This is a genomic window from Bacillus halotolerans (genome assembly GCF_004006435.1).
GTDB classification, from domain to species: Bacteria; Bacillota; Bacilli; order Bacillales; family Bacillaceae; genus Bacillus; species Bacillus halotolerans.
The window spans coordinates 1,997,501-2,055,171 of record NZ_CP029364.1 but is presented as its reverse complement, the minus strand read 5'-3'; the positions used below and the strand labels follow the sequence as shown (position 1 = coordinate 2,055,171).

The following is a 57,671-nucleotide window of genomic DNA, read 5'->3' as shown; positions in this document are numbered from 1 at the left end:
TTCAATTGCTGAACGTGCTGCTAAACGAAACTCATTGATAACATCTTTTATCTCAAGCTCACTCAATTCTCTTGGTGTTGGAATTTCTTTCATTCCTTCTGCCGTGAAAATTTCTACACCAGGTGCAATAGCTGACGGTGCAACTGCTTGGCGGTGGTGAGGTGTGTTATCAGGGTGTGATACACGTCCCACATGCATAAGCTGAATAAAAATATGACCGCCTTCACTATGAACTTTAGAAGTTACTTTTTTCCACCCTCTAATATGATTTTCTGTATAAATACCAGGTGTATTCGTGTAACCTTGCCCATCATCTGAAGGTTGGGTTCCTTCGCTTATAATTAAACCGACTGAAGCACGCTGACCATAGTACTCTGCTACTAAATCGCTCGGCGTACCATCTGGTAAAGCTCTATTTCTAGTCATCGGAGCCATACCTATACGATTTTTTAAGTCAATGTTTCCAATACGAACTTTTTCAAATAATCTGCTCATATGAATCCCCCTTTTTAATAAGAATTAGAATCAAGAAATAAATTTACGTGTTCTGCAAATAGTTCTGGAAATTGAAACAGATGCCCGTGACCAGAATCAGGATATATAATCAGCTGTGCTTTGGGTAATTTCTCTGCTAAGATGTAACTGTTTTTAGTCGGTACCATTACATCATTAACACCATTAGTAACAAGTACAGGGTGTTTGATGTTTTGTAACCATTCATAATCATGATTAGATTTTTGTTTAGCCCATTTTGCAATGGCTTGTAATTGTGCCTCTTTTACTTGTTCTGAACTGTTTACTTTTTTCTGATTAAAAATTCTTTGTAGTGAAGCCATTCCTGCAGATTTACTTGTTTCGGTTTGTGCGTAGAAAAAGAACATAAAATCATTTATTCCATCTTCTTCCGTTCCGCCGTGACGATTCATTCTTTCAAAAATCTCTGGATTTGGATTAATACCAGATTCAGGCGAAGTACCTGCCATAATAATTTTTCTTACTAAATCTCCTTCTTGTAAAGCTAGCTCTTGTGCAACCATGCCACCAATGGAAAAACCAAGAATGTCAACTTGTTCTAATCCAAGAGTTTTTATAAATGTTGCTGTATCTTTTGCCATATCAGCAATTGTAGTAGGCGTTAGTCCATCTGTCTCACCAACCCCTTTATTGTCAAATAAGATTACTGGGCGTTTATTTGCAATAGGTTCAAGCATGTCTGGATCCCAGTTTTCCATCGTTCCTCTAAAGTGAACAAGAAATACTAGTGGTATACCATCTTGTGTACCAAATTTTCTATATGCGTAACGAGTTCCATCTGCTTCAATAAATTCTGATTCTGATGGTATTTTAAAGTTTGTCATTTTTGTGTTCCTCCTTAGAAATTAAAAAACGATTTTATAAGTATGCATTATGATGGTTTGTTTCATGCTAATTTTAGAATGAACGTTCTAAATAGGATAAAAAAAGAAAGCTAGTCCAACACTGAAAGTGCTAGAGTAATGATGCCTTCTAATTCTTTTTTACTGTAATTAGTTTTTATTAGTACTCTTATACCTACCAAATTGTTGTGTAAGAAACGAGATATGTTATCAGAATCGATTTCTTTTGATATCTCTCCACTAGTTTGGCCCCGTTTTATAAGGTTATTAAACATATCTTCAGTACGGTTAAACATTTTTGTAACTATGCGTCCAATTTCTTTGTCTAACAAAGATAATTCAATGGCTGCATTTACTGATAGACAACCTTTTGGGTATTGTTCAATGGAATTCAGTACGAAAATAAAAACATCACGTATCGTCTGTTTAATGGATGAAGTGCTGCTAATTATGCTTTCCATCTCATTGACGATGAGCTCTTCATAGTGATTAAGGGAAGCTAAAAACAATGAACGCTTGTCACCAAATGTGTCATATATACTCCTGCGGTGTATCCCCATATGATCCACCAAATCTTGCATGGATGTTTTTTCATAACCCTGTTCCCAGAAGAGCTCCATTGCTTTCCTTAATACTGCTTTTTCGTCAAACTCTTTACTTCTAGCCATTTTATTTCTCCTTAAAAAAATCAATGAACCTATACTAACAAAAACAAACGTCATAATCCATTATAGAATGAACGTTCTAAAATGAACACATAAATTTCAAACCGTGATTAAATCATACCCTTTTTAGAACGATAAGTAAAGAATTATAAATAACCAATAATCATCAATATATTTGCTCCACATGTTGAATTTGGTCTTTTCCAACGGGAACAAAATCTGACTAAAACAGGAGAGTATCAGCAGCCATTAAAATGAGATAGGTATATAACCCCATGGTCACACCCGCATCCACATCTAATCCTTCTTCTTTGTTCTTGTCTACTTTTGCTTTGTATGCATGAGCCCTATTCATTAAACCTTTCGGTGTTATAGAAGATAAAATCCAACTGGTCAACCGACTTCACTTGACTGACATCCGCAGAGCAATGCCGATTAAATTAAGGCTATCTTTGATTGCTTGGTCAATGTTTTACTTCGAGCGACTAGTGACAATCGCCGTGTTGCTCATTTCAAGAAACTTTTCGCACATGCATAGCCTATACCTGACGTCCCGCCCATCACTAAAATAGTTCGATTTGTCAATTTTATGTTGTTGTTTCTCACTCTTGTATAATCAGAAGAATCTTTCCTTGAGCTTTCCCTTTTGCGATTTTGGCAATAGCTTCGTTCACTTGCCGAAAAGCAAATGTCGAATCAATGGTTGGTTTGATGCCCGCTTCATCAATCCACTGGGTGATGTTTTTTAGTTGTTTGCCATTTGGCTGAACATATAAGAAATCATATGTTTTCCGTTGAAGATGTGCCGCTATATCAAACGGCATGCCGATCATACCGAAAAGAAGCCTCTGCAACGTTGAAAATCCGCCATGCTGAATTGCAAAACGTGTATTTGGACCAGCATTCAATGACAATAATTTTCCGCCAGGTTTTAAAACACGTAATTCATGCCTGAACTCACTTGCACCACGAGTATCAATCACGTAATCGAAATCTTTCAGCACCTCAACATAATCTTGCTTCTGATAGTCGATGAACTGGTCAGCACCAATGGATAGCGCTAAATGACGAGCTGATTCACTACCACTGACAGCTACAAAAAGCTTCTTTGATTTCGCAAACGGAATGGCAATCTGCCCAAATCCGCCTGTTCCACCAGGAATGAACAGTTTTGCGCCAGGTTTCACGTTCAGTACATCGAATGCTTGAACAACTGTCAGAGCCGATAATGGAATGGCAGCCCCTTCTTCAAAAGTAAGATGTTTTGGCAATTTCGCAACGATATTTGCATCAGCCACAACATATTCTGCAAAGGCACCCATTGTATCTAGTGGCATTAGCGCATATACTCTGTCGCCCTTATTAAAGTCTGTCACCGCTTCACCAACCGTTTCAATCACACCTGAAAGTTCATTTCCGAGTGTCAACGGGAAATCATAGTGGTCAAAAACGCGAACCTTTCCAGTAATCGCCAATATAAGATGTGGGTCAACGCCCGCCACATTTGTTTTGATTAACACTTGATGTTTGTTTATTCTTGGAATAGGAACATCGTTGATGTGGGCTTCTAGCTTTTTCGAGTAGCTGTGTATTTGGACTGCTTTCATCATGTCCCCCTTAAAAATTAATAATCACTTTCCCTTTTGGTCGTCCGTTTGCTACTAGTTCTAGCGCTTCATTTACGTTGTCTATGGAAATAGTGTTGGATAAATCTCTGGAACAATGTTGTTTTCTTCAATGATTTTGGTAATCCTTTTAAGTTTGTGTGCCGTCCGAACGAAGATAAAATGATATTTCAGGTCGTGTTTCTTGGCTTTGTGGTCATACTTTGCGCCAGCAAGGAAAAATAGCTTTTGTTTCCACAATGGGAAATTTCCGTCTTTTCCGAAACGTTTATTTGGTCCTGTCCGGAGAGACAAATAATTTTCGTATAGCCTGCTTAACCGTTACATCTGTTTTCACCTCATTCTTCATTCTCACTTCCATTACTTCTACAAAGTGACTTAAAGCTCTCATAAATAAAGTATGTTTGTCACCAAAAGTATCATAGATACTTCTGCGGTGAACCCCCATATAGTTCACTAAATCTTGCATGGATGTTTTTTCATAACCCTGTTCCCAGAAAAGCTCCATTTTTCATCAAAATTCTTTATTTCTGGCCATGTAATCCCACCATATAACGTATCATCTATTAACACTGATAAAGTACTGAGAATCATTGATGCACTAGGGCACCAATAACTTTATATCATTCATCTCTCCCTATTCTTAAATAATTAAAGAACGATCATTCTCATTTGAGAAGAAAAACAGTTAGACCTAACATGTTTTAAGTATATCAAATTTAAGAACGATCGGTAAAGAATTTAGAATTCATCCTGTGTTTTATATATTTTTTAAGACCAAGGGCGAAAACTTTAAAATTGGCTAGGTGTGCTATTACCTGAATTGTAACGAATATCACTCCTTCTTATTTCTATTCAAATCAGATAAAGAATAGATATAATATTTATCAACTCAATCTTGGTTATTGCCGTCTATATAAGGGAAAACTTTACCTTTAGGGTTACTGCATCATATATAATGTGGATGTACATAAACAGTCACTAAACACGCTTTAATAACAGAGAGGTTGTTAGGATGAAGGAATTTTTCTCTATTGGAGAAGTATCTAAGTTATTCAATGTAAACATACCTACTCTTAGGTATTATGATGAAATTGGTCTCTTAAAACCAGAATTTACAGACGAACATAATAACTACAGATATTATTCTACACAACAATTTGAAAGATTGAGTACAATCAAGTACCTGAGGACATTAGGTTTGCCAATAAATAAACTACTTGATTTTTATAATTCTCTTGAGGTAGATACTCTGATTCACTTGCTGAAAGGCCAGCAAACTGAAATTGACCGAAAAAAGAGGGAATTGGCACGCATTGAGAGAAAGATCTCTCGCCGCATTAAACAAATGGAAGACGCAGTTAATATGCCGCTAGAAGAAATTTCAAAAATCAAACTTCCTGAACTGCGTGTGGCGTATTTACAACATGAATATATTCTTGGTCAAGATATTGAGTATCCGGTAACAGAATTGAGAACTAAGTTTAAAGTCCACAAAGATCTATTTTTAGGGAAAGTAGGATTATCCATTTCAGCAACAAATATAAAATCAAATCAGTTTGACCGATATTCCAGTATATTTATGGTTCTGGAAGATGAAGATGAAATAACTTCACCTGAAATCACTTTCCCCTCAAGAGAATATCTGCAAATTAGATTTAAAGGGTCACATTCAGAAGCAGCAAAATACTACGAAATGTTACTTACATATATGAAAAAGCATCATTATGAATTGGCTGGCGACTCAATCGAAATAACGCTGATTGATTACGGGGTAACTAATAATCCAGACAATTATGTGACTGAAATACTTTTGCCAATCAAATAAACTTAATTAATAGCTGTCACATACACTTGACCCTCAAGTAACTTGAGGGTTTATTTTTTTGAAAGGAACTATTATTGGAGGAGATAGCCTATGTTTGGAACAATTTTTAACACAGTTATGATCATTGCAGGAAGTTTAATTGGTGGTATATTCAAAAAAGGAATGAAAGATGAGTACCAAGAGATACTTATGCAGGCAATGGGATTCGCCGCAGTTGGACTAGGGATCAACGCCTTTACACAGCATTTGCCTTCTAGTAAATACCCAATTCTTTTTATTGTCAGTTTAGCTATTGGAGGATTGATTGGTCAGAGCATAAATCTAGAATTAAGATTTAACAATTTAGTCAACAGGTTCTCTAAAAGCAATTTAGCCGAAGGTTTATCAACTGCAATCTTATTATATTGTATAGGCTCGTTGTCAATATTAGGCCCTGTTAACGCTGCTCTGCACGAAGATTATACTTATCTCCTAACAAACGGTATATTAGATGGGATCACTTCCATTGTTCTCGCTTCCACATTTGGTTTTGGAATAGCAGCATCTGCGGTTGTATTATTTACCTGGCAAGGCTCAATATATTTATTTGCAAAATTAATGGAAAGCGCATTAAATACAGACCTTATTAATGAAATCACAATTGTCGGCGGTGTATTAATCCTTAGTTCAGGGTTAAGTATTCTGGGAATTAAAAAATTTAAAACGTTGAACCTCCTGCCATCGCTGTTGATTCCGCCTATTGTAATTTTAATTATTCATGTATTTGGATTAACATTTTAAATCCTTAATCTACAATTAACCTGCAAAACTGTGCACGGAATGTCGGGTAGAAACATTTCACCCCTGCTATTCTTTTGTTAAAGGAGGTCAAATAAATGGATTTGCTTAAAAGTATGAATAAAGCATTAAAGTATATTGAAGAAAACCTCACTAATGATATTGATTTTAAAGAAGCAGCAAAGCTTGCATTCTGCTCTGAATATCATTTTAAAAGGATGTTTTCCTTCCTTTCTGGTATTTCATTATCCGAATATATTCGTCGCAGACGTCTTACTCTTGCAGCTTTTGAGCTTAAAGACAGCAATGTAAAAGTGATTGACATTGCAATAAAGTACGGGTATAACTCACCAGATTCTTTTGCACGGGCATTCCAAAATTTGCATGGCATAAAACCATCAAAAGCCAGACTTAATGGCCATTCACTTAAAGCTTATCCACGTATGACCTTCCAGTTATCAATCAAAGGAGGAAGTGAAATGAACTATCGCATTGAAGAAAAAGAAGCATTTCGCATCGTTGGCATTAAAAAAAGAGTTCCTCTTATTTTCAAAGGGGTTAATCCGGAAATTGCATCCATGTGGGAAAGTTTAGATGAAGAAGCAATCAATACACTTAAAAAGCTTTCTAATGTAGCGCCTTTGGGACTCATTAGTGCTTCCACGAACTTTTCTGAAGGCCGGACAGAGGAGAAAGGTGAGCTTGATCACTATATTGGCGCAGCCACAACGAAACAGTGTCCAAATAACCTCTCACAGCTTGAAGTTCCTGCCTCAACATGGGCTGTATTCGAAGCAATCGGACCATTTCCGGATACACTGCAAGAAGTATGGGGACGCATTTATTCTGAATGGTTTCCATCGTCAAATTATGAACAAATAGAAGGTCCAGAAATACTGTGGAACGAGCATAAAGATATAACATCCCCTTCTTTTAAAAGTGAAATTTGGATACCGATCTTAAAAAAAAATAAGTTTTACGATAAATGAAGAAGAATTGAAGGTTCTTTTAGCAAACAATTAAAGTAATCGCACACATGATGAGTAACTATAAGGTTTTTTCAAATTATATATACAGAAAATAAAAACATACCAATATTCTTTATTTGGTATGTTTTTTTATAATGCAGCGTCTGCTTTTCATTCTGCAAATTAAGAGAACATTATCTTTATGTCATTCAGGACTTGTATTTGGCCACTGCATATTTTTATTGAAGGGATTATACCATATAATGCACTTTAAATTTTTAAAGGTGAAAAATTGTACTTTAGTAATCCCTTTTGTTTCCCTTCTTCACATATTCCCAATCACGTTCTACATTTTTCCTGACTCTGTAGAGAGAAGGTGATCCCATGCCAAATAACAATAAACCCAATAGATTAATCGCTGAGTAATCACCGTATTTGCTTCAACACGCCCACCACCCAGTAGACTGGTACCCGTGGGGAGAAGAAGCCTTCGAAAAAGCAAAACGTGAAAATAAGCCGGTTCTCGTATCTATTGGGTATAGCTAACCTTGGCTATTCTAAAGAACATTGTCATTTAATGCACATTAGGAAATGAATTTCTCATAGCTAGCCTTCAATTAAACGTTTTAACTTAAGCTCAGTTTCAGTATCCTCAACTGGAGTATAGACGCTGCATCTTAAATCAGTATCCCCATGCACCTGTAATGAAGTAAGATTAAACAACATTTTACCTACCTTAGCATGACGAAACTCAATTAATACTTCAGGAGCAGAGCTTATCTCATTTTCATTCCAAATTTTACGAAACTCGGGATATGCCTGTTCCATTTCTTGTATAAATTGCTCATACCAGTCATCAGCCACATACTGTCCATAATACGTTCTAAATATTGCGATATATCCTCTAACAAAATGCTCCCAATTCACTGCTAAACTTTTAAATTCCTTTCTTGCGAATAGTAAGCGTATTATATTCCTTTCTGCCGGATTGATTTGTTCAAAATCCAAAAATACATTAGCTGCTGCTTGATTCCACCCAACAATCTGGCTTCTTCTATCTGATATAATCGTTGGGCAATAACGAAGTTCCTGCAACATTTTTACTAAAGCCGGACTGATTTCCTTCTCCTTCTCATTTATAAAGGGTTGTTTCACTCCTTCCTCTAACGCTAGAGCATACAAATATCTCCTTTCATCGTTATTTAATTGTAATGCTCGAGAAATAGCATCTAATACCGAAGTAGATACTTTTATATCTCTGCCTTGTTCTAACCATGTATACCAAGTAAGACTTACACCGGCTAGTTGAGCCACTTCTTCTCTTCTTAGTCCTGGTGTTCTTCTGCGGGTTCCTACAGGTAAACCAACCATTTGGGGAGTAATTTTCGAACGTTGGTTCTTTAGAAATTCTGATAAAGCTTGAAGTCTTGTTTCAGGTTTCATTAAGATCTCCCTTTAAAATAGTATTAATTATACTAGGATAAACAACAACTTGTAATAGGATAACACAATAGCTAAAGTTAATAAAAACGAGGAGGGAATGATCATGAAAAGAGTTGTCATTACTGGAATGGGAGTTATTTCTCCACTAGGAAATGATGTAAACAGCTTTTGGAATCAACTAGTTAAAGGACACTCGGGAATATCTCTAATTGATTCTTTTGATACTGCTGATTATAAAACAAAGATAGCCGGAATCGTTCGTGATTTCGATGCAGATGAAATATTGGGGAGAAAAGAAGCAAAACGATTAGATCGTTTTAGTCAGTTTGCCTTAGCAGCAGCCGAACAAGCATTAGAACATTCACAATTACAGTTAGATAAGGTTGATCTTGAACGTTTAGGGGTATATGTTGGTTCAGGAATCGGTGGCATACAATCGCTTGTTGATAATGTGGATGTATTAAATAAACGAGGTCCCGCGAGAGTAAGCCCTAGCCTTGTACCAATGATGATATCAAATGCAGCTGCGGCCCAGATAAGCATAAGATTAGGAGCACAAGGACCATCATTATCACCAGTCACAGCCTGTTCAATCGGGAATACCTCTATTGGTGAAGCTTTCAATGCTATCCGAAATGATGAAGCAGATATTATATTTGCCGGTGGAGCAGAAGCTGCAATCACACAGATATCTTTGGCTAGTTTTGGAAACGCCCATGCACTATCTACAAGAAACCAAAATCCAAATCGAGCCAGCCGTCCGTTCGATACAGATAGAGATGGCTTTGTTATGAGTGAAGGCGCAGGTATCTTAGTATTAGAATCATTAGAAAACGCTATTCTTCGAGATGCGCCGATATTATGTGAAGTAGTGGGGTACGGAGCTAGTTCAGATGCTCATCATATGGTAGCATCACACCCAGAAGGTAAGGGTGCCTACTTAGCCATGAAAAAAGCATTGAGAAGTGCAAATATATCAACAGGTGAAATTGATGTTATTAGTGCTCATGCAACAAGTACACAAGTAGGTGATCGTTCAGAAGTTCTAGCTATTAAGAAATTATTTGGTGAACATTCATGTAAACTTCCAACAACTGCAAACAAGTCAATGACTGGGCACATGCTTGGTGCTGCTGGCGGAGTAGAAGCAATTGCTTTAGTGGAAAGTTTGAGACGAGGAATTATTCCACCAACTATTAATGTAGAGAATCAAGATCCAGATTGCGACTTAGATGTTGTATCAGAAGCGAGACACCTTCCATTGAAATATGGGCTATCAAATTCTTTTGGTTTCGGAGGACATAATTCAGCAATCGTGTTAAAGCATTACGATTGAAGACCCATCTTTATAGTTCAAAGGTGAAATAATGAATCTATCAAGGGTTTATAGCCCTTGATTTTCATTATGGAATACCTCACAGACAAATGATGACGGGTCTTAACTATCTGGTATATTAAATAGAGGAAAGAGAATACTTTAAAAAACATTTAGAAAGAAGGTGATCCCATGCCAAATAAAAGTAAACCCAATAGATTAATCGCTGAGAAGTCTCCTTATTTACTTCAACATGCCCATAACCCCGTAGACTGGTACCCTTGGGGAGAAGAAGCCTTCGAAAAAGCAAAACGCGAAAACAAGCCGGTTCTGGTCAGTGTCGGCTATTCGACATGTCATTGATGCCACGTTCGTAAAAATAGCCACCTAAAAATATAATAACATTATATTATATACGAAAGGTGGTATTATATGGAACTAAAAGACAAAATAAAACGAGTCGCCATATACCTCAGAAAATCACGTAATAATGAAGGCGAAGAAACCTTAGCAAAACACAGAAAACGCTTGTTAGATATTGCAAAAAAATATAACTGGGAGACCAAATTATTTCAAGAAGTTGGCAGTTCAATGGATGAAAATCGACCTGAATATCAAAAAATGATCTGCGAAATCAAAGAGAATCTTTTTGATGCTGTTTTATCTGTAAATCTTGCACGTGTTACTAGAGACGATGCCGAGACACCTAAATTTATGAGTTTATTAAGACAAGAAGATGTCCTCTTTGTTACCGATAGCGAACGAGTATATGACTTAGAGATTCAAGAAGATTGGCAAGCATTGAAATTCACTGGGTTCGTAAACAATTGGGAGTATGAAAATATAAAGGCGAGCTAAGGAAGGGGAAAAAAGATAGTGCCAAGTTAGGTAGGTGGTCAAACGGAACTCCGCCATTTGGTTATATTTATAATCCATTAGAAAAAAGAGTGGAAATTGATAAACAACAAGCAAAAGGTGTTAAATTGCTTTTCAGATGGTTATAGATGGTATTGGTGTAGATAATATCGCTATAAACTTAAACCAGCTAGGATTTAGAACTAAAAAAGGAAACATATTCAGTGATGTAAGCGTTCAGAGAATGATACGATCTGAAATTTATAAAGGATGGATAGTATCTAATCGTTTAAAAGGAAGAAATGTTCATCAAGGAAAGATGAGACCGAAAGAACAATGGATCATAGTTAAGGATGCAATAAACTCTGCATTATTGATGAAGAAACGTGGAACCAAGCCAATGACAAGTTGGACCTTAGACAGAATCTTGCCCCAGCAAGACAACGAAGACACGGTTTGTCAAATTTAATTAAATGCGCAATATGTGGAAGAACTCACTCAGTGACCATTAGAAAGAATCGAAGACAAAAAAAGGAACTTAAACCTTGCAATAGAAAAGACCCGTTAGGCAACAAATGCTATAACAGAGGTTTAAATTACAATACTATGATGGATCTTATAATAAATAGAATAAAAATTAGGCGGGAAGAAATAATTGCTGAACTCCAAAATTTAAAAGAAGTAGGCAAACCTTTTGATTCCAAAGCTATCAAAATACAAATGATTGAAGAACGAATAAGGATAGTTCAAAAAGCGCTGAAAATGCTTCAGATACAATTAGAGGAAGACTTAATTGATTTAAAAGAATTTAAGGAAAGAAAAAAGATACGTTCACGAAAATTAGATAAACTTCAATTAGAATTAGAGGAAACAGAAAATATAACTCAAGAAGATGAAATAAAGGCAAAAGAATTACTCGTTGAGCGACTAGATCACTTTCTTAACAATTGGAAACAGCTAGATGATACGAAAATAAATGAAGGACTTACATCATTTATAAGTAAGGTAATATGGCATTATCCTAAAAGTAGCAATAAACCGCCATCATTAAATATAGAATGGATAGATTAAAGTTGAATAAACATAATCAAACATTTACAAACAAAAAAAATAGAGGAGCAAACACATTGTGTCTACTCCTCTAACTTTGTCTCTTTTTCCTTAACCTCTTCATAATCTGTCAGTTATCAAAAAGATTATAAACAGACCGTACGGTTTATTATAAACTAAATGAGGAGATTTAAAATTATAAAGCTCTAGAGTCAAGTTATTTTACAATTACAATAATTACCTAACACCAATAATATTCTACTTAATGCCTTTAATAAAAATCCTCGTAGCCTCTTTTAGTAGCTCTTTTTTTTGTTGAATGGAATCATTACGATATAAAGTATCTATACTGTAAAATAATCCAGAAAGAATTTTTGAAGTGATTTGTATGTTATTAATAACCCAACTTCCATCGTTGATGCCTTCTCTTAAAATATCTTCCATAATCTCATAGTATTGGTCGTCTAATTTAGTTAATCTTTCCACTACTTCTTCAGATGAAAAAGCACTAGTGAAAAATTCCTCAGTTGCATTTAATAAAGAGTAATTAATATTAATATCAATCATAAATTCTGCTAAACCGTACAGTTTTTCAATCGCGTTTTTATATTGCCCCTTTTTTTCTGTCCAAAGATTATTCCACTCTTGAGTGTCTTCTTCCATAATGTGAAGAAATAAAAACTCTTTCCCTTTAAAATGATGATAAAGATTCCCTTTACTAATGTTGGCTGCAGTTAGAATGTCTCTAATAGACGTTTCTGAATAACCTTTTTTTGCGAATAAGTCGCGGGCAACGTTTATCAATTCTTTTTTTGTCTTTTCACTTTTTCTTTTTCCTTTTCCAGGTGAGTTACTTGTCATACTCCCTATCCTTTCATTATAGACACGTCTTTACTAAGTCCTTTTTCTGTCATTTTACCATATTTAAATCAAAACACGTTCATTTTACAAAGCCCTTTAAAATTTCTGATAAGATCTAGAATTGAAATATATAATGAGCCTGCTATTAGACAAACAATTCCTGTCACTAACATAACTGCTTGAATATGGATTCCCATAGCAATTAACGGAGTAATAATAGCAAAGGAAACAGGGTTAAATCCATTTGATGCTAAAAACATAATACTCATGACCCTGAAAAAAATAAAGAATAGACCGACTATTAGCTCGTCTAAACAGAATCATGAATACAGAAATAGTAATAGACCGTAAATCGTTAATGGACCTCTATTCCGTTTAAATAAATACCAAGTGTGATTTCTGAATTTATTCCTCATAAAACTATGTGTCTAATATAAAATTTATTGAATACATTTGCTCTATAAGGAGATGATTATTATGATTAAAATAAAACCGTCAAAAGTTATAATCATATCTTTATCAAAAAAACAGTTAAAAGAATTCTTATTTTTTGAAATTATTATTGGCTCAACAGGATATTGGATTTTTAAATACAAAAATAATATTTTCTTCGAATGTACGGGATTAGCAGCGAGTATTCTTTGTCCTTTACTTTTCAAAAAAATGATTTCTAAAAATAAATTTAAATTCAAGAAAAATCATATTATCACAGTAAGATAAAGAAGATACCGAATGTGGTATCTTCTTTTATTTATTAAGTCACTTGTTCACTGTTTCTTTACTATCTAATATAGTGCTTACTGTACCTTCAACCACATTAGTTGGGTTTTTATAGAGGTCAAAGTCAAAGAACATCGATTCGTTCTCTATCTCAGCCATTTTCTTGATTTTTTGAACTCTAGGTTTTCGATCGAATTCAAAATAATAATAAGCATCCTTATAATCATGTTCGGACATTAATTTCGATAAATACATTGCATCTTCAAGTGCAAGGGACACGCCCTGACCTGTAATAGGAGAAATACCATGTAAAGCGTCACCAATTAACACAACTCTATTCTCTGACCAATTTTCTAATGACTTAAATTTAAATCGGCTTCTTGCATGTATTTGACTTGAATTTTCAATCATACTCGGGATAGGATCGCTCCAATCTTTAAATAATTTTAGCAACTCTATCCTCAGTTCTTCGGACGTCTTTTGTTCTAGCTCCTTTGAAGAAATTTTTCGATCTGAAAAAACAAAACACAACCAATGATAGTTCTCTATATCTCCAGAATGACATCTTGCTATCATCATACTATTGTTTCCTTTTGCATAACCTACAAACCCTTCATTATCCTTACCGCATAAATCCTTCGAAGAAACAATTCCTTGAATAATTGAGTAGCCCGCATAAACCATTGAACATTGGTTAAATATATTTTGCCTTGTCTTTGAATGAATACCATCAGCTCCAATTAGTTCAGTTCCTGTCTCTTGCGTTCCATCCTCAAAAAAAGCTGTAACCAAGGTTTCATCCTGATGCAAATTTATTAGTTTTTTTCCGTAATGAATGCAAACTCCCTCATCTTGCGCTTTTTCTAACAATATGCTCATTAAATTTGACCTAGTCATGTATTGCATGGGGTAATAATTATTGTCTTCATCAACTAGATTAATAGTTGACATGACAGTCCCATACATATTGTGCATTTCAACATTTTTAATGCTCCAACTATTTCTTAACACTTCTTGTTTTAAACCGAGTGCTTCTAACACATCCATTCCATTTGGAGAGATTCCAAAAGCAGCACCAGCATCTTTTTTAATTGGATAACTTTCATAAACGGATGAACTAATCCCTTGTTTTTTCAAAAAAATCCCCATTGCTACTCCAGCAATTCCACCACCAATAATTAAAACATGTTTTTCCCTCACATTTATCATCCCCCTTTTTTAAAACAGACCGTTCGGTTTATATTTAAACAGTTATAGTTAACAAACACAATAGGACCTATTCCCTGTTTATGGAAATTATCCGAAGATAAAAACCGTGTCACTAACCTCTATCTATTTTAAAAAATAGTGACTGGATTTCAGACATGAGCAATACTTTTGCGACTTGACGCCACATCACTGGCAATCCTTTTATAAACAGAAAAAAAGGAAAGAGTGATACCAATTTATACGAGCAAGAACATAAAACATAAAGTACAGTCAATCTTGTTGAGTTATGGAACTAATGATGTTTATGAAATTTGCGAACAACTAAATATAATCATAACCAAGAACAATTTAGGACAAGCCGAAGGTTTACTTCAACATCTTAAAGAAGAAAAACGTTATATAATCCATACAAATGAAAACCTAACGCACCAAACATTCATTGTTGCCCACGAACTTGGACTTTATTTCCTCCACAAAAATTTAAATACTTTTAAAATGGCTAATTGCTCCGTTGTCTTAAAAGATAAGTTAGAACACCAAGCAAATATATTCGCTTCTGAATTGTTACTTCCGGACAAATTATTAAAAGAACATTTATTCGAAATACAAAACTTAACAATCAATCAACTCGCATCTTTCTTTAATCTGCCTACACATGTCATACAGCACAAACACTCACAATTGAAAATTTAGGCAAGGAGCAGGATGGAAACAGGGATTAACCATGTATGTGAAATCTCAATATAGTGGCACTTCCATAAAAATTCCAATTTGTCATTAACATGCTAAATCCTTTTTAAAAGTTTTAATGTATCTAACAAGACCAATTTATTGATACAAATATAGTTAATTGATAAAGTTTGAATTAAATGGATTAATTTAATAATGGAGGTTTGGTGTTTATGAGTAGAACAATAAGGTTAATAGCCCCTGATTGGCAAGGTGGAAATAAGCGAGAATATTATTTTGGCGCAGAATTACTGTCATGGTTAGCTCCTAAAAATGCCAACCAAAAAGAGATAAAATTAAATATTGAGGAACCGAAAAATGAAGAATTAGAAAAGGAAAATGGTGTGGTTGCTCAATCTACCGTTAAACGAAATGTGAGTATGGCAGCGGAAGTTTTGAAAAAAGAATTGCCAGATAAAATTATTACTTTTGGTGGGAATTGCTTAGTATCTCAAGCACCTTTTGATTATCTTCATGGTAAATATGGAAAAGAACTAGGAATCATTTGGATAGATTCTCATCCTGATGTTTCAACCCCAAAAGAATTTCATCATGAACATGCTATGGTTTTGGGGAATTTATTAGGAGCAGGAGATCCAGAGCTATCAAAAGGCGTTGAACATCCTTTTGATTCAGATCAATTTTTATATGTTGGATTGCAAAAACCACTTGATTTAGAAGTGAAATTATTAAAGGAATTAAATCTAAATTATACAGTTCAAGATAAAAACAATTTAAAATCTGAAGATATACAAAAGTGGATTAAAAAGAATGGTTTTACTAAAATAGCTGTTCATTTTGATTTAGACGTATTAGATCCAAATTTCTTTAGATCTTTATATTTCTCAGAGCCTGGTGTGACAGAATTTCCTTCAGAATCTGGAAAGATGACTCTTAAAGATTCATTGAATATATTAAAAGGTGTTTTTAAAGAAAATGATGTTGTCGGATTCACAATTGCAGAGTTTTTACCCTGGGATTCTATAAATTTAAAAAATTTATTAGCTGAATTAGATATTTTCGAACAATAGATAACGATTTTTCCTCTTGTATTGATTTAACAAAAAGACAAACGTCCATTTTCTAGACTCTATCCAAATAAAAAAAGCCCACTCACGAAAAACGAGTGGGTTACTTTAGCTTCCAAGCCGATCTGATGCAATACTAATTACGTTTTCAGATTTAGCTTGACCAAAAGTATCTGAATTAAAGGATAAGCCTAGTACTGTCATCCCCATTAAAATCGTCATTGATAAGGCAATCATTTTTTTCTTCATGAATAATCTCCCCTTTTCGAATTTCTTTTCTGGCTGCTATTACCTTACGATAATATTCGTTAGAGAGCGAAGAATTTCCTTTTTCATAATAAAACTCTGCAACCTCATGAGCATATTCTTCAATATCAGCAAACAATTTCTTCGATTGAAAGTAATCTAAGGCCTCATTAATTAAAGAAACATCTTCATCGGAAAATAAAGTCCCTTTAGCAATTTGAATTTGGCTTGGTATTCATAATCATTGTTACGCAGAACAATGGCACTTCCTTGTTCAAAATATAGAAGCGCTTTATTCATTTCCCCTTTCTGGGCTAATACATGAAACAAATTAAATAACGTTTTTGACTTAAAAATATGCTTTTCCTCTTGAAAAACTTGCAATGCCTTCATGAGATTTTGAATCGACAAATCATATTGATCAACACTCCTATAAACAATCCCTAAATTCATATGAAATGTTGCAATGAGATATTTTTTTCCGATTTTAAAAGCATCCTGTAATCCTTTTTTCAATTCCTTAATTGCACTATTGTAATTTAAAGTATCAATTAAATTTCCAGCTACAATAAACCTGCAATGAAGTATTCTTTCATCGTGAATGTCAAATTTCTTGTATATCTTTATAGCTCTCTTTGCATAACTCAGCGAAAAATAAGTTTGTTTCATATAGTAATAGACCTCTGATACTTTAAAATAAAATTCTCCACGTTCAATTTCCCATTGGTTACAAGTCATTTCTAAAGGGTTATGTATTTCTATAGGAAAAACAAAAAAAGATACCAAAATCATCTGGTATCTATGGTTGAGTTCTCTAAAGATAGATTCAATTTAATATTAAGCTAAGCAACTATATCTAGTATCTATGCACTTTGCTTCTGCTTAAGACTGTTCCACATTTTAATGGTTACAACAGAAATCAAAACAAATGATACGATAACCAAGACAGTTCCCACTAAAGACTCGCTAAAGTTAATGACAATAAAGCTAGAAAAAATCAATAGAGGGATATTCGTAATAACGACAGTTAAGATGTAGACACTATACTTTAACCCAACGGCAGCTGATAAAAAACACACGACATCTGTTGGGGCTATCGGACAAATCATCCCCAATGCCAAAAACTTATAATTGTAAGCCTCCAATAATTTTTTTAGTCCTGGATGTTTATGCTCCAAATCCTTCATCATTTTTCCGCTTGAAAATATTCTAGAGAAAAGATAAACCAAGGTCTCGCTCAAAAAAATGCCAACCATCGATAATATAAAACTAACAATTGGATCAAAGCATATGCCCCCTAAAAACATGAGAGTTACTCCTGGAATAAAAAAGAGAAGCCTAATGATCCACAGGGCAATAAACAGCATCATCGCATATTTTGTATTCGTTGATATAAATTCCTGTAAATCACTCATTTCGAGTGAGAGGAAATGATATTCCTTTAGGATATAAATAGCTAAAAGCCATAAAGCTAAAATAAGAAATTTATTTTTCAATTTCTTCACTCTCCTCGCTTTCCATACATAAATGATAAGCAATAAAAATGAAGAAACACTCCGCAAAATACTTAAGGATTCTTAAGTTTTATTTTCAAGATAAAAGCTTATGGAAATTTTCCTCCATAAGCTTTTATCTATGCATTGGATGTTCGACAATGAAGCTCATCCAGCCTTCTCTATATTCAGCAAGGATATTACCATTATGAAGCTCAACAATTCTTTTTGAGATCGCAAGCCCTAGGCCGCTTCCTTGTTGATCTGTTCTTGCCTTATCGCCCCTGAAAAACCGTTCAAACAATTTGTTTATATTGTCAACCGGGAAATCCTCAACTTTATTAGAAACTTTCAAGATTGCTTTGTCACCAATGATCTCAAGGCTAATAAATAATTTAGATGGTTTCTTGCTGTATTTTATCGCATTCATAAAGAGATTATCATAAACACGAACCAACTTATCGATATCCATTAACACAGGAATATTGTCTTCTGTAATTGATTTTTGAACACTTAACTGTTCCTTTTCAAAAATAGGGATGTATTCCCCGATTATCTGTTCCAATAAACCCGACAAATCAGCTTCTTTACAGGTTAACTTAACGTCCGGGCTCGATAAATGTGTATACTCAAACAGTTCATCAATCAGGTATTTCAGCCTTTGCGATTTTGAATCAATTGTTTCGAGATATTCCTGAAATTGAGCTTTACTGTCATATTGGCCTTTTTTTAATAAATCCAAATACCCGATAATTGATGTTAATGGTGTTCTTAAATCATGAGATACATTTGAGATCAGTTCACTTTTCGATCTTTCTAATTGTCTTTCGTGTTCAAATTTTTTTTCTAACTCTTTGGACATATCATTAATGTTTTGTGCAAGCTGGGTCAATTCATCCCTACTTTCAATCCTAATGGTCAAGCCAAGTTTTCCATTGGCAATATGATGAACACTCTCAGTAATAAGCCTCAAATATAATATTTTTTTCCGTGCCATAATAAAAAAAACTACAATAAAAGTAAGAATAGCTACCGAGAATTGAAGCAATATCATAAAATAGCTACTCCGGAGGCTAAATTCTTTCAGATAATTCATTTTTTGTAGATATACGTTAGATAATATAATGAGTGTCATCATACCTAATGAAATAAGAAAACTAATTGCAATCGTACCAAGAAGCTTTACAATTAGCTTATTTCCAAACTTCCTCATATTTTATATCCTGTTCCCCAAACAGTTTTTATGTAAATGGGATGTTTGGAATCCTCTTCTATCTTATCCCTGATTTTTGTAATGTGTACCATGACAGTGTTGTCCGATTTAAAAAAGTCTTCCTTCCATACTGCTTCATATATTTTCTCAACACTTAGAACCATACCTTTGTTCATGCAAAGAAGTTCAAGTATATCGAACTCTTTTGGCGTCAGCCGCACTTCCTGCCCCCGCACCCATACTTGCCGTGTATCTGTATTGACGATCAGGTCACCGATTTCAATGATGTTCTTCGTGCTATTAGTATCCGTATTGTATTTTTTATACCTCCTTAATTGGGATTTGACCCTTGCGATTAACTCTAATGGGTTAAACGGTTTCGATAAATAATCATCGGCACCGGCAGCAAGCCCTTGAATTTTATCCATATCTTCCGATTTTGCAGAAAGCATGATGATGGGCAGATTTCGTTCCTGCCTAATCTTCATACATGCTTTAATTCCATCCATGCTGGGCATCATAATATCCAAGATCATGAGATCAAACTCTTTTTGTTCCAACAGTTTTAAAGCTTCGATTGCATCTTTAGCCTTTTGCGTGTGCAGACCTTCATTTTCTAAATAAACAGAAATAAGATTTCTAATATCTTTGTCATCGTCAACAATAAGAATGTTAGACTTCATATAACTCCTCCTTATCATTTTGCGGCATCGAACAGCTGAAGACATAAGCCGGAGGCACATTTCTAAGTTCTCTTTTTACATCTATTTTGGTAAAAAACTGTTCAATAAATGTCTTTTTATACATAGTGTATTGGAAAGTAATGAATTCCCCATCTTTTTTTAAAATCTTAGAGGTTTCTAATAAAATTTTGTTTGAAACACTTTTTGGCAAGCTTGCAAATGGAAGACCGGAAATAACATAGTCTATATAAGGTATACCATACTCCCTTACATGCTCGATGATATTTTCGGCAGATCCGTATACAATGAATAAATTCCTCTCATTTTTAAATTTTTCTTTCAGCAATGAATAAAATTCTTTATTTTGTTCGACTAATAAAATAATCGTCTCTGGATTTCGTTTTTCAAGCAGTTTTTTTGTGAATACACCTGTACCTGGTCCATATTCGATAATGTATTTGGCTTTCTTAAAATCAATTCCTTCCATCATTCTATCTCCAAGAAACCTTGAGCTGGGAAGGATGGAACCAACAGTGCTGGGATTACCTATATATTGAAATAAGAACAACAGACGTTTCATCTCTAATCTCTCCATTTGTTTTAAATTTATAATCTTACTTTAAATTCAAAACCTGAAGAAAGAGGGGCAAAAGTTCTTAAGAATTCTTAAGTTTTGGCGGAACTCTTTTCATAACTGTCGTCCTTAGCATAGGACTATCTATTTCCCTGCCGCCATCTATATCAAGAATGACAAATAAAAAAGAGAAGTATTAATCTTTGCATGAGTGATCGAGCATTCTCTTTCTATATATCTGAACCATTACTGACTCAACAAAGAAGAATTATTTAATTTATGTTATTTTATTCACCATTCATCAACACTTTTACACCCTGCGTTTTCATCACTATTGGATTTAAGAGGTTTGGATTGCCATATATGAAGGTATGCAATTAAATAATTGTGGTACAGTAAGTAGGAATAAAACAAGATGAAAGAAGGTGATCCCATGCCCACTAACAATAAACCCAATAGATTAATCGCTGAGAAATCACCATACTTACTTCAACACGCCCACAACCCAGTAGACTGGTTCCCTTGGGGAGAAGAAGCCTTCGAAAAAGCAAAACGCGAAAACAAGCCGGTTCTGGTCAGCATCGGCTATTCAACTTGTCATTGGTGCCATGTCATGGCTCATGAAAGCTTCGAGGACGAGGAAATCGCCCGCCTTCTTAACGAACGTTTTGTTGCGATTAAAGTGGATCGGGAAGAGCGCCCTGATGTTGATTCTGTTTATATGAGAATCTGCCAGCTGATGACCGGACAGGGCGGCTGGCCGCTGAATGTGTTTATCACGCCTGATCAGAAGCCGTTTTACGCGGGTACATATTTTCCGAAGACCAGTAAATATAATCGTCCGGGTTTTGTGGATGTGCTTGAGCATCTTTCAGAAACGTTTGCGAACGATCGTGAGCATGTCGAGGATATTGCAGAAAACGCCGCTAAACATTTACAGACAAAAACAGCGGCTAAAACAAGCGAGGGGTTGAGCGAATCAGCGATCCACCGGACATTCCAGCAGCTTGCCAATGGTTTCGATACAATCTACGGCGGCTTCGGACAGGCGCCGAAATTTCCTATGCCTCATATTCTCATGTATTTTCTTCGTTATTATCACACGACGGGGCAGGAAAACGCTTTGTACAACGTCACGAAAACACTGGACAGCATGGCAAATGGAGGCATCTATGACCATATCGGCTATGGGTTTGCCCGCTATTCGACCGATGATGAGTGGCTCGTCCCTCACTTTGAAAAAATGCTGTATGACAATGCGCTCCTGCTGACAGCTTATACTGAAGCTTATCAAGTCACGCAAAACAGCCGTTATAAAAAGATTTGTGAGCAGATCATTACATTCATTCAACGGGAAATGACCCATGAAGACGGGAGCTTTTTCTCCGCTTTAGACGCGGATACAGAAGGCGAAGAAGGAAAGTACTACGTGTGGTCAAAAAAAGAGATCTTGAAGACGCTCGGAGAGGATCTCGGCACGCTGTATTGCAACGTGTATGACATCACAGAAAAAGGCAACTTTGAGGGCAAAAACATTCCCAACCTCATTCACACCAAGCGGGAACAAATCAAAGCGGATAGCGGCTTAACCGAAGAAGAGCTCAGCCGCAAGCTTGAAGATGCAAGATTGAAGCTGTTAAAGACGCGTGAAAAAAGAACGTATCCGCATGTCGATGATAAGGTGCTCACCTCATGGAACGCGCTGATGATTGCGGGTCTTGCTAAAGCAGCAAAGGTATTCCAGGAACCCCAATACCTCAGCTTGGCTGAAGACGCTATCACCTTTATTGAAAACAATGTAATCATCGACGGCCGGGTGATGGTTCGGTATCGCGACGGCGAAGTGAAAAACAAAGGATTTATCGACGATTATGCCTTTCTCTTATGGGCTTATCTCGATCTCTATGAAGCCTCGTTTGATCTATCATATATAGAAAAAGCGAAGAAGCTGTCAAACGATATGATCGATTTGTTTTGGGACGAGGAGCATGGTGGATTCTACTTTACCGGACATGACGCAGAAGCATTAATTGTCAGAGAAAAAGAAGTGTACGATGGCGCCGTGCCTTCAGGAAACAGCGTGGCAGCCGTTCAGCTCCTGCGCCTCGGGCAAGTCACAGGCGATTTGTCGCTGATTGAAAAAGCCGAAACGATGTTTTCCGTGTTCAAGCCTGAAATCGAGGCATACCCGAGCGGCCACTCTTACTTTATGCAAAGTGTGTTAAAACAGATGACGCCTAAAAAGGAAATTGTGATTTTTGGACGCCCGGACGATCCAGACAGAAAACAAATCACAAGCGCGCTTCAAAAGGCCTTTAATCCAAACGATTCCATCCTGGTGGCAGAACATCCCGACCAGTGCAAAGACATTGCACCGTTCGCGGCTGACTATCGCATCATAGACGATCAAACAACCGTGTATATTTGTGAAAATTTCGCCTGCCAGCAGCCGACAACAGACATCGAAGAAGCCTTACAAACATTAAAAAGCAGCAGGGATTAAACGCCTTGCTGCTTTCTTTTTGATCTCTTATGGTATTGTACAACGATAAACGCAAAGAAAAGATTAACGACAACCGTAAAGAAAGTCTCCCACATCGGATTTCCCCGTGTGATGGCAAATAATGAAGGAATATCTCCATATACACTGTTTTTTTCAGTCATAAATAGACATAAGAACATATTATTCGCGGCATGCACACCAAGTGAAATTTCAAGGCTGCCTGTTTTAACCGTATAATATGTTAAAAGAATCCCAATCGTTACATACTCAATGCCTGCCCAAAAAGCGCCATTACTCATTTCAGGATTGCCAAAGTGTACAGCCCCAAATAGACCGCCGACAATCAGCGTCAATACAAAAGGGTTCTTTATTACTTTTCCAAAAGCCTGCAATAAAAATCCCCTGAAAAACAGTTCTTCCGCAGAAGTCTGGAGCGGCACCAATAACAGAGATGCCACAAGCAGCCACAGAAAACGTGAGGCGTCAAAATCCTGAAAAGTGTATTTCGCCGGATGAACCGCATAATCAATCCCCTGAACCACAGCCATCAGCAAGAAATAAGCGATAAAGCCAAAGAAAATGCTGCGCCAGCTGATTTTTGCATGCGGTGTAATGACTGATCGAAACGGGCGTTTCAGGATAAAGCGAACCGCCAGCCAAACCCCTGGGATCGCAAATACATAAACGATATGAGCTAAAAACAGATCAGCCAAAGAATCGGTTAACATACCTGTATCCACATCAAACGCGATATGTGGACTTAAAAGTGCAGTCAATAACATCATAAAGACATAAACAATGCTTCCAAAAAAGAATAAGCCAACCATCACCAAAAAGGAGAAAAAATATCTCCACAATGTATTGTTTCCTTCTAGAGGACGGATAAATGAATTCATTCCTTCTATGACTCTTCCTTTCAACGAGAATATTACTATATATTTGCATAATTTGGTCTACTAATCTACTGTTTTGGAAATCTTTTAAGCAAAATTAAGGCGAAAAGTGTGAATTTAGTTCTTCCATCTAGTGATTTGAACTCTGTCCCCAATGAATCAAGATACTTATAATAATGCCAAGAGGAGAATGTTCAGTCTTTCTCCCGTTATTAAAAGGGGGTTTTTTATGAATACGGGCGTCAAACCGAAACATACACATCCTTTTTCAAACGCGGCAAACCGTTTAGACCGCCTCCCGATTTCACGTGTCCACTTCCAAGTATTAACCGCTCTCGGCATTGTTTACTTCTTTGATCTTGCGGATTTATTTACCCTCAGCAATGTAGCGCCGGCACTGATCGAGCATTGGGGCATCCAGCTTTCAACCATTGCCAATGTAACGGCTGCTTCGTTTTTAGGCATGTTTTTGGGAGCATCACTTGGGGGACGGCTTTCAGATCGAATCGGCCGAAAAAAAGCCTTGAATCTATTTGTCTTCGTTTTTTCAATCGCATCGCTATGTAACGCCGCTGCTTGGGACATCCCATCCTTAATGGCGTTTCGTTTTCTCACTGGATTTGGCGTCGCAGCTGCCATGGTCATCACCAATAGCTATTTAGCAGAATTTTTCCCTTCAAGTGTTCGCGGAAAATATATTTCTTTCTGTGCCATGATCGGATTGATCGGCGTACCGATCACCAATATCGTATCAGCCTTTGTCATTCCGCTCGGCTCTTGGGGATGGAGACTTGTCTTTGTATGGGGCGCTGTTGGTCTTATTTATTTTTTCTTTATTCGGCGGCTGGAGGAATCACCCCGCTGGCATGAAAATCGCGGTGAATATGAAAAAGCCGATGCCATCCTGAAAAGGATTGAAGCAAGCGTTGAAAAAGAAAAAGGCCCGCTTCCTGCTCCGGTGCCGCAGACCGTAAGCGGACAAGTACAACATGCGGGTTACGCAGGATTATTAAAGGGGAGAAACCTGAAAATAACCATTGTGTTATCCGCGGTATGGATTTTTGAAACCTTTGGATTCTATGGCTTTGCCTCTTGGGTCCCCAGCTTGCTAAAAAGTAACGGGGTCACGATGGAAAATACATTATGGTATAACGTATTGCACTCGGTCGGCGCTCCGCTCGGCGCGTTGCTAGGTTCAATGATTTCCGAAAAATTCCAGAGAAAATGGATTTTGGCCGCCAGTGCGTTTCTGACTGCCATCGCAGGTCTTTTATATGGCATGACCTTCATTCCCATCATGATTATCGTGTTTGGTTTCATCGTCAATATTACGGAACGGGTTTTCACATCAAACTTATATGCGTATACATCTGAGCCTTTTCCAACAGAGTATCGCTCGTCAGGTAGCGGTTTAGCCTATGGGCTCGGGCGCTTTTCGAACATCTTCGGCTCATTGCTCGTCGGGTTTATCGCCGTTCAGCTCGGCTATGTCAGCGTCTTTTTCTTTATAGGCGGCTGCTGGCTCGCATGCTCCATATTGTTAATCTGCTTCGGCCCCAATACGAATGCCAAGCAGATATAAAAAATCAGTGCGGCGTTTAACCGCACTGATTTCAATTCAATTCCTTCAGCTTTCTCGCAGGGTTTCCCCCTACAACCGTATTAGCAGGGACATCCTTTGTCACTACGGAACCCGAAGCAATCACCGCGTTATCGCCGATCGTCACTCCCGGGTTTATCACTGCCCGCCCGCCAATCCAAACATTATCTCCAATTGTAACAGGCTTACCGAATTCCTTCCCCGACTTCCTAACAAGCGGGTCGAGAGGGTGACCAGCCGTGTAGATATGCACCCCTGGAGCTATCAAACAATCACATCCTATACGAACTTCACAAACATCAAGAATGACACAGTCAAAATTAACAAATGTACGATCCCCCATATGAATGTGATAGCCGTAATCACAGCGGAATGTCGGCAAAATGGTGACTTGATCACCGATCGAACCCAGCAGATTTTTCAAAAGTTCCGTTCGCACTGACTCATCTTCTGGTGATTCGTTATATTGTTTAATCAGATTTCTCGCATGTTTACGCTCTAGTGATAATTCACGGTCTTCCGAGTTGTATAATTCTCCGGCTGCCATTTTTTCTTTTTCTGTCAGCATTCAATTCACTCCAAGATGTTAAATTGTAATCTCTATTAGATTTCCTTCCTCATCTTCAATTACACTTTCATAGTAGCCGTCCCCTGTCGTCCTTGGACCGCTTACTACAGCGAATCCGTCCTGCTTTAACCTTTCTGTCAGTTCATCAACATTCTCTTTGCTTCCAGTGGAAAAAGCGATATGCGCCCAGCCTGTCATCGTTTGTGACGGCTGATCAGTCACATCTCCTTTTTTCATGATTTCCAGCCTTGCTCCGGAATGAAACGTCATAAAATACGACTTAAAATCTTTCTTCTCATTATGATAAAGAGAATTGGCTTTGCCATTAAAATACGTTTCATAAAAAGCCTTCATTCGCTCTAAATCTCTGACCCAGATGGCCGTGTGCTCAATATGCATGTCTTCCTCCTCCTTTGTCTTTCAATGAAGTTATAAGGGATGAAATGCATTTCAGTTCAAGCTTTTTTTCATGAATTGATGCTGAATTTTTATATCTATGGGATGTTCCTGCAAAAATAACGAAAATGCTGCGGTGCCCAGCTGCTCAAGATTCAGATCAAGCGATGGGAAACAGAGGGCACGGCTGATAGAGGAATTCCCTTCTCCAATGATCTCAACATCCCAGTCTTTCTTTTTGGCAAATACATAAATTCCTGCTGCCACTTCATCACTGTTTGCATAAATAGCTGTTGGAGCCCGGCCGCTTGTATAGAAATACGCACCCGCCTGCTCTCCGTCGTCCATATGATTACAGCCGGTCAGCATATGGCGGTCCTCCAGGCTTCCATAGACGGCCTGATAAGCCGCTGCTTTAACCGCCGTACTCGGGCTCTTGTCGGCGCTTCTCGCGCTTGTAAAAGCAATATGTTCATGTCCGCGGTTCTTTAGATATCGAAAGCTTTCTATGTAGGCTGCTTTTCTGTCATTGTAAGCACAAGGAATATTCATGTCTCCAGTATCCTCACAAGCAATAATCGGTCCATATTCTTGATAGGCTATCATACTGTCCCAGTGATTGGCTCGTGATGTAATAATGAGGCCATCTATTTTTTTCATTCTTAACAGCTCTAAATATTTGATTTCAATGTCGGGGTTATAGTTGGTAGGGAGGAGGGTTGTTGCATATTCATGTCTAAATGCCGCCTTTGTGATGCCGTTTACGATTTTATCAAAGCAAGGGTGATCGCTGTAAGGCAGGATTACACCGATCGTTTGAGTCTTGCCGCGAATAAGATCGATCGCAGTTCGATTCGGTGTGTAGTCTAATTCCTCCATGACTTGATGCACCAGCTTCCTTTTTTCTTCAGACACATACGGATGATGATTCAGTACACGTGACACAGTCGAAACAGATACATTCGCCAATCTCGCAATCTCTTTTATGTTTGCCATCTCTTTCTCCTTTTTCATCATAAAAAAAGCAGTAAGGATCAATCCTTACTGCTATCTCATCATATATTGATCGTAAGTTCAACAGGACAATGGTCGGAGCCCAAGACGTGTGCTGATATCTTGGCATTTTCAATCTGCCCCTTAAGACTCTCAGAAACAATAAAGTAATCCAGACGCCAGCCGATATTTCTGTCCCGGGCACCCGCACGATACGACCACCAGGAATAAGCGCCTTCCAAATCAGGGTATAAATAACGGAATGAGTCAATAAAGCCGGCTTCCAAGAAACGAGTGAATGCTCCTCTTTCTTGATCAGAAAAACCCGCGTTATTCCGGTTTGCTTTTGGATTCTTCAAATCAATTTCCTGATGAGCCACATTTAAATCACCGCACAGGATAACCGGTTTTTTCTTGTCCAATTCGAGAATAAACGCTAATAAAGCCTCTTCCCATTGCAAACGGTAATCAATGCGTTCCAGCCCTCTTTTTGCATTAGGCGTGTAAACGGTCATCACATACATGTTTTCAAATTCCAGCGTAATCACTCTGCCCTCTTGATCATGCTCTTCTATTCCGATTCCGTACATGACGTTCAGTGGCTTTTGTTTTGAAAAAACAGCCGTACCTGAATATCCTTTTTTCTCTGCATAGTTCCAATACACATGATAGCCTTCTGGTTCAAGATCCACTTGGCCATCCTGAATCTTTGTTTCCTGCAGACATACAACATCGGCATCCTCTTCTTTCAAGTAAGAAAGGAAATCCATTTTTCTCATGACAGCCCGCAGGCCATTCACATTCCAAGAAATGAGCTTCATTTTTTATCCCCCTATAAAAAAGAGCAAGAACCCGAAGGTCCTTGCTCTTTACGTATCAGCTTACTCACCAGTTACGTATGGAAGTAAAGCCATTTGACGAGCGCGTTTGATCGCTGCAGTCAATTTACGTTGGTATTTAGCGTTTGTTCCAGTTACACGACGTGGTAAAATTTTACCGCGCTCAGAAACAAACTTTCTAAGAAGATCTACATCTTTGTAGTCGATGTGCGTGATACCGTTAGAAGTGAAATAACACACTTTACGGCGCTTCGCACGACCGCCTCTGCGTCCTCCTGCCATTGTCATTTCCCTCCTTTCTTTGTCAATTTAGCGATATTCTCATTAGAATGGAAGATCATCATCCGAGATGTCAATCGGCTTGCCGTCGTTGGCAAATGGGTCATCATTAAAGCTGTTCCCCTGATTGCGTCTCTGGTTGTTTTGATTTCCCCCGAATGGATTATCATTTTGGCCTCCGCCAAAGTACTGGCCTCCGCCGCTGTTTCCTTCGTTGTATCCACCTGAACCAGAACCGCCGCCGCTTTTCGGCTCAAGAAATTGAACACTTTCAGCTTGGACCTCGGTCACGAAGACACGCTGCCCTTGCTGGTTTTCATAGTTTCTTGTTTGTAAACGGCCATCTACGCCTGCAAGGCTTCCTTTTTTCAGGAAGTTTGCAACGTTTTCGGCTTGTCTTCTCCAAGTGACACAATTAATGAAATCGGCCTCACGTTCTCCAGACTGGTTCGTAAATGTACGATTCACAGCAAGAGTAAACGTGGCAACAGCCGCACCGTTTGGCGTATAACGAAGCTCTGGGTCTTTTGTCAGTCTTCCGACTAATACAACTCGGTTAAGCATAAGAAAGACCACCTTTTACCATTATATATTTCAAAATTGCTTATTCTTCTTCTTTAACAACAATGTGGCGAATGATATCGTCACTGATCTTAGCTAGACGGTCAAATTCTTGAACTGCCGCAGCATCAGCTTGAACGTTTACGATTTGGTAGAAACCGTCGCGGAAATCGTTGATTTCGTAAGCTAGACGACGTTTACCCCAATCCTTTGTTCCAGTGATCTCCGCACCGTTAGAAGTCAGAACGTTGCTGAAACGCTCGATAACTGCTTTTTTAGACTCATCGTCAATGTTTGGGCGGATAATGTACATAACTTCGTACTTTCTCATCTGTTTGCACCTCCTTTTGGACTAAGCGGCCCGTAATGGGCAAGGAGCAATAATTCTATTACTCACAATTTTATATTATACCAAAGCTCTTGTCCCTTTACAACTGCATCCTATACATTAAATCGGAAATGAATAACATCTCCGTCTTTTACCACGTAGTCTTTTCCTTCAAGACGGACTTTTCCGGCTTCCTTCGCTCCTGCCATGCCGCCGCCCGCAAGAAGATCATCATAAGCAACCGTTTCAGCGCGAATGAAGCCGCGCTCAAAGTCACTATGAATAATTCCAGCGCATTCAGGGGCCTTCATGCCTTTTTTGAATGTCCAAGCTCTGACTTCCTGCTCACCGGCTGTGAAATATGTTGCCAGCCCAAGCAGCGAGTAAGATGCTTTAATCAGCTGATCAAGACCTGACTCTTCAATTCCCAGCTCTTCAAGGAACATTTGCTTCTCATCGCCTTCAAGCTCAGCGATTTCGGATTCAATCTTCGCACAAACGACGATGACTTCTGCGTTTTCGCCGGCAGCGTATTCACGAATCTTCGCTACATATTCATTGCCAGACGGGTCAGCCACTTCCTCTTCACTTACGTTTGCAACATACAAAATAGGCTTTGACGTCAGCAAATGAAGCTGCTTTACAAGCTTTTGCTGCTCTTCAGTAAACTCAACAGAACGAGCAGGCTTTTCATTTTCAAACGCTTCTTTCAGTTTAGTCAAAATGTCAAACTCAAACACAGCCTCTTTATCTTTTTGCTTTGCAAGCTTGCTGACACGTGTAATCCGCTTTTCAACTGTTTCCATATCAGCGAGAATCAGCTCAAGATTGATCGTTTCGATATCATCAATCGGATCAACTTTACCGGAAACGTGTGTAATATTATCATCAGAAAAAGCACGGACAACGTGGCAGATCGCGTCAACTTGGCGAATATGAGAAAGGAATTTGTTACCGAGACCTTCTCCTTTTGACGCGCCTTTTACGATTCCTGCAATATCAGTGAATTCAAAAGCAGTCGGCACAGTCTTCTTCGGTTTGACCAGCTCAGTCAGCTTTCGCAGACGATCGTCCGGTACTTCTACAATTCCCACGTTCGGATCAATTGTACAGAACGGGTAGTTGGCTGATTCGGCACCGGCCTGTGTAATTGCGTTAAATAATGTTGATTTCCCGACGTTCGGCAAACCGACAATTCCAGCTGTTAAAGCCATTCTTTCATCTCCTCTATATAAAACCGTCATTGCATTAACGTATTTTGAACCTAGAGCAATTATAAGGAGGTTCACTGGAAAAGACAAGCTGACAAAAAAGCATTTTCAGCCTGCTGAACCCTCTCATTATGCTTTTTTCAAGCCCACTAAACAGTCAAAAAGCGTACTTCCCATTCCATTATCAGAATTTGTATCATTTGTCAGCGTATTGACGGAGCCGCCAAAAGCCGCCCACATGCCTTCATCTACATTTATCGTCTTCGGATGAGCCTGTTTCATCACTTTAACTTTACCATTCAAACGGCCCCGATCATTGAAAATGACAACCTCGTCTCCATCCTGAAGATCCCGCTCAGCCGCTATATCTGAAGAAATATCGACCTGTATGTGCTGAAGCTTCTCGATGAACGGAACATGCTGTGAATGATTAGAGCGCTGCGGATGAATGGACAAAAGCGTGTAAGGGTATTTTTCGGCAAGTTCTTCGTTATGGTAAACAGACTCCTCAGGCACTTCCAATTGAAGTGCACCGCTAAATCCTTTTTCTTCAGCTAAAGAAGAGGTAAACTCAAATTTTCCGCTTGGCGTCAGAAACGTAAAGTCTTCCCACGGCACCTGTTTAACCGGAAGCGGCAGATGGCCTTTTTCTTTCAAGTGCTCAAGCGTTACACCGTCTGCCTCCAATGAAGAAAGCCCCATCTCCAAAAGTTCTTCAGTACTGTGTTCAAAAAGCTCTCCAAATCCAAGGCGCTTTGCAAGCTCTGACCATATCCATCTGTCTGACTTCGCTTCGCCCTGCGGTTCCACCAGCTTCTTCCCATACTGAACATAATGATGGTACATACTGGAATAATAAATATCCTCTTCTTCAAAAACAGTGGCAGTCGGCAAAACATAGTCGCACAGCTTTGCCGTATCGGTCATGATGGAATCAATCGCTACTGTCACCGGAACCTTTTCAAACGCCCGTCTTACTTTATTTGTGTTTGGCACCTGAGTCAGCGGGTTCCCGCATGTCACGATAATCATCTCGATCGCAGGATCATCAGCGGTTAAAACCTCTTCAGCCTGTGTCATCATTGAAAAAGAACGTGATGTCGTTTTTAATTCCGGCAGCGTCAGCTTCGTTTTTGCAAAACTTTCACCAATCTGGACATTGCCAAAATTTGCGCCGCCGCCTTTAATACCAACGTTTCCGCTTGCCGCAACAAGCGCATCAATCCAGCGAATCGTCCCGCCGCCATTTTTATACCGCTGCATACCAAGCCCCATAAAAGTAGACACCGGACCATCCGCATACAGACCTGCAAGAAACTCCAGCTCTTCCATCGTAGTTTCTGTTTTCGCAGTAAACTCCTCGAAAGAAACCGTGCTCAAAAGCTCTTTTACATCATCAAACCCGACAGAATGCTGAGAAATAAAATCCTCATCCGTTCTTCCCGTCTCGATCAGAACCTTCAAAACAGCCGCGGCAAGCCAGCCATCCATTCCCGGCTTTACAGAAATATAACGGTCAGCCAGTTTTGCAGTCGGATTAAAAATCGGATCAATCACCGTCAGTGTTGCGCCCTTTTTCTTTACCTGCTGCAAATGGTGATAAAGGTGCATATTTGTCCTTGATACATTTCTGCCCCACACAACGACGTGTTTGCTGTTGTAAATATCAAGCGGCCCGTGCCCATACGACCGGCCGAAATCCCAGCTTTGCGCCTCTATACCCGAGCCCCAGCAAATGCTTCCGACAATCTCAGTCACACCGCCATACGCATTAAAAAAACGCTGATCTAGCGCTTTTAATAAACCGTTATTGGCATAATCATGGCTGTGCAAAACTGCTGTTGTTTCTGACGTCTCCTGAATGTCCCGAAGTTTATCGGCAATTTCATCAAGAGCCTGCTCCCAGGAAATCCGCACAAACTCGCCATTTTGTTTTTTCATCGGATAACGAAGCCGATCAGGCGAATTTGTTTTCGTCTCTAGCATTCTGCCGCGGCCGCAGATTTTCCCTTCCGTAATCGGATGGTTTGGATCTCCGTCCACTTTTGTTACCTTTCCGTCATCAACAGTCACCACAAAACCGCAGCTGTCCCAGCAATTCAGAGGGCATGCTGACTGATGCACTTTGCTCATCGCCGTCTTCTCCTTACCTTCTATATGAAAAAGCATGAGTGTCAGCCTTTTTATGAAGTAGGCTCCTCATGCTTGACCAGTACTTTTTTTACTTTTCTTTCAAATTCTTTTCTCGGAATCATCACGCTGTGAGAGCAACCCTCACATTTAATCCGAATATCCATTCCCATACGTATAATTTTCCATCTGTTTGCTCCGCATGGGTGCGGTTTCTTCATTTCTACAACATCATTCAGGCCAAAGTCTTTATCCGCCAAGACCCTTCACCTCTCTTCATAAACTGCTGAATCTATTGTACAAAAAAACTGATCATTAGAGCAATCATCATACCCAAAAAGAAAGGAATCCTCTTATTTCCATTTACTTAAAATAGGGTATAACAGCAAACAAACTAATAGATAAAGATTCAGCATTCCATAAATAGGATATAAAAAAGCGATTAAATCGGAAAAACCGAAAGAAGTAAAAGGCACCATCAACACTAACAGAATCAATACGATCATCCATCTAGGCATGTGAAGAAAAGCCATCAGCCGGCTGGATAATCCAAATAAACCAGCCACCGTCGTCGTATATATCGCAAGGCACAGCACCGCAGTCATACATAAAAAAAGAAGATAAGGGGCACCCTCCAGAATGGCAAACAGCGGAATTTCAAATTGAGAAAGGGAACCAGCCAGTTCTACCAACGTTTCATTATATACAAAAGAGATCACGCCAAAAATAAGACCGCTGGCCACACTGGCGATTTTAGCTTCCCCCAGCCCTTTCATTTCTTTCCCGACAGACGATAAAATCGCGACAACCGAAAGAATATTTAAAGAAGTAAACGTAATGCTGGCAGGCCAGTTATACTGCCGGCTCAAATCTATCGTCCACGTATGGTGATGAGTGCTCTGAAATGAAAATAACGCATACATCAGCCCGGCAACTAAAATAGGAATTAAAATGCCATTCACAGATAAAATCCCTTTCACATCCCAGAAAAACAAACACACCGTCACGATGCAAAGCAGCGCAATTCCCCACCAAAAAGGGAGCTTGTACATTTGCAGCGTCACTCCGCCTCCGGCGATCATCACCATGGTTGTAGAAAATAAATAAAAGACAATGAGAATATCATAAATTTTCGCCAGCCACGGTCCCATTAAATGTTCAAGAACCGGAAGAAAGTGAGTGGATTGAACCTTAAAACTGATTTTCATCACAATATAAGACGAGAAAATGAACATCACTGTAAACAGCACAATAGCCAGTCCGCTTTCTGCGCCAAAAAACTGCCATATCTCCTGACCGCTTGCATATCCGGCGCCGATCAGGCTGCCTAATATAAGCAGCATCCACCTCATTCCGGCTCTCCACAACATTATCACCTCATAAGTACAGAGTTCAGCTTGTTTCCGTTATTGTTACTATATAGAGCGCTAATAATAAAAATGCCTATTTTCATAGGAAAACAAAAAATAATGGTTGAATGTGAAAATATCATACAAAATACTCGTAAAAAAAAGACCACCTAAACAGGCAGTCAAAATACAAAATCCCATCCTTCACTTTCCTACCATTCCTTTATACGCTCTTCACCAAGATATCATGTTCAATCATTCAGTTATTCCGATCTTATCGTAAACTCCATTAGGTGTTCCAAGCATATTAATGATACCTCCATTACCAAAACAGCAGACCATATCTTGCTTCACCTGAAGCGCTGCGGCACAATACTTGTAAATAACCTCTATCTTTTCCTCTTTGTATCCAAAAATCCGTAAACAGACACAAAGCATAAAAAACCTAACTGCTGGATATAATGTAAACAACCTTACATACCAAAAAAACACATCCCTAGCAATTCCGATATCTAACAAGGAAGTGAAACCTATGAATCGAAAAGGCGGGCTTTTTTCTTCTCAGGAACGAGTAAAGCAATATGTTTCACATACAGATACAGCTGCAGCAAAACAAATACAAACAATTCTTTCTTCATCCTTACGTAAAGCTGCCGGCAGACCGATTGTTGTGGTTTGTATCGGAACAGACCGTTCAACTGGTGACTCATTAGGCCCGCTCGTAGGAATGAAACTCAAACAGATGCAGCTCACCAGATTCCACGTCTACGGCACCCTGTCTGATCCTGTGCACGCTGTAAACATGAAGGACAAATTGATGGAAATTCACAAATTACATAAAAACCCATTTATTGTAGCAGTTGATGCTTGCTTAGGGCGTGTGAAAAGCGTAGGTTCATTCCAGATCGGAGATGGCCCACTAAAGCCTGGTGCCGGTGTACAGAAGGATCTTCCTGAGGTAGGAGATCTCCATGTGAATGGAATTGTAAATGTTAGCGGTTTCATGGAGTACTTTGTTTTACAAAATACAAGGCTTCACTTGGTCATGAATATGGCAAATGTTCTTGCTGAAGGACTGAGTTTAACAGATCGAACAGAGTGGAGGCAGGAACGGCTTAATCCGTTGCAAAGACTCACAGGACGATTATAAAACAAAAAACCATCTTCAATAGAGATGGTTTTCTTTCATTTACGATTCTCGTTCTGATAAAAGCTCTAAGATCCGTTCAAGATCCTCATTGGAGAAAAACTCAATTTCGATTTTGCCTTTTTTCTTTTGTCTCTTAATATTTACTGTTGTACCAAAATAATTTTGGAGATACGATTCCCGTTCTTTGATAATCGCATCTTTTACAGGCTCTTTTTTCTTTGTTTCACGTGGAACATTCTGATTTAATTGTTGAATCAGCTGCTCAAGCTGGCGAACGTTAAGCTGTTCTGCAATCACTTTTTGCACAAGCGGTTCAAGCTTGTTTTTATTTTTCAAACCAAGAAGTGTGCGGCCATGCCCCATAGAGAGCGTGCCTTCCGCAATCAGCTGCTGAATGTTCTCAGGCAATGTCAGCAATCTTAAATGGTTGGCAATATGCGGTCTGCTTTTTCCGAGACGTTTTGCAAGCTGCTCTTGCGTGACATCTAAGTGTTTGAGCAAAGAGTCATAAGCCTGAGCCTCTTCCAGCGGTGATAAATCCTCACGCTGAAGGTTTTCCAGTAAAGCAATTTCTCTCATTAACGCCTCTGATAATTGACGGACAATCGCTGGAACTGTTTCTAAACCTGCAAGCTTTGCCGCCCGAAAGCGCCGTTCACCCGCAACGATATCATAGCCTTTTAAAGATTTTCTGACGATAAGCGGCTGGAGAATGCCATGCTGCAGCACAGATTCCTTGAGCTCAGCTAGAGCTTCGTCGTCAAAGTGTTTTCTTGGCTGATAAGGATTAGGGCGTAAATCGGTAACTTTGATTTCCTCAACTGTCTCTTCAGACAAATCAACCTGATTAAACAACGCATTAATCCCTTTTCCAAGGCCTTTAGCCATTCGCAGCCACTTCCTTTGCTAAATCTAAATATACTTCCGCACCTCTTGACCGCGGATCGTATAAAATGATGGGTTTACCGTGACTCGGTGCCTCACTCAGACGGACATTACGCGGAATAACAGTCTGATATACTTTATCTCTAAAGTATTTTTTTACCTCTTCAATCACTTGAATGCCAAGATTTGTCCGGGCATCAAGCATCGTCAGCAATACGCCTTCAATCATTAAATCCGTATTCAAATGCTTTTGCACAAGACGTACTGTATTTAATAATTGGCTCAGTCCCTCCAAGGCATAATATTCGCACTGTACAGGAATCACAACTGAATCTGAAGCAGTCAGCGCGTTAATTGTCAGCAATCCCAATGACGGAGGACAATCAATAATAATATAATCATAATTCTGCTTCACTGCTTCAAGCGCTCTCTTAAGTCTGACTTCTCTTGAAATTGTCGGAACCAGCTCGATCTCAGCTCCTGCAAGCTGTATCGTCGCAGGAATCACATCCAAATTCTCTACTGAAGTTGCTTTAATAATATCTATTACATCTGCATCATCTACTAAAATATCGTACACACACTGATCTACATCGGCTTTTTCAATCCCCAATCCGCTCGTTGCATTCCCCTGCGGATCAATATCTACCAGCAGAACCCTTTTCCCTATGTAAGCTAAGCATGCTCCAAGGTTGACAGACGTCGTTGTTTTTCCGACTCCGCCTTTTTGGTTCGTAATTGCTATGATTTTTCCCACGATGTCACCTACTTTCACATGAACATGTACTGTCATGTTTCTATTTTATCAAAAAAAGATTAAAGCGTTTCACTTTTTTCATCATTTTGTTTTTTATCAGAAGGGAATATTTGAAAATTAAATCAGCGCTTTATTGCTTTCTCTTATAAATTCTTAAACTGATATGTTTTTTTGACTTAAAAAAGGGATTTCTAATAGAAAAAAAGAAGAAGTTACAATGCAGAAAGTACAAACAGGACGGTGATCATATGGTTTACAAAACAAAAAGAGATGCACCCGTTACTCTTATGATTGTGTTTCTCATATTACTGATACAAGCAGATGCCATAGTTCCTTTTGTGCTGGGACATATGAGGATATCCGGCTGGATCATTTTTGTTCTGCTGACTCTTTTCAACGTGCTCATCATTTGGAGTTTCATTGATCTGAAATATGTATTGAAGGAGCACCGTTTGATCATTAAAGCTGGATTGATCAAACATCAAATTCCTTACGAAAAAATCGACAAAGTGATTCAGCAAAAGAAGCTGTGGTCAGGTTTTCGGCTTATTGGCTCACGGCGTGCGATTACGATTTATTATCGGGGAGGCTGGGGACATGCAGTCATTTCTCCACAAAACACGGAAGAATTTATCCACAAGCTCAAAGAAAAGAATTCTAATATAACAATTGTAACTAAAAGTAATTAATTCCCTTTTAGCGAAAAAGCTCTCCTGGACAGCAGGAGAGCTTTTATTTTGGTATGCGAATCGTCAATTGAATATATTCTTCAAATTCCTCTTCTTCCGTATTCAATTTTACGCCGCTGTCTTCAACCATTGACAGTGACTGGCGAATCGTGTTCATTGCAATTCTAGTATCCCTGCTGAACGCTTTGCGTCTAGGCTTTGGTTTTCTCTGGCCTTGCTCCAGCATTTTAACCACGCGGTCTTCTGTCTGCTTTACATTTAAGCTTTTCTCAATTATCTCTGTGAGCAGTGTGACTTGGAGCTCAGGCTGTTTCAGGGGAATCAGCGCTCTGGCATGACGCTCTGTGATTTTCTTCTCCATGATTGCGTCTTGAACCGGCTGAGGCAGCTTTAATAGCCGCAGTTTGTTCGCAATCGTTGACTGCCCTTTTCCTAAACGCTGCGCCAGTGCTTCCTGTGTTAAATCATGAAGCTCAAGGAGCCTTGCGTAGGCATGCGCTTCCTCAATCGAAGACAATTCCTCACGTTGCAAATTTTCAATTAACGCCACTGAAGCGGTTTCCGTGTCGGAAAAATCCTTAATAATGGCCGGAATCTTTTCCCACTCGAGCGATTGCACCGCTCTCCAGCGTCTTTCACCTGCAATGAGTTCGTATTGGCCTTCTTCTTCTGTATGCCTGACAACAATCGGCTGAATAATGCCGTGTGTATGAATGGTCATTGCTAACTCTTTGATTTTTTCATCTGAGAAAATGGTGCGTGGCTGAAAACGGTTGGGAACGATAGCATTTACCGGTATTTCCAGAATCTCTTCTTTGTTTGTCTCATGTTCAGCAATCTCCGGTTCCTGTTCCTTCTCACCAAGCCCGAAGAAACGAGAGAATGAATGCTTCATGTACCTACACCACCTTTAAAAACTGCCATTTTTATAATTCTATTTTCTCATGGTTTTTCCTGCTGTACCGTCATTAATTTTAAAGAAATGATGATGGTATTGTCATATCAGGCTGTCTAAATTACCCTTCAATTGGCGATTTATTAGGAGTTCCCGGTTTTCTTGGATACTTCTTAGGTGTATTTTTGATCTTGCGTATCACCATAATATTACGATCGCTTTCTTCAATAGGCAGCTTAAAGGAATGGGTATTCTCAAGTTCTCCTCCAAGCGTTGTGATTGCTTTTTTCCCCGCGTTTAATTCTTCTTCAGCAGATGCGGCTTTTAAAGCAACAAATAAACCGTTTTTCTTAACCAGAGGCAGGCAAAGCTCACTTAAAACAGAGAGTCTCGCAACCGCTCGCGCTGTCACGATATCATAGCTTTCCCTTACGTCCTTCCGTTGTCCGAATGTTTCAGCTCTGTCATGGCAAAATGTCGTATTCTCCAATTGTAAAGCTTCAGACAGCTTTTCTAAAAACGTTATTCGTTTGTTTAGTGAATCTACGATTGTGACATGAAGGTGCGGAAAACATATTTTAATCGGCAGACTCGGAAAACCCGCTCCCGCTCCGACATCACAAATCGTATTCATCTGATTGAAGTCGACATAAAATGCAGCTGTAATGGAATCATAAAAATGCTTCAGATAAACTTCTTTTTTCTCTGTAATCGAAGTCAGATTGATTTTTTCATTCCACTCAACCAGCATATCGTAATACAGCTCAAATTGCTCCAGCTGACGAGGAGAAAGGGAGATCCCTTTTTCCGCCAGTCCAGAAGTGAATTCTTCAATATTCATGCCGTCATCCTTTCTACTCGGCTATCTTCGCAATGCGGCCCTGCTCTAAATATACCAATAGAATTGAAATGTCTGCCGGGTTCACACCGGAAATACGGGAAGCTTGGGCAACAGACAAAGGCCGTACGTTTTTCAGCTTTTGACGAGCCTCGGTTGCAATCCCCTTAATTGCGTCATAATCAATTCGATCAGGGATTTTTTTGTTTTCCATCTTCTTCAGTTTTTCCACTTGCTGAAGCGATTTTTCAATATATCCTTCATATTTCACTTGGATTTCTACTTGTTCTGCCACGTCTTGAGGAACCGGCACTTCTGGCGGCGCCAGTTTTGTCACAGTTTCATAGTTCATTTCAGGACGTTTCATCAAGTCTGTGCCGCGTACCCCATCTTTCAATTCGCTTCCGCCAAGAGAACGGATATATTCTTGATTTTCTGGAGACGGCTTGATAATCACAGAATGCAGACGTTTTTTCTCCGCTTCGATCGCCGCTTTTTTCTTCTCAAAAGCCGCAAATCGCTCATCAGAAATCAATCCAATGCGGTGGCCGATTTCTGTCAGACGCAGATCTGCATTGTCATGACGAAGAAGCAATCTGTATTCAGCGCGAGATGTCAAAAGACGGTATGGCTCATTTGTCCCTTTCGTCACAAGGTCATCAATGAGAACACCAATGTAGGCGTCAGAACGGCTTAGAATCACTTCTTCTTTTCCAAGCGCTTTTCGTCCTGCATTGATTCCCGCCATAATCCCTTGTCCCGCAGCTTCTTCATAACCGGATGTTCCGTTAATTTGGCCGGCAGTGTAGAGATTGGTAATTTTTTTCGTTTCAAGCGTCGGCCATAGCTGAGTCGGTACAATCGCATCGTACTCAATCGCATAGCCGGCTCTCATCATTTGAACGTTTTCCAGGCCCGGAATCGTTGCAAGCATTCTTTGCTGCACGTCCTCTGGAAGACTGGTAGACAAACCTTGAACATAAACTTCCTGCGTATTTCTGCCTTCTGGCTCAAGGAAAATTTGATGACGCGGTTTATCATTAAAACGAACAACTTTATCTTCAATTGACGGGCAGTATCTCGGACCTGTACCTTTGATCATACCGGAATACATCGGTGAACGGTGCAGGTTGCTGTCAATAATCTCATGTGTCTCAGGGCTCGTATATGTCAGCCAGCAAGGAAGCTGATCTGTGATATATTCAACTGTTTCATATGAGAAAGCGCGAGGCACTTCGTCACCAGGCTGAATTTCCGTTTTGCTGTAATCAATCGTGTCGCTTTTGACGCGAGGCGGCGTACCTGTTTTAAAACGAACAAGGTCGAAGCCCAGTTCTTCCAAATGCTCAGAAAGCTTAATAGAAGGCTGCTGGTTGTTCGGACCGCTTGAGTAAGAAAGATCACCGAGAATGATACGTCCTCTCAAATATGTTCCTGTCGTCATAACAACTGCTTTCGCACGGTAATTCGCACCGGTTTGTGTAATGACACCGCGGCACTCGCCGTCTTCAATGATCAGACGCTCTACAATTCCTTGCAGCAGCGTTAAGTTTGGTTCTTTTTCAAGCGTATTTTTCATTTCATGCTGATATTGGAATTTATCTGCTTGCGCACGCAGCGCACGGACAGCAGGACCTTTTCCTGTATTCAGCATTCTCATTTGAATATGCGTTTTATCAATATTTCTGCCCATTTCTCCGCCAAGCGCGTCAATTTCGCGGACGACAATCCCTTTTGCAGGGCCGCCGACAGACGGATTACATGGCATAAACGCAACCATATCTAAGTTGATGGTCAAGACAAGCGTTTTGGCGCCTTGACGTGCTGATGCGAGGGCAGCCTCAACACCGGCATGCCCGGCGCCAATCACTATCACATCGTATTGGCCTGCTTCATACCCCATGATTCTAGTTCCTCCTTTATTTATTTTCCTAAACAGAACTGTGAAAAGAGCTGATCAATTAAGCTTTCATGGACAGCGTCTCCAATGATTTCGCCCAGAAGCTCCCAGCATCTTGTAAGATCAATCTGCACCATGTCGATCGGGACATCCTGTTCGATGCCGCTAAGCGCGTCTTCAATGGCGCTTTTTGCTTCCTGTAAAATTGAAATATGGCGTGTATTGCTGACATACGTTAAATCTCCGCTTTCAATAGCACCTGTATAGAACAGTGATTGAATCGCTTCCTCCAAATCATTAACGCCTTCTTCTTTTAGAAGAGATGTCGTTACAACAGGACGTCCATTGGCCAGCTCGCGTACACGTTCTATGTCAATTTTCGCCTCGAGGTCAGTCTTATTCATAATGACGATGACGTCCATTCCCTCAACGGCTTCAAAAAGCTTTACGTCTTCTTCAGAAAGCTCTTCACTATAATTAAGCACAAGTAAAATCAGGTCTGCTTCCTTCAGAACCTGACGAGAGCGTTCAACACCTATTCGTTCAACAATATCCTCTGTTTCACGAATACCTGCAGTATCAACAAGACGAAGCGGAACACCTCTTACATTTACGTATTCCTCAATCACATCCCGTGTCGTACCCGGAATATCGGTAACAATAGCTTTTGCCTCATGAACCAGGCTGTTAAGAAGAGAAGACTTTCCGACATTCGGACGGCCGATAATGACAGTAGAAAGACCTTCCCGCAAAATTTTGCCCTGCTCAGATGTTCTAAGCAGCGCCTCAATTTCTTTTTTAACGGAGCTTGCCTTTTCAACTAAAAGCTGATGTGTCATTTCTTCTACATCATCATACTCCGGATAATCTATATTTACCTCAACATGGGCCAGCGTTTCTAAAATATCATCGCGTAAACGGCGCACCAAAGCAGAGAGACGCCCTTCCATTTGATTCATAGCGACGTTCATTGCCCGATCCGTTTTCGCTCTGATTAAGTCCATCACCGCTTCCGCCTGTGAAAGGTCGATTCGCCCATTTAAAAACGCGCGTTTCGTGAATTCACCAGGCTCCGCCAGTCTCGCTCCCTCTCTTAAGGCGAGCTGGAGCACTTGGTTTACTGTCACAATTCCCCCGTGGCAGTTTATTTCTATAACATCTTCACGTGTAAAAGTTCTCGGTGCTTTTAACACCGATACCATTACTTCCTCCACGACCCGATCCGTACGTTTGTCTACAATATGGCCGTAATGAATCGTGTGTGATTCGACCGAACTGATCGTTTTCCCTTTCGGCCCTTTATACATTCTGTCGGCGATCTGGATTGCTTCCGGTCCGCTCAGCCGCACAATAGCAATCGCACCCTCTCCCATCGGTGTAGAAATGGCCGCAATTGTATCCATGTTGTTCACCTCTCTTTTCTATACTCTCATTCATCTATATAAAAAAATATTTTATTATGCCAAAACTAAAAGATAACATAGTTTGGTTCGAAGTGGAAGATGTGTTATCCACAGACTTAGAAATTCATCCCTTATTACTTTAACTTATCCACATGTGAATAACAATTAATTTTATTTCCTGAACTTCCTTTTTATCAACAGGATACACCTAAAAAGGAAAAACTTAAACGGAAAAAGCTTGATATTACAAGGAAAAATAGATTTTTCTATACAAAAAAACCGAAGCTCCGATTTTTACCGGACTTCGGTTTTTTGTTATCTTTTCTGGGAAATAACGAGGTGGCGATTTTCGCCTTCACCCATTGAATACGTTTCGATCTGCTGATTTGCATATCTGGAAAGAGCATCATGAATGATTTTTCTTTCACTGGACGGCATCGGTTCTAAATGAACATCTTTTTTCGTTTTCAAAACCTGGTCTGCCAGTCTCACAGCCAGCTGACTCAGCGTCTCTTTCCTTTTCAAACGGTAGTTTTCTGCATCTACCGTCACATTTAAATACTGATCTGAATAACGATTAAGGACAAGCTGGGTCAAAGTTTGAAGTGCATTTAAGGTTTGTCCTCTTTTTCCAATTAACAATGCCGCTTTTTCACCCGTTATATGGAAAATCACTGCCTTTTTGCTTTCTTTTACAGTCACATCAGACTTTCCGGCAATGGATTCGGCAATTCTTTCAAGATACATCTTTGTTTCCTGAATCGGATCAAATTTTTCAGCCAGCTTCACGATTGCCGGCTTTTTGCCGAATATACCAAGAAAACCTTTGTTTCCCTCTTCAATAACGGTAATTTCAACTTCATCCTTCGTTAATTGCAGTTCTCGTAATCCGGACTGTACTGCTTCATCGACATTTCGCCCTGCAGCAGTCACATTCCTCACTTTTTCTTTCCTCCGGCTTTTTGCGGCTGAGGATCTTTTTTAATATCAGGCCCTTTAATGAGGAAAGTTTGCGCAATCATAAACAAGTTACCGACTACCCAATAAAGAGAAAGCGCCGCCGGGAAGTTGATCGCAAACACAATGATCATAATCGGCATAATCCAAAGCATCATTGCCATTTGCGGATTTTGCTGCGCATTGCCCGCCATCATTAATTTTTGCTGTACGAAAGTGGCAACACCGGCAACAATCGGAAGAATATAGAAAGGATCTTTTTCTCCTAAGTCAAACCATAAGAAACTGTGCTCTGAAATCGCCTGTGTTCTCATGATCGCATGATAGAATCCGATTAAAATCGGCATTTGAATTAAAATCGGGAAACACCCTGCCAATGGGTTGACGCCATGCTTTTGAAATAAAGCCATTGTTTCCTGCTGAAGTTTTTGCTGCGTTTTTTGATCCTTTGAGCTGTATTTTTCTTTGAGCTTTTGCATTTCCGGCTGTAAAGCCTGCATCGCTTTCGAGCTTCTCAGCTGCTTGATCATCAGCGGCAAAATTAATAAACGGATTAAAATTGTAACAATAATAATTGACAGTCCATAGTTGTCTCCCGTCAATTTCGCAACATACGTAATGAGCTCAGACAATGGAAATACTACGTACTTGTCCCAAAAATGCGGACTATCTGCAGTGATCGGCTCTTTGACACTCGAGCATCCAGCCAATAGCATGAATACGCCGACCATACTTAATAGCAACCATATTCTCCTTTTCAACAACATTTCCTCCTATAATCATTCTTTACACTCTCTTATTACAAAACATACTTGTATGTATTTTAGCATCTTTCAGTTTTAAATGGTGTCTTTTTCTGATCAACCAGAAAGGAAGCGCTTTTAAAAGTTTTAAGAAAGCAGTGGCATCTACTTTTTTGACGAAGTTTTCTTATATAATGAGGCCTTCCTGAATAAATGCTGCAGACTTTTTTTCGTTTCCTCAAATGTCAGCTGACTTGCTGGTTTTCTGGCGATAATAATGTAATCCTTTTGCTTCAGTCTGTCTCTCTCTTCTAGAAAAGCTTGCCGGATCAAACGTTTTATCCGATTTCGCATTACTGCATTGCCAATTTTTTTGCTGACGGAAAGGCCAACGCGCAGCTCATCGTTTTCAGGCTGATCAAGCGTATATAAGACAAACTGGCGATTCGCTACTGATGTGCCATGCTTGAACACTTTTTGAAAATCTTCATTTTTCTTTAAACGATTTCGCTTCTTCAAATTGACTCACTCCGATACTGGCTGGCAGAAACTTTTAATTTTATTTGAAAATGAGATGCGCAGAGACAGGGAGATCCCCCTGCTCATACACATCACATATATCTTTTCCCTTAAAGTGAAAAAAGACCACTGACATTATTCAGTGGCCTAAGCTGATAATACTTTTCTGCCTTTGCGGCGACGGCGTGCTAAAACTAGACGACCGTTTTTTGAACTCATACGGCTTCTGAAGCCATGAACTTTACTGCGTTTACGGTTATTCGGTTGGAATGTTCTTTTCATTTATGACACCTCCCTCGAGGAATAGCTGTTAAAGACAGTCTTACTTATTATATTTGCGTTACCTATTCATTGTCAACTTCACTAGTGCTTTTATTTCTTGCAACCATAATAGGATACCATACCTTCTCGACTTTCGAAACCTTATTTTTCAGATTCCTGAAATTAACGAAAAAAAAGTCCTGATTCAATTAACATTCTGAGCTGAAAATACGCGATGTGGATATCTTTTTCCCCTTTTTTCAATATCCACAAAGGTTATCGACAACATTTTCACACCGCCAACCCCTGTGGACAATTTTTTTCAACAGGTTGTCCGCTTTGTGGATAAGATTGTGACAACCATTGCAAGCTCTCGTTTAATTTGGTATTATATTTGTGTTTTAACTCTTGATTACTAATCTTGCTTTCACTCATTATCCACAAACTGTGGATAACTTGTGGATTGATTTCACACAGCATGTGTAGAAAGTTGTCCACAAGTTGTGAAATTTGTCGAAAAGCTATTTATCTACTATATTATATGTTCTCAACATTTAATGTGTACGAATGGTTACCGCCATTTGCTCTTTTTTTGTGTTCTATAACAGGAAAAGACGTTATTTTCTTAGAAAAGGAGGGACGTGCCGGAAGATGGAAAATATATTAGACCTGTGGAACCAAGCCCTTGCTCAAATCGAAAAAAAATTGAGCAAACCGAGTTTCGAGACTTGGATGAAATCAACGAAAGCCCACTCACTGCAAGGAGATACATTGACAATTACCGCTCCTAATGAATTTGCCAGAGACTGGCTGGAGTCCAGATACTTGCATCTCATTGCAGATACTATATATGAATTAACCGGGGAAGAATTGAGCATTAAGTTTGTCATTCCTCAAAATCAAGATGTCGAAGACTTTATGCCAAAACCGCAAGTCAAAAAAGCGGTAAAAGAAGATACATCTGATTTTCCTCAAAATATGCTCAACCCAAAATATACATTTGATACTTTTGTCATCGGATCTGGAAACCGATTCGCTCACGCAGCTTCCCTGGCAGTAGCGGAAGCACCTGCAAAAGCATACAACCCTTTATTTATCTATGGGGGCGTTGGCTTAGGGAAAACACACTTAATGCATGCGATCGGCCATTATGTAATAGATCATAATCCTTCTGCCAAAGTGGTTTATCTGTCTTCTGAGAAATTTACTAACGAGTTCATCAACTCTATTCGAGATAATAAAGCAGTTGATTTTCGCAATCGCTACCGAAATGTTGATGTGCTTTTGATAGATGATATTCAATTTTTAGCCGGGAAAGAACAAACGCAAGAAGAATTTTTCCATACTTTTAACACGCTGCACGAAGAAAGCAAACAAATCGTCATTTCAAGTGATAGACCGCCTAAAGAAATTCCGACACTTGAAGACAGATTGCGTTCACGATTTGAATGGGGTCTGATTACAGATATCACGCCTCCTGATTTAGAAACGAGAATTGCGATTTTAAGAAAAAAAGCCAAAGCGGAAGGCTTGGATATTCCGAACGAGGTTATGCTTTATATCGCAAATCAAATCGACAGCAACATTCGGGAGCTGGAAGGGGCGTTAATCAGGGTCGTTGCTTATTCATCTTTAATTAATAAAGATATTAATGCCGATCTGGCCGCTGAGGCATTAAAAGATATTATTCCTTCCTCAAAACCGAAAGTGATTACAATAAAAGAAATCCAGAGAGTAGTAGGCCAGCAATTCAATATTAAGCTTGAGGATTTCAAAGCAAAAAAACGGACAAAATCGGTAGCATTCCCGCGTCAAATCGCTATGTACTTATCGAGAGAAATGACTGACTCCTCTCTCCCTAAAATCGGAGAGGAATTCGGAGGACGTGACCATACAACCGTTATTCATGCGCATGAAAAAATTTCAAAACTGCTGGCAGATGATGAACAGCTTCAGCAGCATGTAAAAGAAATTAAGGAACAGCTTAAATAATAGGGCCGGGGATAAATCGGGAGAAGTGTGAATAACTTTTCTAAAGTCATGCACAGTCTGTCCACATGTGGATAGGCTGTGTTTCCTGTCTTTTTCACAACTTATCCACAAATCCACAAGCCCTACTATTACTTCTACTACTTTTTTTAAAAAAAATATATATATTAAACATTATCCGTTAGGAGGATAAAAATGAAATTTACGATTCAAAAAGATCGTCTTGTTGAAAGTGTCCAAGATGTATTAAAAGCAGTTTCATCCAGAACTACAATTCCGATTTTGACCGGAATTAAGATCGTTGCCTCAGATGAAGGGGTATCTTTTACTGGAAGTGATTCAGATATTTCCATCGAGTCTTTTATTCCAAAAGAAGAAGGAGATAAAGAAATCGTTACGATTGAACAGCCAGGCAGCATTGTATTACAAGCCCGCTTCTTTAGTGAGATTGTAAAAAAACTCCCGATGGCAACTGTAGAAATCGAAGTGCAAAATCAATATCTGACGATTATCCGCTCTGGAAAAGCCGAATTTAACCTAAATGGGCTTGATGCCGATGAGTATCCGCACTTGCCGCAGATTGAAGAGCATCATGCGATTCAGATTCCTACGGATTTATTAAAAAACCTAATTAGACAAACAGTGTTTGCGGTGTCCACCTCAGAAACACGCCCTATCTTGACAGGTGTAAACTGGAAAGTGGAGAAAAGTGAATTATTATGCACTGCAACGGATAGCCACCGTTTAGCTTTAAGAAAAGCGAAACTTGATATTTCAGAAGACAGATCCTATAACGTCGTGATTCCGGGTAAGAGCTTAACTGAACTCAGCAAGATTTTGGATGACAACCAAGAACTTGTAGATATCGTCATTACAGAAACCCAGGTTCTGTTTAAAGCAAAAAACGTCTTGTTCTTCTCACGCCTGCTGGATGGAAATTATCCGGATACAACCAGCCTTATTCCGCAAGAGAGCAAGACAGAAATCATTGTGAACACAAAAGAATTCCTTCAGGCGATTGATCGTGCATCTTTATTAGCCAGAGAAGGACGCAATAACGTGGTGAAGCTTTCTGCAAAACCTGCTGAATCAATTGAGATTTCTTCTAATTCACCTGAAATCGGAAAAGTGGTGGAAGCGGTTCTTGCGGATCAAATCGAGGGTGAGGAATTAAATATCTCATTTAGTCCAAAATATATGCTGGATGCATTAAAGGTGCTTGAAGGAGCAGAGATACGTGTAAGCTTTACAGGAGCTATGAGACCTTTCTTAATTCGCACGCCGAATGATGAAACAATCGTACAGCTTATCCTCCCTGTCAGAACCTATTAATCCGATATACGGCTGCCGACCTGCTCGGCAGCTTTTCTATTCGTAATCTGCTCCGTCAAGTTTTCCCTTTCCCTAATTCGTTTTTTTTTAGTACAATTAGATATTAGTGATATTTGAAAGAGGTCGATATAATGGCAAATCCGATTTCTATTGATACAGAGATGATTACACTCGGGCAATTTCTGAAATTAGCCGATGTGATTCAGTCAGGCGGCATGGCAAAGTGGTTTTTGAGCGAGCATGAAGTGCTTGTGAACAATGAGCCGGACAATCGCCGCGGCAGAAAGCTGTATGTTGGAGATGTGGTAGAGATTGAAGGATTTGGTTCATTTCAAGTCGTCAATTAAAGCGGGTGACACTGATTGTATATCCAGAACTTAGAACTGACATCTTACCGCAACTATGAACATGCTGAACTTCAATTTGAAAATAAAGTAAATGTGATCATTGGAGAAAATGCTCAGGGGAAAACAAACCTCATGGAAGCGATCTATGTCTTGTCCATGGCAAAATCGCATCGGACTTCAAATGACAAAGAACTTATCCGGTGGGACAAAGACTATGCTAAAATAGAGGGAAGAGTGATGAAGCAAAACGGAGCGATCCCGATGCAGCTCGTCATCTCCAAAAAGGGTAAAAAGGGCAAGGTCAATCATATCGAACAGCAAAAGCTCAGCCAGTATGTCGGCGCCCTCAACACCATCATGTTTGCACCGGAAGATTTAAACCTTGTAAAGGGAAGCCCTCAAGTGAGACGGAGATTTCTTGACATGGAAATCGGCCAAGTTTCTCCTGTCTACCTGTATGACCTTTCTCTTTACCAGAAGATTCTTTCCCAGCGAAATCATTTTTTGAAACAGCTGCAAACAAGAAAACAAACTGACAGAACAATGCTTGATGTTCTGACTGATCAGCTTATTGAAGTTGCCGCAAAAGTCGTCGTAAAACGTCTGCAGTTCACGGCACAGCTCGAAAAATGGGCGCAGCCTATCCATTCGGGCATCTCAAGAGGGCTTGAGGAATTGACGCTGAAGTACCATACGGCGCTTGAGGTATCAGATCCTGAAGACTTGTCGAAAATAGGAGATAGCTATCAAGAAGCGTTTTCTAAATTAAGAGAAAAAGAAATCGAGCGCGGCGTCACGCTGTCTGGACCTCATCGGGATGATGTTCTTTTCTATGTGAACGGACGCGATGTGCAGACGTATGGGTCTCAAGGACAGCAGCGGACGACGGCATTATCCCTTAAGCTGGCTGAGATTGACCTGATCCATGAAGAAATCGGAGAATATCCCATTTTACTATTGGATGATGTGCTGAGTGAACTGGATGATTATCGCCAATCGCACTTGCTTCATACCATCCAGGGCCGTGTACAAACGTTTGTCACAACGACAAGCGTTGATGGCATTGATCACGAAACCTTACGGCAAGCAGGAATGTTCCGTGTGCAAAACGGTACGTTAGTGAAGTGAAGAAATGAGGTGGGCAATTGTATATTCATTTAGGTGATGATTTTGTGGTTTCAACACGCGATATTATTGGCATTTTTGATTTTAAAGCCAACATGTCGCCAATTGTTGAAGAATTTCTGGAAAAACAGAAACACAAGCTGGTGCCTTCCGTAAACGGCACACCCAAATCTATCGTAGTCACGGTTCAGAATATATATTACTCTCCCTTATCTTCCAGCACATTAAAAAAACGTGCGCAATTTATGGTTGAAATAGATTCTTAGTGATTTTTTATAACGAATATATTGTTTAAGAAAAGTGTAGGTGAATAACGTGGCTATGGAACAGCAGCAAAATAGTTATGATGAAAATCAGATACAGGTACTAGAAGGATTGGAAGCTGTTCGTAAAAGACCGGGGATGTACATCGGTTCAACCAACAGTAAAGGCCTTCACCATCTGGTATGGGAAATTGTCGACAATAGTATTGACGAAGCCCTGGCCGGTTATTGTACAGATATCAATATCCAAATTGAAAAAGACAACAGCATTACGGTAATTGATAATGGCCGCGGGATTCCAGTCGGTATTCATGAGAAAATGGGTCGTCCTGCGGTTGAAGTCATTATGACTGTGCTTCACGCCGGCGGAAAATTTGACGGAAGCGGATATAAAGTGTCCGGAGGTTTGCACGGTGTAGGTGCCTCGGTCGTTAACGCGTTATCAACAGAGCTTGATGTGACTGTTCACCGTGACGGAAAAATCCATCGCCAAGTCTATAACCGCGGTGTCCCGGTTTCTGATCTTGAAGTTATTGGCGAAACGGATCATACAGGAACGACTACACACTTTGTTCCAGATCCTGAAATCTTCACGGAAACAACTGAGTATGAATATGATCTGCTTGCTAACCGTGTTCGCGAATTAGCCTTTTTGACAAAAGGCGTAAACATCACGATTGAAGATAAACGTGAAGGCCAAGAGCGCAAAAATGAGTATCATTACGAAGGCGGAATTAAAAGCTATGTAGAGTATTTAAACCGCTCCAAAGAAGTTGTCCATGAAGAGCCGATTTATATTGAAGGCGAAAAGGACGGCATTACGGTTGAAGTCGCTCTGCAATACAATGACAGCTACACAAGCAATATTTACTCATTTACAAACAATATCAACACGTACGAAGGCGGTACCCACGAAGCTGGTTTTAAAACGGGGCTGACTCGTGTCATCAATGATTACGCCAGAAAAAAAGGACTCATAAAAGAAAATGATCCAAACTTAAGCGGAGATGATGTGAGAGAAGGGCTTACCGCGATTATCTCGATCAAACACCCGGATCCGCAGTTCGAAGGCCAAACGAAAACAAAACTAGGCAACTCAGAGGCGCGGACGATCACAGATACGTTATTTTCTGCGGCGTTGGAAACATTTATGCTGGAAAATCCAGATGCGGCAAAAAAAATCGTTGACAAAGGTTTAATGGCAGCAAGAGCAAGAATGGCTGCGAAAAAAGCGCGTGAATTAACGCGCCGCAAAAGCGCTTTGGAGATTTCAAACCTTCCCGGTAAATTAGCGGACTGCTCTTCGAAAGACCCGAGCATCTCCGAGTTATATATCGTAGAGGGTGACTCTGCCGGAGGATCTGCAAAACAGGGACGTGACAGGCATTTCCAAGCCATTTTGCCGCTAAGAGGTAAAATCCTAAACGTTGAAAAAGCAAGGCTTGATAAAATTCTTTCTAACAACGAAGTTCGTTCTATGATTACTGCACTCGGCACAGGTATCGGGGAAGATTTCAACTTGGAAAAAGCCCGTTATCACAAAGTCGTCATTATGACAGATGCCGACGTTGACGGCGCGCACATCAGAACATTGCTGTTGACGTTCTTTTACAGATATATGCGTCAGATTATCGAAAATGGCTACGTGTACATCGCGCAGCCGCCGCTCTACAAAGTCCAGCAGGGTAAACGTGTTGAATATGCATACAATGACAAGCAGCTTGAGGAATTGTTGCAAACTCTTCCTCAAACGCCTAAGCCTGGATTGCAGCGTTACAAAGGTCTAGGTGAAATGAATGCCACCCAGCTTTGGGAGACAACAATGGACCCGGGCTCAAGAACGCTTCTGCAGGTGACTCTAGAGGATGCAATGGATGCGGATGAAACTTTCGAAATGCTGATGGGAGACAAAGTAGAACCGCGCAGAAATTTCATAGAAGCAAATGCGAGATACGTGAAAAATCTCGATATCTAATAATAAAAAGCCTTATTTCCAATAAGAAATAAGGCTTTTTTCTGAACGGGACAGGACACAGGAATTCTTGTAAAACCTATATATTCTAGTAATTTAATGTGTATAAGTATAAGTTTATTGATATAATGGAGAATAGTGAAATCGTATTGAAGATCATAATGGACAATCTACTCCCACATAATTTCATGTGATACTTCAGGGAGGTTTTTTAATGAGTGAACAAAACACACCAAAAGTTCGTGAAATAAATATCAGTCAGGAAATGCGCACGTCCTTTTTGGATTATGCGATGAGCGTTATCGTATCCCGGGCGCTTCCGGATGTGCGTGACGGTTTAAAACCGGTTCACAGACGGATTTTATACGCGATGAATGATTTAGGCATGACGAGTGACAAGCCGTATAAAAAATCGGCTCGTATCGTCGGAGAAGTTATCGGGAAATACCATCCTCACGGTGATTCAGCGGTATATGAATCTATGGTCAGAATGGCGCAGGATTTCAACTACCGTTATATGCTGGTGGACGGTCACGGAAACTTTGGTTCTGTAGACGGAGACTCAGCCGCTGCGATGCGGTACACCGAAGCCAGAATGTCTAAGATCGCCATGGAAATTCTGCGAGACATCACAAAAGACACGATTGATTATCAAGATAACTATGATGGTTCAGAGAGAGAACCTGTTGTCATGCCGTCAAGATTCCCAAACCTGCTTGTAAATGGAGCAGCCGGTATTGCAGTCGGAATGGCTACAAATATACCGCCGCACCAGCTTGGAGAAATTATTGACGGAGTGCTTGCCGTAAGCGAGAACAAGGACATAACAATCCAAGAGCTGATGGAATTCATTCCTGGACCGGATTTCCCGACTGCCGGACAAATTTTAGGCAGAAGCGGAATTCGCAAGGCATATGAATCCGGAAGAGGTTCTATTACGATTCGGGCAAAAGCAGAAATTGAAGAAACTTCGTCAGGGAAAGAAAGAATTTTAGTAACAGAACTCCCTTATCAGGTGAATAAAGCACGTCTAATTGAGAAGATTGCTGATCTTGTCAGAGATAAGAAAATTGAAGGAATAACTGATTTGCGTGATGAATCTGACCGTAACGGTATGCGGATTGTCATTGAAATCAGACGAGATGCCAATGCGCATGTTATCCTAAACAATCTTTACAAACAAACGGCCCTGCAAACTTCCTTCGGGATTAACATGCTGGCGCTTGTTGACGGTGAGCCGAAGGTATTAAATTTAAAGCAATGCCTGGTGCATTATCTAGATCACCAAAAAGTTGTTATCAGACGCCGTACTGCTTATGAATTGCGTAAAGCGGAGGCGAGAGCGCATATCTTGGAAGGATTAAGGATTGCTCTCGATCATCTTGATGCAGTTATTTCCCTTATCCGTAACTCTCAAACGGCTGAAATTGCGAGAACAGGGTTAATTGAACAATTCTCGCTGACCGAAAAACAAGCCCAAGCTATTCTAGACATGAGGCTCCAGCGTTTAACAGGGTTGGAACGAGAAAAGATTGAAGAAGAATACCAATCCCTTATTAAATTAATTGCAGAGCTTAAAGAAATCTTGGCCAATGAAGAAAAAGTGCTTGAGATCATCCGTGAAGAGCTCACAGAAATTAAAGAGCGTTTCAACGATGAAAGACGCACTGAGATTGTTACTGCCGGCCTTGAAACAATTGAAGATGAAGATCTCATCGAAAGAGAAAACATCGTTGTCACTCTGACGCATAACGGATATATCAAACGTCTGCCTGCTTCGACTTACCGCAGTCAAAAGCGCGGAGGAAAAGGCGTTCAGGGAATGGGGACAAACGAAGATGATTTCGTTGAACATCTGATTTCTACTTCAACACATGACACGATTCTCTTCTTCTCCAACAAAGGGAAAGTGTATCGTTCAAAAGGGTATGAAATTCCTGAATACGGTAGAACCGCTAAGGGAATCCCGATTATCAATCTGTTGGAGGTAGAAAAAGGTGAATGGATTAACGCAATAATCCCAGTCACTGCATTCGAAGAAGATCTCTATCTCTTCTTCACAACAAAACATGGGGTTTCAAAACGCACTTCACTGTCTCAGTTTGCTAATATCCGTAACAACGGCTTAATTGCGCTGAGCCTGCGTGAAGATGATGAATTAATGGGTGTCCGGCTTACTGACGGCACAAAACAAATCATCATCGGAACGAAAAACGGCTTGCTGATTCGTTTCTCTGAAACAGATGTTAGGGAAATGGGAAGAACAGCGGCAGGCGTAAAAGGCATCACCCTTACTGACGACGATATTGTCGTAGGTATGGAAATATTAGAGGAAGAATCTGATGTCCTTATCGTGACCGAGAAAGGTTACGGTAAACGAACTCCGGCTGAAGAATACAGAACTCAGAGCCGAGGCGGAAAAGGGCTGAAAACATGTAAAATCACGGAGAACAACGGCCATTTAGTAGCGGTGAAAGCTACCAAAGGTGAAGAGGATCTGATGATTATTACTGCCAGCGGTGTACTGATCAGAATGGATATCAATGATATCTCAACTACCGGACGCGTAACTCAAGGTGTACGTCTCATCAGAATGGCGGAACAAGAGCATGTGGCCACAGTCGCATTAGTTGAGAAAAACGATGATAATGAAGAAAATGAGCAAGAAGAGACACAAGAAAGTTAAGAAAAAGCGCGGCTATACCAGCTGCGCTTTTTTATATCAAAAACTCTTTACAGTGAGAAGATTTATGGTATAATCATTTCTGTTGTCTTTTAAAAGACATAGACATTACTAGATGAAAACATTTTTTAAAAAAGTGTTGACCTAGTTAACTAAAAATGTTACTATTAAGTAGTCGCTTCGAGAGAGGCACACAAAGTTCTTTGAAAACTAAACAAGACAAAACGTACCTGTTAATTCAAGTTTTATTATAAATCGCACAGTGATGTGCGTAGTCAGTCAAACTACTTTATCGGAGAGTTTGATCCTGGCTCAGGACGAACGCTGGCGGCGTGCCTAATACATGCAAGTCGAGCGGACAGATGGGAGCTTGCTCCCTGATGTTAGCGGCGGACGGGTGAGTAACACGTGGGTAACCTGCCTGTAAGACTGGGATAACTCCGGGAAACCGGGGCTAATACCGGATGCTTGTTTGAACCGCATGGTTCAAACATAAAAGGTGGCTTCGGCTACCACTTACAGATGGACCCGCGGCGCATTAGCTAGTTGGTGAGGTAACGGCTCACCAAGGCAACGATGCGTAGCCGACCTGAGAGGGTGATCGGCCACACTGGGACTGAGACACGGCCCAGACTCCTACGGGAGGCAGCAGTAGGGAATCTTCCGCAATGGACGAAAGTCTGACGGAGCAACGCCGCGTGAGTGATGAAGGTTTTCGGATCGTAAAGCTCTGTTGTTAGGGAAGAACAAGTACCGTTCGAATAGGGCGGTACCTTGACGGTACCTAACCAGAAAGCCACGGCTAACTACGTGCCAGCAGCCGCGGTAATACGTAGGTGGCAAGCGTTGTCCGGAATTATTGGGCGTAAAGGGCTCGCAGGCGGTTCCTTAAGTCTGATGTGAAAGCCCCCGGCTCAACCGGGGAGGGTCATTGGAAACTGGGGAACTTGAGTGCAGAAGAGGAGAGTGGAATTCCACGTGTAGCGGTGAAATGCGTAGAGATGTGGAGGAACACCAGTGGCGAAGGCGACTCTCTGGTCTGTAACTGACGCTGAGGAGCGAAAGCGTGGGGAGCGAACAGGATTAGATACCCTGGTAGTCCACGCCGTAAACGATGAGTGCTAAGTGTTAGGGGGTTTCCGCCCCTTAGTGCTGCAGCTAACGCATTAAGCACTCCGCCTGGGGAGTACGGTCGCAAGACTGAAACTCAAAGGAATTGACGGGGGCCCGCACAAGCGGTGGAGCATGTGGTTTAATTCGAAGCAACGCGAAGAACCTTACCAGGTCTTGACATCCTCTGACAATCCTAGAGATAGGACGTCCCCTTCGGGGGCAGAGTGACAGGTGGTGCATGGTTGTCGTCAGCTCGTGTCGTGAGATGTTGGGTTAAGTCCCGCAACGAGCGCAACCCTTGATCTTAGTTGCCAGCATTCAGTTGGGCACTCTAAGGTGACTGCCGGTGACAAACCGGAGGAAGGTGGGGATGACGTCAAATCATCATGCCCCTTATGACCTGGGCTACACACGTGCTACAATGGACAGAACAAAGGGCAGCGAAACCGCGAGGTTAAGCCAATCCCACAAATCTGTTCTCAGTTCGGATCGCAGTCTGCAACTCGACTGCGTGAAGCTGGAATCGCTAGTAATCGCGGATCAGCATGCCGCGGTGAATACGTTCCCGGGCCTTGTACACACCGCCCGTCACACCACGAGAGTTTGTAACACCCGAAGTCGGTGAGGTAACCTTTATGGAGCCAGCCGCCGAAGGTGGGACAGATGATTGGGGTGAAGTCGTAACAAGGTAGCCGTATCGGAAGGTGCGGCTGGATCACCTCCTTTCTAAGGATATTTACGGAATATAAGACCTTGGGTCTTATAAACAGAACGTTCCCTGTCTTGTTTAGTTTTGAAGGAACTTTGTTCCTTGAATAAGTTAAGATGGGCCTGTAGCTCAGCTGGTTAGAGCGCACGCCTGATAAGCGTGAGGTCGGTGGTTCGAGTCCACTCAGGCCCACCATCTTATACAAATGGGGCCTTAGCTCAGCTGGGAGAGCGCCTGCTTTGCACGCAGGAGGTCAGCGGTTCGATCCCGCTAGGCTCCACCAACGTGTTCTTTGAAAACTAGATAACAGTAGACATCACATTCAATTAGTAACACAAGATATCACATAGTGATTCTTTTTAACGGTTAAGTTAGAAAGGGCGCACGGTGGATGCCTTGGCACTAGGAGCCGATGAAGGACGGGACGAACACCGATATGCTTCGGGGAGCTGTAAGCAAGCTTTGATCCGGAGATTTCCGAATGGGGAAACCCACCACTCGTAATGGAGTGGTATCCATATCTGAATTCATAGGATATGAGAAGGCAGACCCGGGGAACTGAAACATCTAAGTACCCGGAGGAAGAGAAAGCAAATGCGATTCCCTGAGTAGCGGCGAGCGAAACGGGATTAGCCCAAACCAAGAGGCTTGCCTCTTGGGGTTGTAGGACACTCTATACGGAGTTACAAAGGAACGAGGTAGATGAAGAGGTCTGGAAAGGCCCGCCATAGGAGGTAACAGCCCTGTAGTCAAAACTTCGTTCTCTCCAGAGTGGATCCTGAGTACGGCGGAACACGTGAAATTCCGTCGGAATCCGGGAGGACCATCTCCCA

The 57,671-nt window shown here is 40.1% G+C and carries 56 protein-coding genes, 2 tRNA genes, 2 rRNA genes and 6 pseudogenes (2 of these 66 running past the window's edge); 27 read left to right on the top strand and 39 right to left on the bottom strand.

Going from position 1 to position 57,671, the window contains the following annotated elements:
* The 7 genes and pseudogenes from DIC78_RS10480 to DIC78_RS22050 form a co-directional block, all read right to left on the bottom strand.
* On the bottom strand, nucleotides 1–495 hold the 5' end (the start) of the coding sequence (locus DIC78_RS10480; protein WP_106019899.1) for an alkene reductase. 564 nt of this gene lie to the left of the window's left edge; the window shows 495 of its 1,059 coding nt (coding positions 1–495); it begins with the start codon at nucleotides 493–495; its stop codon lies beyond the left edge, outside the window.
* A 14-nt stretch (nucleotides 496–509) separates the two neighbouring features.
* Complete coding sequence (locus DIC78_RS10475; protein WP_106021829.1) at nucleotides 510–1,358, bottom strand: alpha/beta fold hydrolase; 849 nt, start codon at nucleotides 1,356–1,358, stop codon at nucleotides 510–512.
* Between the two features lie 110 nt (nucleotides 1,359–1,468).
* Nucleotides 1,469–2,044 (bottom strand): TetR/AcrR family transcriptional regulator, encoded by a 576-nt coding sequence (locus DIC78_RS10470; protein ID WP_106019901.1) that lies wholly within the window; start codon nucleotides 2,042–2,044, stop codon nucleotides 1,469–1,471.
* Between the two features lie 223 nt (nucleotides 2,045–2,267).
* Nucleotides 2,268–2,432, bottom strand: a pseudogene (locus DIC78_RS10465) (tryptophan--tRNA ligase); the annotation flags it as partial.
* A 211-nt stretch (nucleotides 2,433–2,643) separates the two neighbouring features.
* Nucleotides 2,644–3,648: an NADP-dependent oxidoreductase gene (locus tag DIC78_RS10460; RefSeq protein WP_127696220.1), complete on the bottom strand. Its 1,005-nt coding sequence runs from the start codon at nucleotides 3,646–3,648 to the stop codon at nucleotides 2,644–2,646.
* A gap of 10 nt (nucleotides 3,649–3,658) precedes the next feature.
* Nucleotides 3,659–3,960: pseudogene (locus DIC78_RS22160) on the bottom strand (zinc-binding dehydrogenase); the annotation flags it as partial.
* Nucleotides 3,959–4,174 (bottom strand): annotated as a pseudogene (locus tag DIC78_RS22050) (TetR/AcrR family transcriptional regulator); the annotation flags it as partial. The pseudogenes DIC78_RS22050 and DIC78_RS22160, both read right to left, overlap by 2 nt.
* Nucleotides 4,175–4,681: 507 nt before the next feature.
* Between DIC78_RS22050 and DIC78_RS10445 the strand changes: the two are divergent.
* The 3 genes from DIC78_RS10445 to DIC78_RS10435 all read left to right on the top strand — a co-directional run bounded on the left by DIC78_RS10445 (nucleotide 4,682) and on the right by DIC78_RS10435 (nucleotide 7,260).
* Nucleotides 4,682–5,494: a MerR family transcriptional regulator gene (locus DIC78_RS10445; protein ID WP_127696218.1), complete on the top strand. Its 813-nt coding sequence runs from the start codon at nucleotides 4,682–4,684 to the stop codon at nucleotides 5,492–5,494.
* A 90-nt stretch (nucleotides 5,495–5,584) separates the two neighbouring features.
* Nucleotides 5,585–6,274, top strand: a complete 690-nt coding sequence (locus tag DIC78_RS10440) for a DUF554 domain-containing protein (RefSeq protein WP_106019904.1) — start codon at nucleotides 5,585–5,587, stop codon at nucleotides 6,272–6,274.
* 95 nt (nucleotides 6,275–6,369) lie between these two features.
* Nucleotides 6,370–7,260 carry an AraC family transcriptional regulator gene (locus tag DIC78_RS10435; RefSeq protein ID WP_106019905.1) on the top strand — a complete coding sequence of 297 codons (891 nt, stop codon included), beginning with the start codon at nucleotides 6,370–6,372 and terminating at the stop codon, nucleotides 7,258–7,260.
* Between the two features lie 278 nt (nucleotides 7,261–7,538).
* Here the strand turns inward: DIC78_RS10435 and DIC78_RS10430 are convergent.
* A pseudogene (locus DIC78_RS10430) lies at nucleotides 7,539–7,619 on the bottom strand (hypothetical protein); the annotation flags it as partial.
* A gap of 55 nt (nucleotides 7,620–7,674) precedes the next feature.
* Between DIC78_RS10430 and DIC78_RS10425 the strand changes: the two are divergent.
* Nucleotides 7,675–7,782, top strand: a pseudogene (locus DIC78_RS10425) (DUF255 domain-containing protein); the annotation flags it as partial.
* 63 nt (nucleotides 7,783–7,845) lie between these two features.
* Here the strand turns inward: DIC78_RS10425 and DIC78_RS10420 are convergent.
* Nucleotides 7,846–8,682, bottom strand: coding sequence for a helix-turn-helix transcriptional regulator (locus DIC78_RS10420; protein WP_010332646.1), 837 nt, complete (start codon nucleotides 8,680–8,682; stop codon nucleotides 7,846–7,848).
* A gap of 103 nt (nucleotides 8,683–8,785) precedes the next feature.
* Between DIC78_RS10420 and fabF the strand changes: the two genes are divergently transcribed.
* From fabF to DIC78_RS21830, 5 genes and pseudogenes are all read left to right on the top strand, one after another.
* Nucleotides 8,786–10,018, top strand: a complete 1,233-nt coding sequence (gene fabF, locus DIC78_RS10415) for a beta-ketoacyl-ACP synthase II (RefSeq protein ID WP_127696216.1) — start codon at nucleotides 8,786–8,788, stop codon at nucleotides 10,016–10,018.
* Between the two features lie 171 nt (nucleotides 10,019–10,189).
* A pseudogene (locus DIC78_RS10410) lies at nucleotides 10,190–10,357 on the top strand (DUF255 domain-containing protein); the annotation flags it as partial.
* 72 nt (nucleotides 10,358–10,429) lie between these two features.
* Nucleotides 10,430–10,855 carry a recombinase family protein gene (locus DIC78_RS21840; RefSeq protein ID WP_223203896.1) on the top strand — a complete coding sequence of 142 codons (426 nt, stop codon included), beginning with the start codon at nucleotides 10,430–10,432 and terminating at the stop codon, nucleotides 10,853–10,855.
* 136 nt (nucleotides 10,856–10,991) lie between these two features.
* Nucleotides 10,992–11,321 carry a recombinase family protein gene (locus tag DIC78_RS21835; protein ID WP_223255254.1) on the top strand — a complete coding sequence of 110 codons (330 nt, stop codon included), beginning with the start codon at nucleotides 10,992–10,994 and terminating at the stop codon, nucleotides 11,319–11,321.
* Between the two features lie 32 nt (nucleotides 11,322–11,353).
* Nucleotides 11,354–11,923 carry a hypothetical protein gene (locus DIC78_RS21830; RefSeq protein WP_223203898.1) on the top strand — a complete coding sequence of 190 codons (570 nt, stop codon included), beginning with the start codon at nucleotides 11,354–11,356 and terminating at the stop codon, nucleotides 11,921–11,923.
* Nucleotides 11,924–12,160: 237 nt separating this feature from the next.
* Here DIC78_RS21830 and DIC78_RS10400 read toward each other — a convergent pair whose 3' ends face one another.
* Entirely contained in the window at nucleotides 12,161–12,763 is a 603-nt protein-coding gene (locus DIC78_RS10400; protein ID WP_106019909.1) for a TetR/AcrR family transcriptional regulator, read from the bottom strand.
* 477 nt (nucleotides 12,764–13,240) lie between these two features.
* On the opposite strand from DIC78_RS10400, the gene DIC78_RS10395 reads away from it, so the two are divergent.
* Entirely contained in the window at nucleotides 13,241–13,483 is a 243-nt protein-coding gene (locus DIC78_RS10395; RefSeq protein ID WP_106019910.1) for a hypothetical protein, read from the top strand.
* A 39-nt stretch (nucleotides 13,484–13,522) separates the two neighbouring features.
* Here DIC78_RS10395 and DIC78_RS10390 read toward each other — a convergent pair whose 3' ends face one another.
* Entirely contained in the window at nucleotides 13,523–14,683 is a 1,161-nt protein-coding gene (locus DIC78_RS10390; protein ID WP_164848137.1) for an FAD-dependent oxidoreductase, read from the bottom strand.
* A 234-nt stretch (nucleotides 14,684–14,917) separates the two neighbouring features.
* Between DIC78_RS10390 and DIC78_RS10385 the strand changes: the two genes are divergently transcribed.
* Nucleotides 14,918–15,385, top strand: coding sequence for an ImmA/IrrE family metallo-endopeptidase (locus tag DIC78_RS10385; RefSeq protein ID WP_127696210.1), 468 nt, complete (start codon nucleotides 14,918–14,920; stop codon nucleotides 15,383–15,385).
* Nucleotides 15,386–15,594: 209 nt separating this feature from the next.
* Entirely contained in the window at nucleotides 15,595–16,452 is an 858-nt protein-coding gene (locus tag DIC78_RS10380; protein WP_106019913.1) for an arginase family protein, read from the top strand.
* Nucleotides 16,453–16,557: 105 nt separating this feature from the next.
* Here DIC78_RS10380 and DIC78_RS21825 read toward each other — a convergent pair whose 3' ends face one another.
* From DIC78_RS21825 to DIC78_RS10355, 6 genes are all read right to left on the bottom strand, one after another.
* Nucleotides 16,558–16,698: a hypothetical protein gene (locus tag DIC78_RS21825; RefSeq protein ID WP_223255253.1), complete on the bottom strand. Its 141-nt coding sequence runs from the start codon at nucleotides 16,696–16,698 to the stop codon at nucleotides 16,558–16,560.
* Nucleotides 16,699–16,869: 171 nt separating this feature from the next.
* Entirely contained in the window at nucleotides 16,870–17,364 is a 495-nt protein-coding gene (locus tag DIC78_RS21820) for a tetratricopeptide repeat protein (RefSeq protein WP_223255251.1), read from the bottom strand.
* 194 nt (nucleotides 17,365–17,558) lie between these two features.
* Entirely contained in the window at nucleotides 17,559–18,200 is a 642-nt protein-coding gene (locus DIC78_RS10370) for a TVP38/TMEM64 family protein (protein WP_223255250.1), read from the bottom strand.
* Between the two features lie 124 nt (nucleotides 18,201–18,324).
* A complete protein-coding gene (locus DIC78_RS10365) occupies nucleotides 18,325–19,401 on the bottom strand; it encodes a sensor histidine kinase (protein ID WP_127696208.1) in 1,077 nt (358 codons plus the stop codon).
* Nucleotides 19,398–20,084: a response regulator transcription factor gene (locus DIC78_RS10360; protein WP_106019915.1), complete on the bottom strand. Its 687-nt coding sequence runs from the start codon at nucleotides 20,082–20,084 to the stop codon at nucleotides 19,398–19,400. The genes DIC78_RS10365 and DIC78_RS10360 overlap by 4 nt, the downstream gene beginning before the upstream one ends.
* Nucleotides 20,074–20,664: a class I SAM-dependent methyltransferase gene (locus DIC78_RS10355; RefSeq protein ID WP_106019916.1), complete on the bottom strand. Its 591-nt coding sequence runs from the start codon at nucleotides 20,662–20,664 to the stop codon at nucleotides 20,074–20,076. Before DIC78_RS10355 ends, DIC78_RS10360 begins: the two co-directional genes overlap by 11 nt.
* A gap of 427 nt (nucleotides 20,665–21,091) precedes the next feature.
* Between DIC78_RS10355 and DIC78_RS10350 the strand changes: the two genes are divergently transcribed.
* The gene (locus DIC78_RS10350; protein WP_127696206.1) at nucleotides 21,092–23,161 is read left to right on the top strand and encodes a thioredoxin domain-containing protein; all 2,070 of its coding nucleotides are present in this window, start codon (nucleotides 21,092–21,094) and stop codon (nucleotides 23,159–23,161) included.
* Here the strand turns inward: DIC78_RS10350 and DIC78_RS10345 are convergent.
* Nucleotides 23,158–24,057: a CPBP family intramembrane glutamic endopeptidase gene (locus DIC78_RS10345; RefSeq protein ID WP_106021825.1), complete on the bottom strand. Its 900-nt coding sequence runs from the start codon at nucleotides 24,055–24,057 to the stop codon at nucleotides 23,158–23,160. The two genes, DIC78_RS10350 and DIC78_RS10345, sit on opposite strands and share 4 nt — an antisense overlap.
* 226 nt (nucleotides 24,058–24,283) lie before the next feature.
* Between DIC78_RS10345 and DIC78_RS10340 the strand changes: the two genes are divergently transcribed.
* A complete protein-coding gene (locus tag DIC78_RS10340; protein ID WP_106021824.1) occupies nucleotides 24,284–25,636 on the top strand; it encodes an MFS transporter in 1,353 nt (450 codons plus the stop codon).
* Nucleotides 25,637–25,667: 31 nt separating this feature from the next.
* On the opposite strand, the gene DIC78_RS10335 is transcribed toward DIC78_RS10340, so the two are convergent.
* The 11 genes from DIC78_RS10335 to DIC78_RS10285 all read right to left on the bottom strand — a co-directional run bounded on the left by DIC78_RS10335 (nucleotide 25,668) and on the right by DIC78_RS10285 (nucleotide 34,329).
* A complete protein-coding gene (locus tag DIC78_RS10335; RefSeq protein ID WP_024123563.1) occupies nucleotides 25,668–26,222 on the bottom strand; it encodes a maltose acetyltransferase domain-containing protein in 555 nt (184 codons plus the stop codon).
* An 18-nt stretch (nucleotides 26,223–26,240) separates the two neighbouring features.
* The gene (locus tag DIC78_RS10330) at nucleotides 26,241–26,621 is read right to left on the bottom strand and encodes a VOC family protein (protein WP_106019919.1); all 381 of its coding nucleotides are present in this window, start codon (nucleotides 26,619–26,621) and stop codon (nucleotides 26,241–26,243) included.
* Nucleotides 26,622–26,672: 51 nt separating this feature from the next.
* A complete protein-coding gene (locus DIC78_RS10325) occupies nucleotides 26,673–27,614 on the bottom strand; it encodes a transcriptional regulator CcpB (RefSeq protein WP_106019920.1) in 942 nt (313 codons plus the stop codon).
* Nucleotides 27,615–27,673: 59 nt separating this feature from the next.
* Nucleotides 27,674–28,432, bottom strand: coding sequence for an exodeoxyribonuclease III (gene xth / locus DIC78_RS10320; RefSeq protein WP_127696204.1), 759 nt, complete (start codon nucleotides 28,430–28,432; stop codon nucleotides 27,674–27,676).
* A gap of 60 nt (nucleotides 28,433–28,492) precedes the next feature.
* Nucleotides 28,493–28,732 carry a 30S ribosomal protein S18 gene (rpsR, locus tag DIC78_RS10315; protein WP_010332656.1) on the bottom strand — a complete coding sequence of 80 codons (240 nt, stop codon included), beginning with the start codon at nucleotides 28,730–28,732 and terminating at the stop codon, nucleotides 28,493–28,495.
* 42 nt (nucleotides 28,733–28,774) lie between these two features.
* Nucleotides 28,775–29,293, bottom strand: a complete 519-nt coding sequence (ssbA, locus tag DIC78_RS10310) for a single-stranded DNA-binding protein SsbA (RefSeq protein WP_010332657.1) — start codon at nucleotides 29,291–29,293, stop codon at nucleotides 28,775–28,777.
* Nucleotides 29,294–29,333: 40 nt separating this feature from the next.
* Nucleotides 29,334–29,621, bottom strand: coding sequence for a 30S ribosomal protein S6 (gene rpsF, locus DIC78_RS10305; protein WP_010332658.1), 288 nt, complete (start codon nucleotides 29,619–29,621; stop codon nucleotides 29,334–29,336).
* Between the two features lie 110 nt (nucleotides 29,622–29,731).
* Nucleotides 29,732–30,832, bottom strand: a complete 1,101-nt coding sequence (gene ychF / locus DIC78_RS10300; protein WP_127696202.1) for a redox-regulated ATPase YchF — start codon at nucleotides 30,830–30,832, stop codon at nucleotides 29,732–29,734.
* A 126-nt stretch (nucleotides 30,833–30,958) separates the two neighbouring features.
* Nucleotides 30,959–32,962, bottom strand: a complete 2,004-nt coding sequence (locus DIC78_RS10295) for a molybdopterin-dependent oxidoreductase (RefSeq protein WP_127696200.1) — start codon at nucleotides 32,960–32,962, stop codon at nucleotides 30,959–30,961.
* A gap of 50 nt (nucleotides 32,963–33,012) precedes the next feature.
* Nucleotides 33,013–33,219, bottom strand: a complete 207-nt coding sequence (locus DIC78_RS10290; protein ID WP_095712546.1) for a DUF951 domain-containing protein — start codon at nucleotides 33,217–33,219, stop codon at nucleotides 33,013–33,015.
* Between the two features lie 93 nt (nucleotides 33,220–33,312).
* Nucleotides 33,313–34,329: a YkvI family membrane protein gene (locus DIC78_RS10285; RefSeq protein ID WP_049809975.1), complete on the bottom strand. Its 1,017-nt coding sequence runs from the start codon at nucleotides 34,327–34,329 to the stop codon at nucleotides 33,313–33,315.
* Nucleotides 34,330–34,840: 511 nt separating this feature from the next.
* On the opposite strand from DIC78_RS10285, the gene yyaC reads away from it, so the two are divergent.
* Nucleotides 34,841–35,458, top strand: coding sequence for a spore protease YyaC (gene yyaC, locus DIC78_RS10280; protein WP_024123571.1), 618 nt, complete (start codon nucleotides 34,841–34,843; stop codon nucleotides 35,456–35,458).
* 39 nt (nucleotides 35,459–35,497) lie between these two features.
* Here the strand turns inward: yyaC and spo0J are convergent, their stop codons facing one another.
* The gene (spo0J, locus tag DIC78_RS10275; protein ID WP_103672091.1) at nucleotides 35,498–36,346 is read right to left on the bottom strand and encodes a stage 0 sporulation protein Spo0J; all 849 of its coding nucleotides are present in this window, start codon (nucleotides 36,344–36,346) and stop codon (nucleotides 35,498–35,500) included.
* A complete protein-coding gene (gene soj / locus DIC78_RS10270) occupies nucleotides 36,339–37,100 on the bottom strand; it encodes a sporulation initiation inhibitor protein Soj (RefSeq protein WP_010332665.1) in 762 nt (253 codons plus the stop codon). Before soj ends, spo0J begins: the two co-directional genes overlap by 8 nt.
* A gap of 248 nt (nucleotides 37,101–37,348) precedes the next feature.
* Here soj and DIC78_RS10265 point away from each other — a divergent pair, with 248 nt between their 5' ends.
* The gene (locus DIC78_RS10265) at nucleotides 37,349–37,789 is read left to right on the top strand and encodes a PH domain-containing protein (protein WP_127696198.1); all 441 of its coding nucleotides are present in this window, start codon (nucleotides 37,349–37,351) and stop codon (nucleotides 37,787–37,789) included.
* A 43-nt stretch (nucleotides 37,790–37,832) separates the two neighbouring features.
* Here the strand turns inward: DIC78_RS10265 and noc are convergent, their stop codons facing one another.
* The 8 genes from noc to rpmH all read right to left on the bottom strand — a co-directional run bounded on the left by noc (nucleotide 37,833) and on the right by rpmH (nucleotide 45,326).
* Nucleotides 37,833–38,684, bottom strand: coding sequence for a nucleoid occlusion protein (gene noc / locus DIC78_RS10260; protein ID WP_003219249.1), 852 nt, complete (start codon nucleotides 38,682–38,684; stop codon nucleotides 37,833–37,835).
* Between the two features lie 121 nt (nucleotides 38,685–38,805).
* Entirely contained in the window at nucleotides 38,806–39,525 is a 720-nt protein-coding gene (gene rsmG, locus DIC78_RS10255; protein WP_024123575.1) for a 16S rRNA (guanine(527)-N(7))-methyltransferase RsmG, read from the bottom strand.
* Nucleotides 39,526–39,538: 13 nt separating this feature from the next.
* Nucleotides 39,539–41,425: a tRNA uridine-5-carboxymethylaminomethyl(34) synthesis enzyme MnmG gene (mnmG, locus tag DIC78_RS10250; protein ID WP_101859620.1), complete on the bottom strand. Its 1,887-nt coding sequence runs from the start codon at nucleotides 41,423–41,425 to the stop codon at nucleotides 39,539–39,541.
* A 20-nt stretch (nucleotides 41,426–41,445) separates the two neighbouring features.
* Entirely contained in the window at nucleotides 41,446–42,825 is a 1,380-nt protein-coding gene (gene mnmE / locus DIC78_RS10245; RefSeq protein ID WP_127696196.1) for a tRNA uridine-5-carboxymethylaminomethyl(34) synthesis GTPase MnmE, read from the bottom strand.
* 315 nt (nucleotides 42,826–43,140) lie between these two features.
* Nucleotides 43,141–43,767 (bottom strand): RNA-binding cell elongation regulator Jag/EloR, encoded by a 627-nt coding sequence (gene jag, locus DIC78_RS10240; RefSeq protein WP_106019926.1) that lies wholly within the window; start codon nucleotides 43,765–43,767, stop codon nucleotides 43,141–43,143.
* Nucleotides 43,764–44,549: a YidC family membrane integrase SpoIIIJ gene (gene spoIIIJ, locus DIC78_RS10235; RefSeq protein WP_081638392.1), complete on the bottom strand. Its 786-nt coding sequence runs from the start codon at nucleotides 44,547–44,549 to the stop codon at nucleotides 43,764–43,766. Before spoIIIJ ends, jag begins: the two co-directional genes overlap by 4 nt.
* 141 nt (nucleotides 44,550–44,690) lie before the next feature.
* Nucleotides 44,691–45,044, bottom strand: a complete 354-nt coding sequence (gene rnpA, locus DIC78_RS10230; protein ID WP_024123579.1) for a ribonuclease P protein component — start codon at nucleotides 45,042–45,044, stop codon at nucleotides 44,691–44,693.
* Between the two features lie 147 nt (nucleotides 45,045–45,191).
* Entirely contained in the window at nucleotides 45,192–45,326 is a 135-nt protein-coding gene (gene rpmH / locus DIC78_RS10225; protein ID WP_003178075.1) for a 50S ribosomal protein L34, read from the bottom strand.
* A 630-nt stretch (nucleotides 45,327–45,956) separates the two neighbouring features.
* Here rpmH and dnaA point away from each other — a divergent pair.
* The 11 genes from dnaA to DIC78_RS10165 all read left to right on the top strand — a co-directional run.
* The gene (dnaA, locus tag DIC78_RS10220) at nucleotides 45,957–47,297 is read left to right on the top strand and encodes a chromosomal replication initiator protein DnaA (RefSeq protein WP_003242674.1); all 1,341 of its coding nucleotides are present in this window, start codon (nucleotides 45,957–45,959) and stop codon (nucleotides 47,295–47,297) included.
* A 192-nt stretch (nucleotides 47,298–47,489) separates the two neighbouring features.
* Nucleotides 47,490–48,626, top strand: coding sequence for a DNA polymerase III subunit beta (gene dnaN / locus DIC78_RS10215; RefSeq protein WP_024123581.1), 1,137 nt, complete (start codon nucleotides 47,490–47,492; stop codon nucleotides 48,624–48,626).
* A 131-nt stretch (nucleotides 48,627–48,757) separates the two neighbouring features.
* On the top strand, nucleotides 48,758–48,973 hold the full coding sequence (rlbA, locus tag DIC78_RS10210) for a ribosome maturation protein RlbA (protein ID WP_003219264.1): 216 nt from the start codon (nucleotides 48,758–48,760) through the stop codon (nucleotides 48,971–48,973).
* Between the two features lie 15 nt (nucleotides 48,974–48,988).
* Nucleotides 48,989–50,101: a DNA replication/repair protein RecF gene (gene recF / locus DIC78_RS10205; protein ID WP_024123582.1), complete on the top strand. Its 1,113-nt coding sequence runs from the start codon at nucleotides 48,989–48,991 to the stop codon at nucleotides 50,099–50,101.
* A gap of 17 nt (nucleotides 50,102–50,118) precedes the next feature.
* Complete coding sequence (gene remB, locus DIC78_RS10200) at nucleotides 50,119–50,364, top strand: extracellular matrix regulator RemB (protein WP_024123583.1); 246 nt, start codon at nucleotides 50,119–50,121, stop codon at nucleotides 50,362–50,364.
* Between the two features lie 55 nt (nucleotides 50,365–50,419).
* Nucleotides 50,420–52,336, top strand: a complete 1,917-nt coding sequence (gyrB, locus tag DIC78_RS10195) for a DNA topoisomerase (ATP-hydrolyzing) subunit B (RefSeq protein WP_024123584.1) — start codon at nucleotides 50,420–50,422, stop codon at nucleotides 52,334–52,336.
* A 211-nt stretch (nucleotides 52,337–52,547) separates the two neighbouring features.
* Entirely contained in the window at nucleotides 52,548–55,019 is a 2,472-nt protein-coding gene (gene gyrA / locus DIC78_RS10185) for a DNA topoisomerase (ATP-hydrolyzing) subunit A (protein ID WP_024123585.1), read from the top strand.
* A gap of 286 nt (nucleotides 55,020–55,305) precedes the next feature.
* Nucleotides 55,306–56,855, top strand: a 16S ribosomal RNA gene (locus DIC78_RS10180).
* 101 nt (nucleotides 56,856–56,956) lie between these two features.
* Nucleotides 56,957–57,033, top strand: a tRNA-Ile gene (locus DIC78_RS10175).
* A 12-nt stretch (nucleotides 57,034–57,045) separates the two neighbouring features.
* Nucleotides 57,046–57,121, top strand: a tRNA-Ala gene (locus DIC78_RS10170).
* Between the two features lie 81 nt (nucleotides 57,122–57,202).
* Nucleotides 57,203–57,671: ribosomal RNA gene (locus tag DIC78_RS10165) — 23S ribosomal RNA — on the top strand; it runs 2,459 nt beyond the window's last position.
* The 16S and 23S rRNA genes sit together here with 2 tRNA genes alongside, the layout of an rRNA operon.

Coding starts and splice junctions, on each gene's coding strand:
- DIC78_RS10475 (WP_106021829.1), bottom strand. CDS start 1,358: ATGACAAACTTTAAAATACCATCAGAATCAGAATTTATTGAAGCAGAT.
- DIC78_RS10470 (WP_106019901.1), bottom strand. CDS start 2,044: ATGGCTAGAAGTAAAGAGTTTGACGAAAAAGCAGTATTAAGGAAAGCA.
- DIC78_RS10460 (WP_127696220.1), bottom strand. CDS start 3,648: ATGAAAGCAGTCCAAATACACAGCTACTCGAAAAAGCTAGAAGCCCAC.
- DIC78_RS10445 (WP_127696218.1), top strand. CDS start 4,682: ATGAAGGAATTTTTCTCTATTGGAGAAGTATCTAAGTTATTCAATGTA.
- DIC78_RS10440 (WP_106019904.1), top strand. CDS start 5,585: ATGTTTGGAACAATTTTTAACACAGTTATGATCATTGCAGGAAGTTTA.
- DIC78_RS10435 (WP_106019905.1), top strand. CDS start 6,370: ATGGATTTGCTTAAAAGTATGAATAAAGCATTAAAGTATATTGAAGAA.
- DIC78_RS10420 (WP_010332646.1), bottom strand. CDS start 8,682: ATGAAACCTGAAACAAGACTTCAAGCTTTATCAGAATTTCTAAAGAAC.
- fabF (WP_127696216.1), top strand. CDS start 8,786: ATGAAAAGAGTTGTCATTACTGGAATGGGAGTTATTTCTCCACTAGGA.
- DIC78_RS21840 (WP_223203896.1), top strand. CDS start 10,430: ATGGAACTAAAAGACAAAATAAAACGAGTCGCCATATACCTCAGAAAA.
- DIC78_RS21835 (WP_223255254.1), top strand. CDS start 10,992: ATGGTTATAGATGGTATTGGTGTAGATAATATCGCTATAAACTTAAAC.
- DIC78_RS10400 (WP_106019909.1), bottom strand. CDS start 12,763: ATGACAAGTAACTCACCTGGAAAAGGAAAAAGAAAAAGTGAAAAGACA.
- DIC78_RS10395 (WP_106019910.1), top strand. CDS start 13,241: ATGATTAAAATAAAACCGTCAAAAGTTATAATCATATCTTTATCAAAA.
- DIC78_RS10380 (WP_106019913.1), top strand. CDS start 15,595: ATGAGTAGAACAATAAGGTTAATAGCCCCTGATTGGCAAGGTGGAAAT.
- DIC78_RS21825 (WP_223255253.1), bottom strand. CDS start 16,698: ATGAAGAAAAAAATGATTGCCTTATCAATGACGATTTTAATGGGGATG.
- DIC78_RS21820 (WP_223255251.1), bottom strand. CDS start 17,364: ATGAAACAAACTTATTTTTCGCTGAGTTATGCAAAGAGAGCTATAAAG.
- DIC78_RS10365 (WP_127696208.1), bottom strand. CDS start 19,401: ATGAGGAAGTTTGGAAATAAGCTAATTGTAAAGCTTCTTGGTACGATT.
- DIC78_RS10360 (WP_106019915.1), bottom strand. CDS start 20,084: ATGAAGTCTAACATTCTTATTGTTGACGATGACAAAGATATTAGAAAT.
- DIC78_RS10355 (WP_106019916.1), bottom strand. CDS start 20,664: ATGAAACGTCTGTTGTTCTTATTTCAATATATAGGTAATCCCAGCACT.
- DIC78_RS10350 (WP_127696206.1), top strand. CDS start 21,092: ATGCCCACTAACAATAAACCCAATAGATTAATCGCTGAGAAATCACCA.
- DIC78_RS10345 (WP_106021825.1), bottom strand. CDS start 24,057: ATGAATTCATTTATCCGTCCTCTAGAAGGAAACAATACATTGTGGAGA.
- DIC78_RS10340 (WP_106021824.1), top strand. CDS start 24,284: ATGAATACGGGCGTCAAACCGAAACATACACATCCTTTTTCAAACGCG.
- DIC78_RS10335 (WP_024123563.1), bottom strand. CDS start 26,222: ATGCTGACAGAAAAAGAAAAAATGGCAGCCGGAGAATTATACAACTCG.
- DIC78_RS10330 (WP_106019919.1), bottom strand. CDS start 26,621: ATGCATATTGAGCACACGGCCATCTGGGTCAGAGATTTAGAGCGAATG.
- DIC78_RS10325 (WP_106019920.1), bottom strand. CDS start 27,614: ATGGCAAACATAAAAGAGATTGCGAGATTGGCGAATGTATCTGTTTCG.
- xth (WP_127696204.1), bottom strand. CDS start 28,432: ATGAAGCTCATTTCTTGGAATGTGAATGGCCTGCGGGCTGTCATGAGA.
- rpsR (WP_010332656.1), bottom strand. CDS start 28,732: ATGGCAGGAGGACGCAGAGGCGGTCGTGCGAAGCGCCGTAAAGTGTGT.
- ssbA (WP_010332657.1), bottom strand. CDS start 29,293: ATGCTTAACCGAGTTGTATTAGTCGGAAGACTGACAAAAGACCCAGAG.
- rpsF (WP_010332658.1), bottom strand. CDS start 29,621: ATGAGAAAGTACGAAGTTATGTACATTATCCGCCCAAACATTGACGAT.
- ychF (WP_127696202.1), bottom strand. CDS start 30,832: ATGGCTTTAACAGCTGGAATTGTCGGTTTGCCGAACGTCGGGAAATCA.
- DIC78_RS10295 (WP_127696200.1), bottom strand. CDS start 32,962: ATGAGCAAAGTGCATCAGTCAGCATGCCCTCTGAATTGCTGGGACAGC.
- DIC78_RS10285 (WP_049809975.1), bottom strand. CDS start 34,329: ATGTTGTGGAGAGCCGGAATGAGGTGGATGCTGCTTATATTAGGCAGC.
- yyaC (WP_024123571.1), top strand. CDS start 34,841: ATGAATCGAAAAGGCGGGCTTTTTTCTTCTCAGGAACGAGTAAAGCAA.
- spo0J (WP_103672091.1), bottom strand. CDS start 36,346: ATGGCTAAAGGCCTTGGAAAAGGGATTAATGCGTTGTTTAATCAGGTT.
- DIC78_RS10265 (WP_127696198.1), top strand. CDS start 37,349: ATGGTTTACAAAACAAAAAGAGATGCACCCGTTACTCTTATGATTGTG.
- noc (WP_003219249.1), bottom strand. CDS start 38,684: ATGAAGCATTCATTCTCTCGTTTCTTCGGGCTTGGTGAGAAGGAACAG.
- rsmG (WP_024123575.1), bottom strand. CDS start 39,525: ATGAATATTGAAGAATTCACTTCTGGACTGGCGGAAAAAGGGATCTCC.
- mnmG (WP_101859620.1), bottom strand. CDS start 41,425: ATGGGGTATGAAGCAGGCCAATACGATGTGATAGTGATTGGCGCCGGG.
- mnmE (WP_127696196.1), bottom strand. CDS start 42,825: ATGGATACAATTGCGGCCATTTCTACACCGATGGGAGAGGGTGCGATT.
- spoIIIJ (WP_081638392.1), bottom strand. CDS start 44,549: ATGTTGTTGAAAAGGAGAATATGGTTGCTATTAAGTATGGTCGGCGTA.
- rpmH (WP_003178075.1), bottom strand. CDS start 45,326: ATGAAAAGAACATTCCAACCGAATAACCGTAAACGCAGTAAAGTTCAT.
- dnaA (WP_003242674.1), top strand. CDS start 45,957: ATGGAAAATATATTAGACCTGTGGAACCAAGCCCTTGCTCAAATCGAA.
- dnaN (WP_024123581.1), top strand. CDS start 47,490: ATGAAATTTACGATTCAAAAAGATCGTCTTGTTGAAAGTGTCCAAGAT.
- rlbA (WP_003219264.1), top strand. CDS start 48,758: ATGGCAAATCCGATTTCTATTGATACAGAGATGATTACACTCGGGCAA.
- gyrB (WP_024123584.1), top strand. CDS start 50,420: ATGGAACAGCAGCAAAATAGTTATGATGAAAATCAGATACAGGTACTA.
- gyrA (WP_024123585.1), top strand. CDS start 52,548: ATGAGTGAACAAAACACACCAAAAGTTCGTGAAATAAATATCAGTCAG.